The organism is Streptomyces xylophagus, from assembly GCF_000716435.1.
Lineage (GTDB): Bacteria > Actinomycetota > Actinomycetes > Streptomycetales > Streptomycetaceae > Streptomyces > Streptomyces xylophagus.
The window spans coordinates 287,817-345,487 of the sequence record NZ_JNWO01000006.1; the positions used below are offsets into that span (position 1 = coordinate 287,817).

Consider the following 57,671-nt stretch of genomic DNA (forward strand, 5'->3'; position numbering starts at 1 on the left):
GACGTACGCGACGAGCTGCTTCAGGACGCTCGCGCCCTTGGCGTACGTGATGCCGTCGAAGTTGACGAGGACGTCGTCCAGGTCGCGGATCTCGGCCATGATCGGGTGCGTGGACGGCAGTTGGTCCTGCCGGTACGCCCAGGTCTTCATCGAGTTGGCGAACGTGGTCCACGAGTGCGGCCAGCGCGAGTCGGGCGCGTACGCCTGGCAGGCGATGGAGGTGTAGGTGGCGAACGACTCGTTCAGCCACAGGTCGTTCCACCACTCCATGGTCACGAGGTCGCCGAACCACATGTGGGCCAGCTCGTGCAGGATGGTCTCCGCGCGCACCTCGTAGGCGGCGTCGGTCACCTTGGAACGGAAGACGTACTGGTCCCGGATGGTGACGGCACCGGCGTTCTCCATCGCGCCCGCGTTGAACTCCGGGACGAACAGCTGGTCGTACTTCTTGAACGGGTACTGGTAGGCGAACTTCTCCTGGAACCAGTCGAAGCCCTGCCGGGTGACCTCGAAGATCGCGTCCGAGTCGAGGTACTCCGCCAGCGAGGGCCGGCAGTAGATGCCGAGCGGGACGGACTGCCCGTCCTTCTCGTACACGCTGTGCACGGAGTGGTACGGGCCGACGATCAGCGCGGTGATGTACGTCGAGATGCGCGGCGTCGGCTCGAACACCCAGGTGTCGTCCCGGGGTTCGGGCGTCGGGGAGTTGGAGATGACGGTCCAGCCCGTCGGCGCCTTCACGGTGAACTGGAAGGTGGCCTTCAGGTCCGGCTGCTCGAAGCTGGCGAACACGCGGCGCGCGTCCGGCACCTCGAACTGGGTGTAGAGGTAGGCCTGTTGGTCGACCGGGTCGACGAACCGGTGAAGCCCCTCGCCGGTGTTGGTGTACGCGCAGTCCGCGACCACGCGCAGGACGTTCGGTCCCTCCAACAGCCCGGCCAGCGCGATCCGCGAGTCCTTGAAGACCTCGTCGGGGTCGAGCGGGTCGCCGTTCAGCGTCACCTCGTGGACCGTCGGGGCCACCAGGTCGATGAAGGACTCGGCGCCGCTTTCGGCCACGTCGAAGCGCACCGTCGTCGCGGACCTGTAGGTCCCGCCCTCCTGCGCGCCGGAGAGGTCGAGATCGATCTCGTACGAGTCAACGGTGAGCAGCGTCGCCCGCTGCTGCGCCTCTTCGCGAGTCAGGTTTGTGCCAGGCACGCGGTCATCTCCTCGTTATGTGTGGGTTGCGCCATCCTTCCACGGGACCTGCGGAGAGCGCGATGTCCGGTTCCCGCCGGTGAGCGGGGCGGACGAGCGCGAGTCTGGGGTCATGACGACGTACACGGCACGACCCGTCGACCCGACGGTCCTGAAGGAGCTGCGCTCTGCTGACGATGCGGGGCGCCGAATGGTTCCCGCGCTCGATGAGGAGGGCGGTGCTCCGCTCCGTTGCTGCCTGCGCCGCAGCGAGCCGGGCGAGCGCATCGCCCTCGTCTCCTACGCCCCGCTGCGCCGCTGGGCGGCGGAGACGGGGGCCCGGCCCGGGGCGTACGACGAGCAGGGGCCGGTGTTCATCCACGCTGAGGAGTGCGCGGGGCCGGCGGCCGGCTCGGGGTATCCCTTCGCGGACGCCCACCGCACGGTCCGCCGCTACTCCGCCGAGGGGCACATCCTGGGCGGCCGGCTCGTCGAGGCGGCCGACGACGCGGCCTTCCGTGACGCGTTCGACGACCCGGCCGTGGCACTGGTCCACGTCCGGGCCGTCGAGTACGGCTGTTTCCTGTACGAGGTGCGCAGGCGCTAGGCCGTGTCCACAAAGTCCCGCCTGCCCCGCGGCGTCTGGTGCGGGGCCCGCCCTTCGGGCGGACGACGGGACTTTGCGGACACGACCCAGGCGCGCCCTCCGTCAGGCGGCCTCCCCGTGGGTCAGCTCGGTGGCTGACCGGGCCGCGGAGAGGCGGCCGTAGGCGTATGCCGCCGAGACCAGGGTCATGTGGCGGTGCCAGCCGGGGAAGGAGCGGCCCTCGAAGTCGAGCAGGCCGTAGTGTTCGCCGAGGTCGCCCACCGTGGCCAGGGTGCCGCGGTGCAGGCCGGCCAGGGCGAGCAGATCGGCCGTCCTGCGCTCCGGGAGGTTGGTGAGCCAGGCCTGGCCCAGGCGCTGCCGGGCCGGGTCCCACTCGGCGAAGACCCGGCCGGTGGCGGTGAACCGGACGCCGTCGGGCCGCAGGGCCGGTATCTCCGCCAGGCTGGAGATGACCTGGAGGCGGCGGGACCGTCCGGCGGGCCCTACCGCCTCGGGATGCCGGGTGCCGCCCTGGAACAGCAGCTGACGCGCCGATACCGGGGGCGCGGGCTCCCGGTTCGGGCGGCCGGGGCGCGGTTCGGCGGCGAGCGGCAACTGGCCGCCGACGGCCAGCACGAAGCTGTGGCCGCGCCCGTGCAGCCGCTCCACGAGCGGGCGTACGTCCGTCACCGAGGTCAGGTCCGCCACCACCGGCGCACGGACCAGGCCGGGCTGCGCGGCCAGGGTCTCCACCAGGTCCAGGGCGTGGGCCCACAGCGGCTGCGGCCGGGTCTCCTCCGGGATGCGGGCGCGGCGCCGGACCGCCTCGTCGCCCGCCCAGGGTTCGGGCAGGTGCAGACGCCAGTCGACGGGCATGTGCTCACCCTCGCCGGAGAGGAACACCGCCATCCCCAGCTGGCAGTTGACGGTCCGCCCCTGCTCGCGGACGAAGCGCCGGTGCACCCCGACCGAGTGGTCGCCGCGCTTGGGCAGCACCGTCGAGGCGAGGGTCCACGCGTGCGTGGGCAACCGCTCCTCCACCCAGCGGACGAGCTCCCGCCGGGTCGCGTCCCACTCCCAGGGGCTGGCGTTCACGAACTGCTGCAACGACTGCGACGCCGTGGCCGACGAGGTCACCGCCTCCGCCATCCGGCGCACGGACTTCTTGCCGGGCGTGGCCAGCAGTCCGTGCAGATACACCTGCCCCCATCGCTGCTGGTCGGCGCGCGGCAGATGCTCGAACAACTGCCGGCCGAACGCGGCGAAGCCCTCGTGCCCCTGCTGTTTCCGTAGTGCCTGTCGTGGTGCCTGTCGTGCCTCTCGAATCGCTGACACTCCATCCCCCTCGGCGCGGTGCGATCCAGTCGAACGGTAGAAGCATAAAGAACGTTTGCTTTGTTTCGGGCCAAGTCTCGACTACTTTGGCGAGTCCGGGCCCCCGTAACCCCGTCACCAGCGGCAATGTCGGGGCATGCAGGAGAGAGCCGCTCACACACGCCACGCTCTGGTCCGCGCCGCGGCGGCGGAGTTCGACAGCCGGGGGTACGAGGGCGCCTCGCTGTCCCGGATCAGCAAGGGGGCGGGTGCCTCGATGGGCGCGCTCACCTTCCACTTCCCGACCAAGCGGGCCCTGGCCGACGCCGTGCGCCGGGCCGGCCGGAGTGCCCTCGACACCGTGGTCCGGGACGTCTCCAGCGGTGTGGACGCGCCGCTCGACGCGCTCGCGGACCTGACGTTCGCCCTCATCCGGCTCCTGGAGGACGACGTCGTCGTACGGGCGGCGGCGCGGCTGGACCGGGACGGACCGCACGACGGGCACGAACCGCGGCTGATCCTGGAGTGGGGGTGGGGACTGCGGGCGCTGCTCGCGCGCGCGGCCGCGGCGGGCGAACTGCGCCCGGGCGTGCTGCCGGAGACCGCCGCCGTACTCCTGACCCGGCTGGTCGCGGGCAACGGCGTGGAGTGGGCCGGGTCGCACCCGCCCAGGGGCGCGCGGCCGGACGACGTCTGGGAACTCGTGCTGCACGGGGTGACCGGGCGCGACTGACGGAATGTGCCTGACTGCATGTGCCTGACGGCATGCGAAAGGGCCCTCGGCGCACCGAGAGCCCCCACCGCACGGAGTACCGGGGCTTCGTCAGCCCCGTCCCGACACCACCGGCGCGGCACCGGTCCGGGCCGGGTCCGCGGTGGCCCGCCCCGATCGCCGGGCCAACTCCCGCTGGACGTCCGCCAGGGAGCGGTTCTTCGTCTCGGGGACCCGGCGCAGGACGAAGACGACGGCACCCGCGGAGACCGCCGCGAAGAACCAGAACACCCAGCCCTCGCCGACCAGATCGGCGGCCGGCAGGAACATCTGGCCCACCACGAAGTTGGCGGCCCAGTTGACCAGCGCGCACACCGCGCCGCCGCGTGCGCGGGCCCCCGGCGGGAACAGTTCGGCGGCGAGGATCCAGAAGACCGGACCGAGCCCGATCGCGAAGGACGCCACGTAGGCGACCATGCAGACCAGCGCCGTCACATTGGTGACCGGGCCCGGCGGCAGGCGGAAGGCCAGGCCCAGAGCGAGCAGCGAGAGGGCCATGCCGCCGAGCGAGAACAGCAGCAGCGGCCGCCGCCCGGCCCGGTCGATCAGTGGTACGGCCGCCACCGTCGCCACGACGTTCACCGCGCCGATCACCACCGAGTACGTGATCGAGTCGGCCGCGGGCAACCCGGCCCGGGCCATGATGCTCGGGGCGTAGTAGATGATGCTGTTGATCCCGCCGAACTGCTGGACGGCGGCCAGTGTCACCCCGATGACCAGCGCCGACCGGGCCGCCGGCGACCCGAGGACACCCTTGGCGCGCGGCACGCTCCCGCTGCCGGCCCGCCCCCGCAGCCACTCGGGGCTCTCCGGGATCGCCAGCGTGCCCAGCAGCATCGCGACGGACGGGACCAGCCCGACGGCGAACATGGCCCGCCAGTCGGCGCTGCCGGCGAACCCCAGATTGATCAGGTACGACACCAGGATGCCGACGGTGAGCAGGATCTGGTTGGCCGTCACCAGGCGCCCGCGCAGCCTCGGCGGGGCGATCTCCGCGAGGTACAGCGGCACCACGGTCGAGGCGCTGCCCACCGCGAGACCGAGTACGGCGCGGGCGGCGACCAGTTCCGGGAAGTCACCCGCGGACACCGCGGCGAGCAGCCCCAGGGTGAACGTCAGCGCGATCGCGACCAGCACCTTCTTGCGGCCGAACCGGTCCGCGGGCCGGGCGCTGCCCAGGGCGCCCACGGCGGCACCCAGCAGCAGCGCCGAGATCACGGCTCCCTCCTCGAAGGAGTCGAGGCCGAAGTCGGTCCTGATGAACAGCAGGGCCCCGGAGATCACCCCGGTGTCGAAGCCGAACAGCAGCCCGCCGAGCGCGACCACCGCGGTGCACAGGCCGAGCCGGGCGGCGGGCGGGTGCGGAACGTCGTCGTCCATCGTCGTCCTCTCTCGTCGTTCGTCGTCGGTCTTCGGGGCCGTCAGGCGCGGGTGAGCAGGAGTCGCGGGTCGTGCAGCAGGGCGGCGGTGTCCGCGAGGACGCGGGAACCCAGGTCGCCGTCGACGAGGCGGTGGTCGAAGGAGAGCGCCAGGGTGGTGACTTGGCGCGGGACGACCTTTCCGCGGTGCACCCAGGGGCGCGGGCCGATGGTGCCGAGGGCGAGGATCGCCGACTCGCCCGGGTTGAGGATCGGGGTGCCGGTGTCGACACCGAAGACGCCGATGTTGGTGAGCGTCACGGTGCTGCCCCGCAGGGCCGCGGGCGGGGTCCGTCCCTCGCGCGCGGCGGTCGTCAACTCGCCCAGGGCGGCGGCGAGTTCGGGCAGGGTGAGGCGGTCGGCGTCCTCGATCGCGGGGACCAGGAGGCCGCGCGGGGTCGCGGCGGCGACGCCCAGGTTCACCCGGTGCTTCAGCACGATCTCCTGGCGTTCCTCGTCCCAGGACGCGTTCACCTCCGGATTGCGCCGCACCGCGACCAGGAAGGCCCGCGCCGCCAGCAGCAGCGGGCCGACCCGCAGCCCCGCCATGTCCGGATGCCCCTTGAGCCGTCGCACCAGCTTCATCGTGCGGGTGACGTCGACGGTGACGAACTCCGTGACATGCGGCGCGGTGAAGGCACTGGCCACCATGGCGCGGGCGGTGGCCCGGCGCACACCGGTGACGGGGACGCGGGTCTCGTCGGGGGCGGGGGCGGGCTGGTCGGAGAGGGGCAACTGTTCGGTGGGGGACGGGTGTTGGGCGGCGGCGCGCACGTCCTCGCGGGTGACATCCCCGCGCGGTCCGGTCGGTACGACGACCGCCAGGTCCACACCGAGGTCCCTGGCGAACTTGCGCACGGGCGGTTTGGCCAGCGGCAGTTGGGGTGGAGCGGTCGCCGTTGCCGGAGTGCCCGGTCGGCGGCGGATCCTCCGTGCCGTGGGGCCGGGTGCCGCGCCGTAGCCGACGAGGACCGGGGTGCGGCGCGGGGGCTCCTCCGTAGCGGTGCCTGTGCCGGTGTCCACCGTGATGATCGGGGTGCCCACGTCGACCGTCGTGCCCTCGGGGAAGCGGAGTTCGTGGACGACGCCGTCGTAGGGGATGGGGAGTTCCACGGCTGCCTTCGCGGTTTCCACCTCGCAGACGACCTGGCCGTCGGTGACGCGGTCGCCGGTGGCCACGAGCCAGCGGATGATCTCGGCGTCCTGGAGGCCCTCGCCCACGTCGGGCATCGGGAACTCCCGGTAGCGCTGGGGGTTGTCCGTCATCGTGAGCAGAACTCCTCAGTGGGCGAACGCGCGGTCCACGGCGTCGAGCACACGGTCGATCCCGGGGAGGTACTCGTCCTCCAGCCGGGACGGCGGATACGGGCTGTGATACGCGCCGACCCGCAGGACCGGCGCCGACAGGTGGTAGAAGCAGTGCTCCGTGACGTGCGCGGCGATCTCCGCACCCGCGCCGAAGAAGACCGGCGCCTCGTGCGCGACGACGAGCCGGCCCGTCCTGCGCACCGACTCCCGCACGGTGTCGAAGTCGACCGGTGAGATCGAGCGCAGGTCGACGACCTCCAACTGCCGTCCCTCCTCGGCGGCCACGGCGGCCGCGTCGAGACAGGTGCGCACCATCGGGCCGTAGGCGGCCAGCGTCAGGTCGGTGCCGGGGCGTACCACCCGCGCCCGGTGCGCCGGCGGTTGGTCGGAGGCGGTGGTGTCCACCTCGCCCTTGTCGTAGTAGCGGCGCTTGGGCTCGAAGAAGATCACCGGGTCGTCGCTTTGGACGGCCTGCCGGAGCATCCAGTACGCGTCCGACGGGTTCGACGGGGACATCACCCGCAACCCGGCGACGTGCGCGAACAGCGCCTCCGGGGACTCCGAGTGGTGCTCGACCGCGCCGATGCCGCCGCCGTAGGGGATGCGGATGACGATCGGCAGGCGGATCAGGCCGCGTGAGCGGGCCGGCATCTTGGCGAGCTGGGTGACGATCTGGTCGTAGCCGGGGAACACGAAGCCGTCGAACTGGATCTCCACGACCGGGCGGTAGCCGCGCAGGGCGAGGCCGATGGCGGTGCCGACGATGCCCGACTCGGCGAGCGGGGTGTCCATCACCCGGTCCTCGCCGAAGTCCTTCTGCAGGCCCTCGGTCACCCGGAACACCCCGCCGAGCCGGCCCACGTCCTCGCCCATGACCAGCGTCTTCGGATCGTCGGCGAGCACATCGCGCAGGGCGGTGTTGAGGGCGGTCAGCAGGGTCATGGGGGTCGCTGCCACGGCTCAGCCCTCCTCGGCGAAGGACGCCTGGTAGGCCGCGAACTCGGCGCGCTCGCGGTCGACTTCGCCGTGCGCCTCGGCGTACACGTGGTCGAAGAGTTCCTCGGGCGCGGGGGAGGGCATGCTCCGTACGCCCTCCCGGACCCGGACGGCCAGCGCCTCGCCCTCGGCCGTCACCTCGGCGAAGAACGCGTCGTCCGCCAACTCCTCGCGGCGCAGCAGCCGTTCGAGCCGCAGCAGGGGGTCCTTGGCGCGCCAACTCTCCACCTCGGCGGAGTCGCGGTAGCGCGTCGGATCGTCCGAGGTGGTGTGGGCGCCCATCCGGTAGGTGAACGCCTCGACGAGGAACGGCCCGCGCCCCGAGCGCACATGCTCCAGCGCGGCCCGGGTCACCGCCAGGACGGCCAGCACGTCGTTGCCGTCGACGCGCACCCCGGGGAAGCCGTAGCCCTGGGCGCGCTGGTGGAGGGGGACGCGGGTCTGCCGGGCGTTGGGCTCGGAGATCGCCCACTGGTTGTTCTGGCAGAAGAACACGACGGGCGCGTCGTACACGGCGGCGAAGTTGAACGCCTCGGCCACATCGCCCTGGCTGGTGGCGCCGTCGCCGAAGTACGCGAGCACCGCGGCGTCGGAGCCGTCCTTGGCCACCCCGCACGCGTAGCCGGTGGCGTGCAGCGTCTGCGAGCCGATGACCAGCGTGTAGAGATGGAAACCGTGCGCGTCGGGATCCCAGGCGCCGTGGTCGACCCCGCGGAACAGCCGCAGCAGCACCAGCGGGTCGAGCCCGCGGCACAGGGCGACGGCGTGCTCGCGGTAACTGGGGAAGACATGGTCGCCGTCGGCCAGCGCCCGCACCGAACCGACCTGCGCCGCCTCCTGCCCCAACAGCGAGGGCCACAGGCCGAGTTCGCCCTGGCGCTGCAGGGTCACCCCCTCGGCGTCGAAGCGGCGGGCGAGGGCCATGTCCCGGTACAGCGCCCGCAGTTCCTCCGGGCCGGCGTCCAGGCCGTACTCCGGGTGCGTGACCCGCTCGCCCTCCGGGGTGAGCAGCCGGATGCCGTCCCCGCTCATCGCCCGCCGCCGACACCGAGGTCCGCCATCGCCCCGGCGACGGCCTTGACCAGGGAGGAGGCCCGCTTGTCGTCGGGGCCGAGCGCGATGAGCCGGTTCATCACGTACGACACCCCGGCCGCCGCGCGCGGCCAGGCCTGGTTGGCGGAGCCGCCGGCGCCGTCGTGGCCGAAGGAGTCGCCGTCCACGGTCGGGCGCGGGTTGGTGCGCAGCCGGTAGCCGCCGCCCCCGTACACCATCGGGACGTCGATGAGCTGGTCGGTCTTGCTGACCCGGGGAGCGCGGGCCTCGTCGAGCAGCCGGCGCGAGAGCAGTACGGGAGGCTCGTCGGCCGGGCGGGCCGCGTCCTGGGCGAGGATGCCGTAGAGCTTGGCGAAACCGCGGGCGGAGCCGTAGGCGTTGGCGGCGGGGACGAGGGTGTGGCGGCGGCCGGGGCCGTTCCAGATGTCCTCGTCCTCGGGGAAGGGGACCGGGTTCTGCCAGATCCGCCGGGTCAGCGGGTCCTCGCTGGTGAAGTAGCCGGTGAACTGGTCGCGGAAGCCCGTGCCGTACTCGGTGCGGGCGACCCGGCCCAGCTGGTCCCGGGAGACCCCGAAGGAGACGTCGACACCGAGCGGTCCCGCGACCTCCTCGGCGAAGAAGCGGTCGAGGCGGCGCCCGTCGACGCGGCGGATCACCTCGGCGATGATCCAGCCGGTCGCCCACGGCCCGTACAGGATGCCCTCGGCGCGCGGGTCGGCCTCCGGCTCCTGGTCGGCGAGGAGCCGGGCCATGGCCTCCGGGTCACCGAGGTCGTCCTGGGTGAGCGGGGCGGCGACGCAGGGCATGCGGGCGGTGAAGGTCACGACCTCGCGGACGGTGATGCCGGCCTTCCCCTTGGCCGCGAACTGCGGCCAGTAGTGCGCGACCGGCTTGTCGAGTTCCACCGCGCCGCGGTCGACGAGCACCAGCAGCGCGGTGGCGAGGATGCCCTTGCTGCCGGAGAAGATCAGCTGGAGCGTGTCGCCGTCCCAGGCCCGCCCCGTCGTGGGGTCGGCCGGGCCGCCCCACAGGTCCACGACCAGCTCGCCGTCCAGCGTCACGGCGAGGGCGGCGCCCTGCTCGTCCCGCTCGGCGAAGTTGCGCGCGAACTCCTCGCGGACGTTCTCGAAGCCCGGAGCCACGTGACCGAACACGGTGGTTTCTGCTGACAGTTGAGGTGATATCGCCTGCGAAAGGGACATGGTGAAGGAACTCCGATCGGTGAGAGGTGGTCGGTCGGTCAGACCGTCGCGGTCGCGGAGGCCCGCAGGGTCAGGCGCAGCCCGTCGTCGGTGTCGGCGCAGTGGGCGCCCAGATAGTCGGTGATCCGCGGCCGGCCCTCGGCGGCGGCGCCCTCGTGCGGGCCGACCACCACCGTGTAGCCGCCCGCGGCACGGCCGGCGAGCAGACCGGCCTCGGCGTCCTCGAAGACGACGGTCGCCCTGGGGTCGGTGCCGAGCAGGGTGGCGGCGGTGCGGTAGCCCTCCGGGTCGGGCTTGCCGCGCCGGACGTCGTCGGCGCTGACCAGGACCTCCGGCAGCGGCAGTCCGGCCGCGGCCATGCGCCGCTCGGCGAGTTCCCGGCCCGCCGAGGTGACCAGCGCCCAGCGCCCCCGGGGCAGCGCGGCCAGCAGGTCGGCGGCGCCCGGCAGGGCGACGGTGCCCCGGGTGTCGGCGACGTCCTGCGCCACCAGCCAGGCCGTCTCGGCCGCGACGTCCGTGCCCGGCGGGGCGTGCTCGGCCACCGTCTCCACGGTGCGCTGTCCGTGCGCGCCGGCCAGGATCTCCGCCGCGTCGAGCCCGTGCCGCGCGGCGAACCGCCGCCAGGTGCGCTCCACCGCCTCGGTGGAGTCGATGAGCGTGCCGTCCATGTCGAACAGCAGCGCCTGTGCGGTCACTACGATGCCCATGGTCCCGCCGTTTCTGCCGTGTCGGTCTTCGTCACTGCCGTCGCCGTCCGCCTGCGGTGCAGCCGGCCGGCGAACGCCCGCAGCCGGTCGAGGTCCGCGGCGAGGTGCTCGGTGTCACCGCCGCGATGGTCGTTCTCCAGGACGAGGGCCCGCGGCTCCGGCGTGTGCTCGGCCACCGCGTCGAGGGTGACGCCGACCCTGCCGTCACCGTCCCCGAGCAGGGGCGTGCCGTCGGCGCCGGCCGGACCGTCCTTGACGTGGATCTGGTCGGCCAGATGCGGGGCGGTCGCGGCCACCAGAGCCACGGTGTCCACGCCCGCCTCCCGCGGGTTGTAGGTGTCGAGCAGCAGCCGGAAGGCGGGCGAGGCGACCTCCTCGGCGAGCCGCAGTGCCGCCCCCGGCGCGAGGATGTTCTCGCTGGCCAGCAACAGCCCCCGGGCCTCGGCCAGTTCGGCGGCGGCGCCCAACACCTGTGCCGTGCGCCGCAGTTCGGCCTCGCCGGTGATCGCGCTGCGCCGGAAACTCGGTACGAAGACGAGCGGTGCCCCGAGTTCACCGGCCGCGTCGAGGAGCCGTAGCAGGATCTCGCGGACCTGGTCGGCGTCGCGTGTGCCCTCGGGGGCGGTGAGCCCGATGTCGTTGAGGACGTTGCCCGCGATACCGAGGGGTACGACTCCGGCGGCGCGGGCGGTACGGGCCAGCCGGGTCAGATGTCCCGGCGCGTCCAGCCAGGGGCCGCGCCCGGGGCCGCCGAGGTCGAACTGCAGCCCCTGGACGCCGTGTTGAGCGGCCACCGCCACGGCCGCCCCGGCGCGCTCGGGCAGCCGCCAGTCGGCGAGAGCGGTCAGCGGCACGGCCGTCGTCCACTCCAGGCTCATGACGGTTCGCCGATCCGTACCGCCAGCTTGACCAGCCGGCGCCCGGAGACGACCCGGTCGGTGCTCTCGCCGAGCCGGGTCAGCACCGGCACCGCGCCGGGCAGATCCACCACGTGCGTCACCAGGTCCCGGTAGCGCTCGGGAGCGCGGCACAACTCCGCCGCCGCGTACAGGAGATGCTCCCCCGCCACCCCCCGGTGCCCCAGCACCCGCACCTTGTGCCCGTCGTCCGTGCCCAGTTGGGCGACGTACGGCGGCTGCGGCAGCCCCGTGCGGTTCGCGGCCCGGATCCCGGCCAGGTCCACGCCGGGCAGCCGGGGACTGACGGCGGGCCGGGCCAGTCCGCCCACGAGGTCGATCACCGTGTCCCTGCCGCCGGCCGCGTCGAGCGCCGCCTCCAGACAGGCCAGGGTGGCCGGGGCCGGGGTGGCGACCAGCACCGCGAGCGGGCCGTCGCCGAGCAGCTCCGTGAGCGTGTCGGGGGTCAGATCGGCGAACCGCACCCGTTCGTCGGCGGCGTACGAGGCCTGTGCGCTCCACTCCAGGCCGCCGCGCGTGTGGTGGACGTGCACGGTCCGCACCCCCGGCGAGTACCAGCGCCGGGCGGTGCGCACGGCGAGGTGGCCGACGGTGCCGTCACCGAACACCAGGAGGGTGCGGGGGCGGTGCTCGGCCAGCGCGAGCGCGGCATAGCGGACCACGGCGAGCGGTTCGACCAGCGCGCCGAGCACGCCCGGCGGGACCTCGGGCAGCGGCAGCACCAGGCCGGCGCGCACCGCCGAGGCGGGGATCAGGGCGCGCTCCTGCAACAGCCCGTCCACGTTGTGCCCCAGCAGGAACGAGGAGTCGGTGGGGTGCGTGGGGTTGACCACCACGTGGGTGCCCGGGACCAGTTCGGGGTCCTGGACGCCGGGTCCGGCCGCCACGATCCTGGCCACGCCCTCGTGTCCCAGGACCGGCGCCCCGTCGTCGCGGATCCCGCGCAGCATCTGCAGATCGGTGCCGCACACCCCGGCGACCAGCGGCGCGAGCAGCAGCTCGCCCGGCCCGGGCTCGGGGGTACGGCGCGCGGAGAGGTGCAGCCCTTCCGCGTCCCGGACGACCGCGTGGTGCCTGGGGATACGCGGGGGTGGGGTTTTGGGGGCGGCGTGCGGGGTTCGGTGCGGGGTTCCGAGGCCGACGTGCACGGTCCCGTCCGGGGTGCCGGGGCCGGCGTCAGGGGATCCGAGGGCGGCGAGTACGGCCTCGTCCGGAGTGCCGGGGCCGGCGAGTACGGCCCCGGCCGGGGTCCCGAGGGCGGCGTGCACGACCCCGGCCGGGGTCCCGAGGCCGGCGTGCACGACCCCGTCCGGAGTGCCGAGGGCGGCGATCCCCGCGCCGATCAGGCCGTTGGCGTCGCCGGGGGCGCAGATCGTGATGCGGTCGGTCAGCCACTCCGGTGCGCGCTCACCCGTCAGATACAGGCCCTCGCGGCGGAAGTGCCGGTGCAGGGAGGCCTCGTAGTGCCGACCCAGGCCGGTCACCACGCCGCCGGTGAGGGCGAGTTCGTCCAGTTCGGGATCGAGGCACAGGGCGGTGCGCAGCACATCGGCGACGGGGGCCGTCGCCGCGTCGAGCAACTCGGCGGCCAGCGCGTCACCGGCGTCGAGCGCGCCGCCCAGCGCCGCCTCGAAGGAAGCGCCCGCGGCCATGCCCCGGCCCAGCCCGGAGGCCCGCCAGCGGTCGGCGGCGCGCTCCCGCAGCACGTCCGCCATCCGGCCGAGCCCGGGACCGGAGGCGTACGACGCCACATGGCCCAGGCGGCCGCAGTCGCACGCCAACTCGACGGGCTCGCCCGCGAGTTCCGCGACCGCCGGCAGATGACCCACCTCGCCCTGGAGCCCGAGGGCGTCCGTGGCGATCGTCCCGCTGCGCAGGTCGACGGTGCGGCAGGCGATGCCCGAACTGACCGTCATCAGCAGCACCTTGCGATGCTTGCGGCGCCACGGCGCGGACACGAAGTGCAGCAGCGCGGCGGTGACGTCGTTGACGACGTGCCACTCCACGTCGGGCCGCCGCGCGCGCAGCGCGCCCGGCAGGTCCAGCGGTGTCGTCTCGTCGCCGAACAGCGGCGCCGAGCCGTAGACCGTGCCGGTGCGCTGGTCGAGCGCCGCGCCGAAGGAGATGCCGGCCACCACCGAGGGGCCGGCGGGCACGGCGTCGCAGATCGTGCCGAGCAGCCGTGCCGTCAACTCCTCGACGGAGGCGCCGGGATGGCGCAGCCGGCTGGGCGAGGGCGTGTCGACGACCTCGCCCAGCCCCTCCCGGGGCGACCAGACGGCGTGCCGGACATGGGTGCCGCCGACGTCGAGGACGGCGATCGGGCCCGGGCCGCTCACTGCTCCGGCCCGTTGGTCCGGTCCGTGTAGGCGTGTACGAAGTCCAGCGCGCGGGCGAGTTCGGCCGCGGTGACGTCGTTGACGAACACGCAGGAGCCGATGCCCTCGGTCAGCGGCAGCCGTTGCAGACCGTCCCGGTGCTTGACCGCGTCGGCGAGGCCCACCTGGAGCAGTTCCGGGGTGAACACCGGGTGCGTCAGCGGGAGTCCGGCGGCGGCGATCAGGGCGAGCGCCCGGTGCGCCTCGGGCACGGCCAGGTACTCGCGGCCCGCCGCGAGGGCCACGCACACCGCCATGTCCACGGCGACGGCCTCGCCGTGCAGCAGCGGCGGGTCGGCGCGGAGTTCCAGCGAGGGGCTGAAGGTGTGGCCGTAGTCCACCGACCGCTCCAACACGCTTTCCCACAGGTTGGGTTCGAGCTCGTCGAGCATGCCCGCGATGGCCCGGGAGACCACCTCGCTCATGTCCGCGCCGCAGTCCGCGAGCGAGTCGCTGGAGATCTGCGTGACGGTCTCCTCCAGGAGCGTGAACAGGTCCTTGTCCTTGATGAGCGCCATCTTGATGATCTCGGCCAGTCCGTTGGCGATGTGCCGGGCCGGTACGGTCCGCAGGAACTCCGGGTCGATCAGGGTGACTTCGGGTGCGAAGTAGGTGCCGAGCCGGTTCTTGTGGGTGCCGTGGTTGACGCCGGTCTTCACACCGACGCCCGCGTCCACCTGGCCGACGAGGGTGGTGGGCACGCGTACGTAGGGGGCACCGCGGCGGTAGAGGCTGGCCGCCATCCCCACCACGTCCATCAGGACACCGCCGCCCACCACGACCACGCGCTCGGTGCGGCGCAGGATGCCCATCTCGGTCATGGCCCGGGTCACGTCCACGACCTGCTCCAGGGCCTTGGTCTCCTCGTCGCCGGGCATCACCAGCCAGGTCGCGTCGGTCTGCCAGGCCGTGAAGTAGGCGCGCAGCGCACCGCCGTAGAGCTCGTCCACGACCCGGTCGACCACCACGAGGGCGCGCACGCCACCGCGGCCGTCCGCCCCCACGGCCTTGGCGAGCGCCGGGTTGGCCGGGCTGAGCAGTCCCCGGGTCAGGGACACTTCGTACCCGACCGGCTGCTGTGCCTGGACGTACCAGGTCAGCCCCGGCGGGCGGGGTATGTCGAAGGCGGTCGTCAGGCGCGACGAACGGGCCGCCGTGGTCTCGCTCATGTGAGGATCTCTCCCTCTGCGTGGATCGGCGTCGATGAGGCGTCGGTAGGGCGTCGTGAGGGGGGCCGGTGCGGGTGGCCCGGGGTGCCGGGCTGGTGGGGGGCGCGGTGGTCGGGTGGGGTGTTCCCGGGGCGGGTGACGGGGGGCTTGTGCGGAGGTGTGTCTCGGGGCGGGTGCGGGTGGGGCTGTTCGGGGGTGTGTTCCGTAACTGGGAGCAGGTGGTGCTCTGTTCGGGGTGTGCTCCGCAACCGGGCGTAGGTGGAGGTCTGTTCGGGGGTGTGCTCCGCAACTGGGCGCAGACGGTGCTCTGTTCGGGGTGTGTTCCACAACCGGGCGTGGGCGGAGGTCTGTTCGGGGTGTGCTCCGCAACTGGGCTTGTGCGGGGCCTCAGTTCGGGGGCGTGCCCCGCCGGCGTCGGGCCGGGGGTGGCCCGGCGCCGACGCCGACGGGGTGAGGCCGGCGGGGGTGTCCCGCCGTGCGGGGAGCCGACGGGAGGGTGTCCCGTCGGGCAGGGGTTGGCGGGGGTGTCCCGCGGGGCAGGTGGTTGGTCGGTGGCCGTCGGCCAGGCGGGGTGTTCCGCCGGGCGACCTCGGCCGGGTGTTCCGCCAAGGGGTGGCGGGAGGGTGTCCCGCCAGGCGGTGCTCGGTCGGAGCGGCCTGCTGGGCTGTGCCAGGCGGTGTCCGATCGGAGCCGGCCCGCCGGGCACTGTCCGGTATCCGGTCGGAGGTTGCCTGCTTGGCACTGTCCGGTATCCGGTCGGAGGTTGCCTGCTTGGCACTGCCCGGTATCCGGTCGGAGGTTGCCCGCTTGGCACTGCCCGGTGTTCGGCCGGAGGTGTCCCGCCGGGGCCGTTCGTGGCTCAGGCCTCCGGGGCGCCCAGCGGCTCGGGCAGGGCGTCCAGTTCGGCTACGTCCTGGGCGGTGAGGTCGAGGTCGGCGCCGCCGGCGTTCTGGGTGAGGTAGCGCTCGGTCTTGGTGCCGGGGATCGGGACGACGTAGTCGCCCTTGGTCAGGAGCCAGGCCAGGGCGACCTGTGCCGTGGTGGCCTCGTGGCGGGCGGCCACCGTCGCCACCGCGTCCACGATCGCCTTGTTGTGCGCGAACGCCTCCTCGGTGAACCGCGGCTGCGTGCTGCGCCAGTCGTCCTTGGGCAGGTCGCCGGGGCGGGCGAAGGCGCCGGTGAGCAGGCCGCGGCCGAGCGGTGAGAACGGGAGGAAGGCGATGCCCTTCTCCACGGTGTACGGCAGGACGTCCGCGAAGGCGTCCCGGGTGAACAGGGAGGCCTCGGACTCCACCGCGGCCACCTCGTGCACCGACTCCGCCGCACGCACCTGCTCCAGGCTCACCGCCGACAGACCGAGCGCGCGGATCTTGCCCGCCTTGACCTGCTCCGCGAGCGCGCCCCAGCTCTCCTCCAGGGGGACCGTCGGGTCCACCCGGTGCAGGAAGTACAGGTCGATGTGGTCCACGCCGAGCCGCTGCAGGCTCGCGTCCACGGCGCCCGACAGGTACTCGGGGCGCCCGTTGAGGCCCAAGCCGTTCTCGTCGACGACCAGGCCGCCCTTGGTGGACAGCACGACCTCGTCGCGGCGGCCCTTCAGCGCGCGGCCGACGAGCTCCTCGTTGGTGAACGGGCCGTACACGTCGGCGGTGTCGATGAGGTTGACGCCGAGGTCCAGGGCGCGGTGGACGACCTTGACCGAGGCGTCGTCGTCCCAGCCGTGGGGGTCGTAGCCGAAGGACATGCCCATGGTGCCGAGGCCCACGCGGCCTACGACGGGACCGTTCTTGCCCAGGGTGGTGGTACGCATCGTGTGACAACTCCAGTTTCTCGTGCGGGTGTTGGGGGTGCTGGGGGTGTTGTGGTGCGGGTGCGGGAAAAGAGTCATGCGGGAAAGGGGTCAGGGGAGGCGTATCGACTGCCTGTGCCGGAACACGTCACCGGGGTCCCACGCGGCCTTGACCTGCTGCAGACGCGCGTAGTTCTGCTTCCAGTACAGGTCGTGCCAGGGCACCGACGAGGTGTTGAACGCCGGGTCGGACAGGTCGCCGTCGGGGTAGTTGATGTAGCAGCCGTCGGTCACGTCGCCCGGCACCGGTACTCCGCCGGTGTCGCCGTAGACCGCGCCGAAGGCCTCGCGGATCCAGCCGACGTTCTTCGCGTCGTCGGCCTTGTCGTACCAACGGCTCTCGAAGTTCGCCTTCATGATCGCGTCGCGCTGGGCGACCGCGGTCGCCGTGGACGACACGCTCGAGATACGGCCGCCCGACGCGGACAGCACGATGCCGGTCATGGTGCTCGGCCCGTCCGTGCTGGTGAGGTGCGCGTACATGGCGTCGATCTGCCGCTGCGGCGTACGCGCCCGCAGATGCGCGGACTTGTGGCAGCCGCGGGTCGTGGGGTCGAGCTGGGTCGGGGAGATCGCGCCGATGTACTTGGTACCGCGCAGCCAGGGCAGCAGCCGGGTGCTGGTGTACTGCGAGTCGAGGACACCGTCGTGCCGGACGGTCGCGGAGTGCAGACCGAGCGCCTGGTCGAGGCCGGCCAGGAAGTCGGAGAGCACGCTCGGCGCGTCAGGCAGCGAACCGTCGAGCTGGACCACCGCGCCCATCGACCCGCTGTCGCGGTGGTTCAGCATCAGCCAGGAGTAGAGCGAACCGGCCGTGGTGCCAGGGGTGTTGTGCTCCTCGAACCAGGTGCCCCAGTAGTCGACCAGACGGCCGAAACCGTCCTCGGTGACCTTCTCCCAGGGCCAGCCCGCGAGCGTGAGGAAGATCTTGGAGGGCGCCTTCGGCAGCAGCGCGCCCGGCTCGCCGGTGGACCCGGGCGTGCGGAACCAGAACGCCGTGACCACGCCGAAGCTGCCGCCGCCTCCGCCGGTGTGCGCCCAGAACAGGTCGCGCAGCGCCGCGTCGGAGGAGTCACGGGCGGCCACGACGGCGCGCGCGGTGCCGGCCGCGTCCACCACGACGACCTCGACCGCGTGGAGATGGTCGACCGTCAGCCCGTACTGGCGCGAGAGGTTGCCGTAGCCGCCGCCGGTGACATGGCCGCCGACGCCCACGCTGTGGCAGATACCGCCCGGGATCGTGACGCCCCAGCCCTCGTACAGGGCCTCGTAGACGTCCAGCAGGGTGGCGCCGGCGCCGACCTTGAAGGCGTTCATCGAGGTGTCGAACGTGACCGCGTTCAGCAGCCCCATGTTGATGTTGATCTGGATGTCCGCGTTGAACACGAAGTCCTCGAAGCAGTGCCCGCCGCCGCACACGGACAGCCGCTTGCCCGCGGTGACCGCCTCCTGCACGGCGGCGACCACCTCGGCGGTGCTGCGGGGCAGCACGACCTTGTCCGGACTCGACGTCCACCGCTGGTTGTTGCCCGATATCAGGTCGGGGTAGCGGGCGTCGGCCGGAGTCACCGCGACTCCCGCCGAGGCGTCCGCGGCCCGCGCGGTCTTATGCGCCCGACCGGTCCCTACGGCGGCCCGGGCGGCCGGTGCCGTCGCCAGCCCGCCGCCGGTCGCGGCCGTGAACGCGATGCCGGAGCCCAGTCCCACGAACCGGCGTCTTTTCAACTCACCCATCATGACCCCCGTTTCCTCGGAAAACGCGCAGAGCAATACATGGAACAAGGCAGTGGAAAGAAAGCAGAAAGAAGTAAAGAGAGGCGGAGAGAAGCAGAAGGAGGTGGAGGGGAATTCGTGGAATTCCCCGCGGCGGACTCCATTCGGCGGACTCCATCTCAACAGCATCCGCGCGCCGGACGCCAACCCGGAGATCCCACTTCGGCATGTCCGCCGACTTCCTGAACTCGCCCTTGCCGCAGCCCACTTCAGGCCCGAAGGTCCAGGCAGGACCCGGGTACCGGACCCGGCCCCCGACGTGTCCGCGCCACCGCGGACCGCGCCCGAACGGAGCGAACCTTGAGCACACTTCCCGGAGCCCGGGCCGTCCACCACATCGCCTACACGGTGCCCGACCTGGAGCAGGCGGTGACCTTCTTCATCGAGGTCATCGGCGCCGAACTCGCCTACCGGCTGGGCCCGGTGGAGGATTCCGAGGGTGACTGGATGACCCGCAAGCTCGGTGTCCACCCGCGCGCCTCGGCACACATCGCGATGCTGCGCCTCGGCCCGGTGACCAACCTGGAGCTCTTCGAGTACACGGCGCCCGACCAGGACCGCGCCCGCCCCCGCAACAGCGACTGGGGCGGACACCACTTCGCCCTCTACGTCGACGACGTGGACAAGGCGGCCGCTTATCTCCGGGCCGTTCCCGGAGTGACGATTCTCGGTGAGCCGGAGACCATTGAGGACGGTCCCATCGCAGGCGACCGCTGGGTCTATTTCACCACTCCGTGGGGTCTGCACATGGAACTCATCAACATGCCCGCGGGAATGCCGTTCGAGGAGACGACCAGCACCCGTCTCTACCTTCCCGAGGGGAACTGGGACGACCACCGCGCGGCTCCGCAGGCAGCCGCACCGCAAGCCGCCGGCCCGGTGGACGAGTCCGTCAACAGCAACCCCTTCAACCGCAAGGTGATCGAGGAGTTCCGGGCGAACGAGGGCCGGGTGGCCGACTTCGGCGACGTCCCCCTGCTGCTGCTCAGCACCACCGGCCGGCACAGCGGAGTGACCCGTACGACCCCGCTGGTGCATCTGGAACGGGCCGGCCGGCACATCGTCTTCGCGGCCAACGGCGGCGCCGACACGCATCCCGCCTGGTACCGCAACCTCGTCGCGGCCGGCACCGGCACCGTCGAACTGCCGGGCCGCCGCTTCACCGTCCGGCCCGAGCCGGTACCCGCCGCCGAGCACGAGGAGCTGTGGCGGCTGCAGACCGAACAGGACGCGAACTTCGCCCAGTTCCGTGGCCGTACCGGCCGTGACATTCCGGTCGTCGAGCTGGTGCCGGTACAGGGCCCGGCCGACTGAGCCCGGCCGACTGAGCCAGGCCGACCTAGCCGTACGAGAGACGAGAGGTGACACGGTGTCAGAAACCGTCGCCACGAAGGAGTTCCGGGCGGCCCGGGACTTCCTGCTGGCGCATCGCGAGGACTACGCCACGGCCTACGAGGGTTTCTCCTGGCCCCGGCCCGAGCACTTCAACTGGGCGCTCGACTGGTTCGACGTCATCGCGGAGGGCAACGCCCGCACCGCGCTGCACATCGTCGAGGAGGACGGCTCCGAGGTCCGGCTGTCCTTCGCGGACCTGTCCGCCCGCTCGAACCGGGTCGCCAACTGGCTGCGTACGCAGGGTGTCCGTGCCGGGGACCGCATCCTGGTGATGCTCGGCAACCAGGTCGAGCTGTGGGAGACGGCCCTCGCCGCGATGAAGCTGCGCGCCGTGGTCGTCCCGGCGACCGTGCTGCTCGGGCCCGCCGATCTGCGGGACCGGGTGGAACGCGGACACGTGCGGCACGTGGTCGTGCGTGCCGAGGACACCGGCAAGTTCGACGCGGTGCCGGGGGACTGCACGCGCATCGCGGTCGGCGGCGGCGGTGAGCGGCCGGGCTGGCGGACGTACGAGGACGCGTACGCGTACGCCGCTTCCGCTTCCGCCTCGGCCTTGGCCTCGGCCGAGTTCACACCGGACGGTCCGACGGCGGCCGACGATCCGCTGATGCTCTACTTCACGTCCGGGACGACCTCGCGCCCGAAGCTGGTCGAGCACACCCATGTGTCGTACCCGATCGGGCACTTGGCGACGATGTACTGGATCGGTCTGCGCCCCGGCGATGTGCATCTGAACATCTCGTCGCCGGGCTGGGCCAAGCACGCGTGGTCCAACCTCTTCGTCCCCTGGAACGCCGAGGCGACGGTCTTCATCCACAACTACACGCGCTTCGACGCGGGTCGGCTGATGTCTGCCATGGACCGGGCGGGTGTGACGACGTTCTGTGCTCCGCCGACGGTGTGGCGGATGCTGATCCAGGCCGAGTTGAGCCGGCTGCGGACCCCGCCGCGCGAGGTGGTGGCTGCGGGGGAGCCCTTGAACCCCGAGGTGATCGAGCGGGTCCGGCGGGCTTGGGGTGTCACGATCCGGGACGGTTTCGGACAGACGGAGACCGCGGTGCAGGTCTCCAACAGTCCCGGTCAGCCGTTGAAGACGGGTTCGATGGGGCGGCCGAGTCCGGGGTATCGGGTGGAGTTGCTCGACCCGGTATCGGGTGCGCCGGGCGTGGCCGAGGGGGAGATCGCGCTCGACCTGTCGGCTAGTCCGGTGGGTCTGATGACGGGTTACCACGGAGATCCGGACCGTACGGCGGAGGCGATGGCCGGCGGCTACTACCGCACCGGTGACATCGGCGCGCGAGACGAGGACGGCTACATCACCTACGTCGGCCGGTCCGACGACGTCTTCAAGGCCTCCGACTACAAGATCTCCCCGTTCGAGCTGGAAAGCGCGCTGCTGGAGCACGAGGCGGTGGCCGAGGCGGGCGTCGTACCCGCGCCGGACGAGTTGCGCCTCGCCGTACCGAAGGCGTACGTCGTACTCGCGGAGGGCTGGGAGCCGGGACCCGACACGGCGAAGGTGCTGTTCGAGCACTCGCGCCAGGTCCTCGCCCCGTACAAGCGCATCCGCCGCCTGGAGTTCGCGGACCTGCCCAAGACGATCTCCGGCAAGATCCGCCGGATCGAACTGCGCGAGGCGACGGCCGCGGGCTCGGCCGCCGAGTACCGCGAGGAGGACTTCCGCTGAACTCGACGCGCCGGTGCGGCCGTCACCCCGCCGGGGGTGGCGGCCGCACCGGCGCATCTGCCCGAGAGGCACCCGTCCGCGGTCGTCGGCCGGGCTCGGCGCAACGCCTGCATCAGGGGGAGTGTTGCAGTGCGGACGTCGCGTCGGGCGGCAGGAGTGTGGTGTCTCTGTGGTGGGTGCCGCACCGGCTTGCCCGGGGGGTGTCACTCCTCCGGGGTTGTCGGTGGGGTCGGGGGCAGGGCCCGTATCAGGGGAGTGTTGTCGCGCAGGTGGTTGCGTCGGGCGGCGACAGTGTGGTGTCTCCGTGGCGGGTGTCGCGCCGACGTACCTGCCCGGGAGTGTCACCCGTCCGCGGTTGTCGGCCGGGTCACACCGGGGGAGTGTCGCCGTGCGGCTGTCCGCGTCGGGCCGGCGGCATGGTGAGTCGGTGTGGGCGTCGAGCCGGTCGACCCGGGTGTGTCACACCTCCTTGGTCGTCGCCCGGGCCCGCCGCAGTACCCACACCAGCGGCAGCGTCACCGCACAGATGCCCGCCCCGGCCAGTGGCAGAGCAGTGAGGCCGTACCGCGTGCTGAACCAACCTGCCAGGGCGGAGCCGGCGGCGATGCCCGCGTTGCCTGCGGAGGCGCCGAGTGTGGCGGCCAAGTCGCCGCCGGGGCCTGCCAGTTCGATGGTGCGCAGTTGCAGGGCGGGGGCCAGGCCGAAGCCGAACAGGCCGAACACGGCCAGGGTCGCGGCTGCTGTCAGGGGGTGGTGGCCCGCCGGGAACAGCAGGGCCAGGGTCAGGGTCAGTACCACGCCGGCCACCATCAGCGTCCGGCCGGTGTCCCGGTCGGCGAAGCGGCCGCCCAGGAGCGTGCCCACGCTGCCGGCGGCGCCGAACACCAGGAGGAAGGCGCCGACTTGGCCGCCGGACACCCCGGTGACGCGCTGGAGGTAGGTTCCGAGGAGGGTGAACACAGTGAACTGGCCGCAGAACAGCAGGATCGCGACGGCGAGCGCCAGCAGCGGGGGCCGCCGCAGCACGTACCGGGTCTGCGCGCGCAGCGCACCGTGTCCGCTGTTCGCCACCGGCGGGACCACCGCGAGCGTCAGTCCGAGCGCGGCGCAGGCCAGCACGGCGATGCCCGCGAACACCGACTGCCACGGGAGGACATGGCCGGCGTAGGTGGCCAGCGGCACGCCCAGCAGGTTGGCCGCCGCGATGCCGCCGAAGACCACGGCCACCGCACGCCCCTGGCGCTCGGGCCCGGCCAGGCTCGCGGCGGCGGCCGAGGCGACGCCGACGAACAGCCCGTGCACGGCTCCGGAGACCGCCCGCACCACGAGGAGCACGGCGAAGCCGCCGGACACCGCGGCGAGCCCGTTCGCCGCGGCGTACAGGGCCAGCGCGCCGCACAGCAGGGTGCGGCGCGGGAGCCGGATCGTGAGCACGGTCAGCGCCGGGCCGCCGAAGCAGACGCCCAGCGCGTAGGCCGTCACCAGCAGGCCGACGGTGCTCACGGAGACCTGCAGCCCGGTGGCGATCCGGTCCAGCACGCCGACCACGACGAACTCGGAGGTGCCCACCACGAAGGAGCTGAGCCCCAGCACGGCCAGCGCACGCGAGGCCGAACGGCCCTCCGGCGGCCGGGACTTGACGAGTGGGAGCTGGGGCGGGCGGGTCGCTGCGGCCCGAGGCATGGCGGACTCCTTCGCGCTGGTACGGCAACGGGTGTGCCGTCAGGACATCAGCGCGGGAGCCCGCTGTCGCCGCCGACTGACCCAAGTAGCGCCGGGATTGCGGGAGTTGGGGTGAGTGCGGCGGCGACAGCAGGGTCGGGCGGTAGCGGCGCCGCCGAATGGCCCAAGCAGTCCCACGCCGAATGGCCCAAGTAGCGCCAGCATCAAGGGAGTTGGGGTCTGTTCGACGGCGACACCGGGGTCAGGCCGCAGTGGCACCGCCAACTGCCCCAAGTAGCGCCAGCATCAAGGGAGTCGAGGTGTGGTCGGCGGCAACAGCCCGGTCAGGCAGCCGTCGCGCCCCCATCGACCGGTACCGCCGCGCCCGTGACGAACGAGGACCGGTCGCTGCACAGCCAGGCCGCGGCCTGGGCCACCTCGACGGGGGCCGCCATCCGCTTCTGGATGGCCTCCGCCGCGAAGCGTTCTTCCAACTCCGGTGCCTGGCCCAGTACTTCTTCCATCATCTCGGTGCGGGTGCTGCCCACGACGAGGGCGTTGACCCGGATGCCGCGCTCCCCGTACTCGGCCGCGGCGGCCCGGGTCAGTCCGATCACCGCGTGCTTGGCGGCCACGTACGCGGCGGACGCCCCGGTGGCCCGCAGCCCGGCGACACTGGAGGTGTTGACGATCGCTCCGCCGCCCTGCTTCAGCATGGGCGGGATCTGGTGGCGCAGGCAGTTCCAGACCCCGCGGACGTTGACGTCCAGGGTGCGTTCGTAGACCTCGGGGTCCGTCTCGTGCAGCGGGACGCCGGCGGTGGCGTAACCGGCGTTGTTGAAGGCGCAGTCGAGCCGGCCGAACCGTTCGACGGCCGCCTCGACGACGCGCTCGACGTCCTCGGCCGAGGCGACGTCGCCGGGCACCGCCAGTGTCCGGGCGCCCGTGGCGGCGAGGTCGGCGGCGAGGGCGTGCAGCCGGTCCGCGCGCCGGGCCATGAGGACGACCGCGGCCCCCTCCTGCGCGAACAGCCGTGCCGCGGCGGCGCCGATGCCGCTGGACGCACCGGTGATCATGACGACCCGGTCGGCGAGTATGCGGTGCTCACTGCTCATGGTGTGGTTCCCCCGTGCTGAGACTCGATGGGTAAGTGACCTGCCCGGCAAGGCCGTTCACGCGTCGGCGCCGACCGCCTCCGCGGACTCCCGGCCGGCCGCCCGGTCCCAGAAGGTGCCGCGGGCCAGCTCCGCGTCGACGGTGCGCAGCAGCGGCTCGTCGATCGCGTCCAGGGAGTCGACCAGGTGCCGTACGCCCGCCTCGCGCATCAGCCGGGGCTGATGGCTGTGGACGAAGTCGGTGGGGTGCCCGATGAACCCGACCCCGAGTTCCCGCGCCGTCTCGGCGACCCGGGCCACGTCGTCCACGAACAGCGCCTCGTCGTGGCGCAGGCCGAAGACGTCGGTGGTGATCTCGTGGACGCCGGGGCGGAAGTCGTTGGTGCACACGTACCCGGGCCCGTCGAACAGGGCGGCGTGGTCGCCGAGGAAGCGCTCGAAGTGCTCGGCGGACAGCCCGCCGTAGCAGACCGTCCGCAGGCCGAGTGCGCGCAGGCGCTCGACCAGGGCTGTCGCGCCGGAGTTGAGGCGGACGGGGTGGCGGGCGACGTAGGCGTCGCGTTCCTCGAAGTAGGCCGCCAGTGCCTCGGGGCCGGTCAGGCCGCCGGGTACCGCCGCGGCCATGTTGCGCCCCGCGACGGCCTGTTGCTGGGAGAACACCGAGCGCTCCAGGTCGGCCGTGTACCGGCCGCCCCGGCTGACGACGAAGTGGTGGATCACGGGGCTGAACGTGTCGTTCAGCAGGACTCCGTCGATGTTGAGCGCGGCGAGCTTCAGGCGCTCGAAACCGTGGGACATCAAACCTCCGTGCGCAGGGGGTGGTGGGGTGGTCAGGCCGCCGGGGTGCGGACGCGGTCCGGGCTCACCTCGGTGCGGGCCACGATCGCCGGGACCGCGATGCCGGGCAGGAGCAGTCGCCACATCCTCGTGGTGCGCTCCATCAGGTCGGCCCGGCCGCTCGCGACGGCGGAGAACATCTGCATGCCCGTACACGCCTCGACGACGAACTCGCCGACCTCCTCGGGCTCCACTCCGGCCTGGAGTTCCCCGCGCTCGTGCGCGTCCCGCAGGCAGTGGGCCATGATCTCGGCCCATTCGCGGTACGGGGTGGCGTCCTGCAGCCCGAACGAGGCCTGCTCGTTGGTCAGCCGGACGCCGGCCCGCAGCATCGGGTCCTCCTGGAGCCGGCGGGCCCAGGTGAGCGTGATGTCCACGAGCCGCTGCAGGCCCCGGGAGTCCAGCCACGGGACGATGCTCTCGGGCTGGCTGTTCATCACCGCCCGGGCCAGGTCCTCCTTGGAGTCGAAGTGGAAGTAGAGCGCCCCGGCGGTGAGCCCGGCGCGTTTCAGGATGCGGTTGATGCTCGCCCCGGAGTAGCCGTACTCGTCGAAGACCTCCGCGGCCGCCCGCAGCAGCGACTCCCGGGTCTGCACTGCACGCTCCTGCTTCGCGGCCATCGGTGGTACCTCCAAAAAGTAGAACGCTCCTTATGTTATCGACGGCCGACCCCGTGCTGGCAACCCTTCGGGCGGCGAATATGCCCCCGTCTCCTTGAGTTCTTGACCCAAGACATGAGAATTATTTGCCAGCGCTTGACCTAGGAAAACAGAACGCTCTTTATGTTGTTCTGCATCCGAACTGATGGGGGGATCTTGTATGTCCGGAGTGTCGAACCAGCAAATATCCATGGCCGTGCTGCAGAGCCATGTGCACAAGAGCAACGGGGCGGAGGTCCTGCTCTCGTCCTGGCGCGTCCTGGGTGACGACTCCTACGCCGTCACCGCGCACTGGCCGCGCGCCCACTCGTTCTACCGCCCGGTCCACGGCCTGCACGACCCGCTCCTGCTCGCCGAGTCCGTACGCCAGGCCGTCCCGCTGCTGTCCCATGTCGCTTACGGTGTCCCGTTCGGGCACCGCCAGGCCTGGGAGCACCTGCGCTTCGAGCTGGACTCCGTGGCCATGGTGGCGACCACCGCGCCCGCCGAGCTCGAACTGCGCATCGCCTGCTCGGACATCGTCCGCCGGGGCACCCGGCTCGCCGCCCTCACCATGGCGGTGGACATCGCCCTGAACGGCCAGCGTCTCGGCACCGCGCGCACCCGCTTCAACAGCCAGCCGCCCGCCGTCTACCAGCGCCTGCGCGGCCCGTACGCCGACCTCCGCGAGGCCCGGACGAGGGCCCTGCCGCCCGGTCCGGCCCTCGCGCCGGAGCTGGTGGGCCGGACCCGTCCCGAGGACGTGGTGCTGTCCCCCGCGGACGCGTCCGGCCGCTACCGGCTCAGGACGGACCTCGCCCACCCGGTGCTCTTCGACCACCCGGTCGACCATGCCCCCGGCATGCTCCTGCTGGAGGCCGCCCGCCAGGCCGCCCACGCGGTCAGCGCCCGCGCGACGACCGTCGTCGCCATGGAGACCGAGTTCGTGCGGTACGCCGAGTTCGACGCGCCCTGCTGGATCTGGGTGGACCGGCTCCCGTCCGACGCGCTGGGCCGCCGACGGGTGCTCGTCACCCTGGAGCAGAACGGCAACCGCGTCTTCGCCGCGGACGTCACGCTGGAGTCGGCGCCGGACCTGTGACCGGGACACGCTGAAGGGGCGCCCACCGTGCACCGGTGGGCGCCCCTTCGCCGTGCCCTACTTGCCCTACTTGCCTTACTTGCCCTTGAGCTCCGCCGCCACCAGCTCCGCGATCTGCACCGCGTTCAGCGCGGCGCCCTTGCGGAGGTTGTCGTTGGAGATGAACAGGGCGAGACCGTGCTCGACCGTCTCGTCGGCGCGGATGCGGCCGACGTAGGACGGGTCCTGGCCGGCCGCCTGGAGGGGGGTCGGGATGTCGGAGAGGGCCACGCCCGGGGCGCCGCCGAGCAGCTCCGTGGCGCGCTCGACCGTGAGGGGGCGGGCGAAACGGGCGTTGACCTGGAGGGAGTGGCCGGAGAAGACCGGGACACGCACGCAGGTGCCGGAGACCTTCAGCTCCGGGATCTCCAGGATCTTGCGGGACTCGTTGCGGAGCTTCTGCTCCTCGTCGGTCTCGTTCAGGCCGTCGTCGACGATCGAGCCCGCGAGCGGGATCACGTTGAAGGCGATGGGCCGCTTGTAGACCTGCGGCTCGGGGAAGTCGACCGCGCTGCCGTCGTGCGTGAGCTTGTCGGCGTCGGCGACGACCTTCTGCGCCTGGCCGTGCAGTTCGGCCACACCGGCCAGACCGGAACCGGACACCGCCTGGTACGTGGCGACGACCAGCGCTTCGAGACCGGCCTCCGCGTGCAGCGGCTTCAGGACCGGCATCGCGGCCATCGTCGTGCAGTTCGGGTTGGCGATGATGCCCTTGGGGCGGTCCGCGATCGCGTGCGGGTTCACCTCGGAGACCACGAGGGGTACGTCCGGGTCCTTGCGCCAGGCCGAGGAGTTGTCGATCACGACGGCGCCCTGCGCGGCGACCTTCTCGGCCAGCGCCTTGGAGGTCGAGCCGCCCGCGGAGAAGATGACGATGTCGAGGCCGGTGTAGTCGGCGCTCGCCGCGTCCTCGACCGTCACGCCGTCCAGGACCGTCCCCGCCGAGCGGGCCGAGGCGAACAGCCGCAGCTCGGTCGTCGGAAAGTTCCGCTCGACGAGAATCCTGCGCACGACCGTGCCGACCTGACCGGTGGCTCCGACGATTCCGACCCTCACAGCGACTCCTTCACCTGTTCCTGTACGTCTGCGGCGTTTCCATCATGCGGCCGACCCCGGTCCACCTGTCCAATTCTTTGCCCCGCATGCCCGAGGAATGGGACGCGGCTCTTGCGGATGTGACGTACGCCTCCGAACGTTTCCGTGCGCTCCGGCGTCGTAGAGGAAACGCGGTGAGGGGGGTGGCTTGTGCTGCGCAGAAAGGCCCGCCGTGTCCAGGAGGGTGCTGATCCTCTGGACGCGGCCCAGGAGCGGCGGGTGCGGGCGGTGCTCGCGCTCGGCGGGGTGCCGCAGACGGATCTGCCGGACGGCGTCCAGCAGGTACGGCTGCGGTTGCTGGAACGGGCGGCGAAGGGCGACGAGGCGCCGCGCGACGTCTCGGCGTGGGCGGCGGTCGTCGCCTCGAACTTCGCCATGGACTGGCACCGGGCCAAACGCCGTCAGGAGCGGGTGGGGGAGCGGCTGGCCTCCCTGCGCCAGCTGGAGCACCCCTCCGGCGAGGACACGAGTGTCCTGTCCCTGGCGGTGGCCCAGGGGCTGGACGAGCTGCCCGACCAACAGCGTCAGGTCCTCGTCCTGCGGTTCTTCGCCGATCTGCCGGTGCGCGGGATCGCCGAGGAACTCGGCATCCCGGAAGGCACGGTCAAGAGCCGGCTGCACTCCGCGGTCCGCGCCCTGCGCGACCGCCTGCACGAGGACGAGGTGGTGTGACGTGGCTGCCGAGTACGACGGCGTGGACGCGCTGATGGCCGCGATCACGGACGAGCCGTTGCCGGACGCGGCCCGCGCGGACGCCGCGTTCATGGCCGAACACCGGGGCGCTACGGCCGATGTGGCGCTGTTGAGGGAGCAGTTGGGGCTCATCGGGGAGGCCCTGGCTGCGGAACCCGTGCCCGAGGTCCGCCGCGCGCCCGCACCGAGGCCGGCCCGCCGACGCCACCCCGGCCTGCGCGTCCTCGCCTACGGCACCCTCGCCATGGCGGTCGTCGCCACGATGATCACCGGGCTCGCCTGGCTGGCCGCGCACAACGGGGTCTCCTCCGCGTCGGGCGGCAGCGCGGACTCCGGGTCCAAGACCAGCGAGCAGGCACCGGACAAGCTGTCCGGTGACGGGGGGGTGCCGTCCGACCCCGCGCTGGCGCTGGCCTGCGACCGGCTCGTCGTGGAGGGCACGGTGGCCCGGGTGGAGACGCGGACGGACGATCCCTGGACCCGGATCGTGCTGACCGTGATCCGCTCCTACAAGCCCGCCAAGGGCCCGTCCCAGGTGTCCTTCCTCCTCGACGGCGGGGCGGACCCGCGGCCGCGCGTGGGCCAGCACGTGCTGGTCGAGGTCGGGCAGGACGCGCGGAACGCGAGCCTGTGGGCCGTGGGCGACGACCGTGTCGCCGCGAACCGGGCCTGGATCCTCAAGGCCCTGCCCGGCTCCCGCACCACCACCTGCCCGGCCGAGGAACCGACCGACGGACCGTGAACGCGAAAGGGCGGGCGCCCGCTGTGGACGCCCGCCCTCCTACCGCCGTATCCGTACTACGACGTGAACTTCCGTACTACGACGTGACCTTCTCGATCTTCACGCTGCCCAGGCCCGCGACCGTGCCGTGGGCGTTGACGAGCTGGACCTGGCCGAAGAACTCACGGCCCGCCGGAGCGGCCGCCAGGGCGGTGACGCTGCCGGAGACGGTCGCCGAGGCGCCCGTGGCGAGCTTGACCGGGGTCGAGTCGTCGACGGTGACCGTGCCGAGCGCGGCCGAGTAGAACACGTCCAGGTAGTCGTACGCGGTCGAGCCGGACGGCACCGAGTAGCCGGCGACCTCGACCGTGTAGGTACCGGCGGCCGGGTTGGCGACGGAGACCGCCTCCTCCGAGTCGCCGTCGGCGGACTGGCCGACGACGGTCCCGGCGGAGTTGTACACCGTCAGGTCCAGGTCCGCCGCCGTGTCCGAGACGTTGCCGATGGAGACATTCAGGGAGGTGGCGCCGGCGGGCACGTCGACCGTGGTGGTCTGGGTGACGCCCTCGGTGATGGTGGGCCGCGCGGTCAGCGAGGAACCGAGCGGGCCGCCCTTCAACGTGCCGGTGAGAGCCGCGTAGTTGTTCGTCACCTTCCACGAGGCGGTGGCCGGGACGCCGACCTTGGCCTCGGGCACGGTCACGGTCTCCGGGTCGAAAGCCGCGCCGAGGACGGTGGCGTCCAGCTTGTACGGGTTGTCGAGCAGCGGCGACGTACGGCGCGCCTCGACCTCGATCTCCCAGACACCGGCCTGCGGGTCGGCGTACGACCGCACGTCGGGCTTGCAGCCGTTGCCGTCGAGGTAGTTGTTGTAGCAGTACGGGGTGCCGGTGTTGTCGACCGGAACGCCGTACGGGTGGATGGCGATGAACCGGGTCTGGCTCTTGTCCTTCAGCCCGCTGATCGCGACCTCGAAGGCCTTGGCGCCCTCGGGGACGGTCACGAAGTACGACTGCGTGCTGTTGCGCTGCACCGAACTCGACTTCGAGTAGGTGTAGTTGACGGGGGTGGAGACCACGACCGTGGTGAGGATCTGCTTGTCGACGCCCTCGGTCTTCGGGTCGTCGACCTCCAGGATCGCGCTCTTGATGCCCGAACTCTTCGGCGCCGCCTGCACCTTGACGGTCACCGGCTGGTTCAGCGGGAGCTTGACCTCGTCCGAGCCGACGATCCGGAAGGTGCCACCGGCGTTGTTCTCGAAGTGCAGCTCGTGCCGAACGGCCTTGTCCGCACCGGAGGTTCGCGTGATGACGACGTCGTACGTCTTCTTAGCGCCGGCCTTGAGGCCGCCCTCGCGGTCGTAGAGACCGGTTCCGAAGCCGGGCGTCTTCAACGCGTAGTCGATCGCGGTGTCGACGGGAGCCTTCACCGTGTAGTCGTGGGAGGTGGCACCGTCACGGATGGCGTCCCACGCGTCCACGATGTTGATGAGGCCCGCGCCCTCCTCGTACGCCTGAACACCCTTGATGTGATCGGCGGTCGAGGTCAGCGCGGTGCGCAGGGTGGCCGGGGTGAGGGCGATGTGCTTCGCCTTGGCCGCGCTCAGCAGCAGCGCCGAGGCGCCCGCGGCCTGCGGGGAGGCCATCGAGGTGCCCTGGAGCATCGAGTAGCCGGCCGGCAGCGTGTAGCCCGCCTCGGCGACCGGGGAGCCCGGCAGCCAGGTCTGGGTGGAGTTGATCGCGGCGCCGGGCGCGACGAGCGTCGGCGTGAAGCCGCCGTCCTCACGCGGGCCGCGCGAGGAGAACGGCAGCAGCTGGTACTTCCTCGTCACCTGCGAGCCGTAGTTGGCCGCCCACGTCTCCTTCGAGATCGAGGCGCCGACCGAGATCACCTTGTCGGCCAGGCCGGGGTCGCCGATCGTGTTGGCGCCCGGACCGGAGTTGCCGGCCGAGATCACGAGCTGCACGCCGTACGTGTCGATGAGCCGCGTGTACAGCTCGGCGCGCGCGTTGTTGCCGTCGTTCAGGGCGGGCAGGCCGCCGATCGACATGTTGACGATGTCGACACCGCGGTTGGCGACGAGGTCGATCATGCCCTCGGTGAGCGCCACGTTGGTGCAGCCGCCGGTCCAGGTGCAGGCGCGCGAGGAGACGATCTTCGCGCCCGGGGCCTCGCCGTTCATCTTGCCGCCGAACAGGCCGTTCGCCGCGGTGATACCGGCGACGTGCGTGCCGTGCTCGGACTCGATGACACCGATGTTGACGAAGTCGGCCGTCTTGCCGACCCAGGACCCGCCGTACGGGTCCATCGGGACGTCCTTGCGGATCTGCACGACGAACGGCTGCCGCTCGACGACGTCCGTCGCCGGGTTGTCGGTACCGAAGTAGCCGACCTGGTAACCGTCCTTGTACGGCTTCATCGGCGTGTCGTCGGCGAAGTCGTGGTTGTTGTTCAGGTCGACGGTGACCGTGCCGGCCGTCGGGTCGTACAGGACACCCCACGAGTCGGTGGTGTCCCCGTCCCGGTTCGCGTCGCCCGCCGCGTCACCGCCGGTGGTGTACGACTCCTTGAACGTGCTGATCTCGTACGACCCCGTCGGCGCCGTCCACGTCAGGCCGCCGTAGGTGAAGGTCGGGCCGGACACGGCCGTGACCATCGGGCGCCAGGTCTGGTCGCTGTCGACGATCGGGTCGGTCGAGGTGACCCAGTCGACGATCTTGCGCTCGCCGGTGGTGGTCTTCTGCAGCGCCGGGTGGCCGAGGTCGACGCCGGAGTCGAGGATGCCGATGGTGATGCCTCGGCCGTCCGCCTTCGGGTTCTTCTTCACGAAGTCGACGGCGCCCGTCTCGAAGGACGGGTTGTACGGGTTCTCGGCGGGGGTGTTCTTGTTCGGCCCGGAGTAAGTGGCCGCGGTGGACGCGCTCTTGGCGCCGTTCGCGGTGTCCGCGCTCGGCGTCGGATCGTCGAGCGCGATCTCCTGCCGCAGGTCGATGGCGTGCACGGAGGACAGCTTCGCGGCGGCGGCGATCGCCGAGTCCGCCTTGCCGGTCGGGACGGTCGCGCGGACGTAGCCGAGCTTGTCGTAGGTGCGGCCCACGGAGCCGCCCTTGACCGCGTCCAGCTGCTGGGCGACCTGCTCGGTCGCGCCCGGCGCGGTGGCGATCATCATCGTGACGTTCTTGTCGCCGTCGGCCTTGGCGGCGGCGAGCAGATCGGCGTCGTCCGAACCGAGCTTGGCGGCGGCGGACTTGACGGTGCCGTCCGTGGGTGTGGCGGCGGACGGCGCGTCGGCGGAGAAGGCCATGGGTATCGGCCCGGCCGCGGAGAGCGCGGCGACGAGACCGGCGGCCACGGATATTCGGGCCACGCGTCTCTTGGGGTTGAGGGTCATCGGCATCCCTTGTAGGTGAAGAATCCAGTGCCGGACGAGGGCACAGCTTTACCCAAGGGACAGTTGTTTGGGAAGTGTTGACCGAATCGATATGGATGTATGGGGAAAACCCCCTATCCCGGTCAGGGGGGTTCAGAACTCCTTCGAGCGCGCGTAGTGGCGGGACGCCTTCGCGCGGTTGCCGCAGGACGCCATGGAGCACCAGCGGCGGGTGCCGTTCCTCGACGTGTCGAGGAAGTGCAGGATGCACGCGTCGTGGGCGCAGCGGCGGATGCGGTCGGGTGCGGTGGAGAGCAGCTCCAGATAGCTGCGGGCGGCGAGCCAGCCGGGGCCCCACCGGGGGTCCTCGAACTCGGGCACCTCGCCGGGCCCGTCGGCGGTGAGGGTGGCGCGGATGCGTCCCATGCCGAGCACGGCGTCGAGATCGTCCGTGCGGCCGCCGTCCACCGCCTCCTTCAGCGCGCCGCGCGCGATGTTGGTGGCCGTCAGGGTGATCGTGTCGGCCGCGAACCGCTCGCCGAGCCCGTTCGAGCCGAGCCACACGGCGAACCCGCCCGGGATCGTGAGCAGATCCTGTACGGCCCCGTCCCGCATCCACCACGTGTTGAGCAGGTCGAGCGCGAGCGGCTCGCCGATGAGCGGCCGGGGGTCCTCGGTGAGGGGCGTCGGCTTCGACGTGGGCTTCGGCATATCGGGAGCCTCTCTTCTGATCTAACCGGTCAAGAGTACGTGACCGGTTGACGCTCTCAATCCTAACCATTAACGTCGCTGACAACAGTTAGATTCTGGGAGGGCTTCTCATGACCCTGAACCTCGGCCACATCGGCCTGAACGTCACCGACCTCGACCGCTCGCTCGCCTTCTACCTCGATGTCCTCGGCTTCGCCGCGCTCTCCGAGGGCAAGGACGGCGACCGCCGGTACGCGTTCCTGGGAGACGGTGACGGCGACGGCCGCCCCGTACTCACCCTCTGGCAGCAGGCGCAGGGGCCGTACGACAGCGACCGCGCCGGCCTGCACCACCTGGCGTTCGCGGCCGACTCGATCGAGCAGGTCGAGCGGTACGAGGAGGCACTCAAGGCCTACGGCGCCGAGTTCGCGTACGAGGGTGTGGTCGCCCACCGTGAGGGCGCGGCCTCGGGCGGCATCTTCTTCCACGACCCGGACGGCACCCGCGTGGAGATCTCGGTGCCGAGCGGCGCGGAGAACGCCCTGGCCCCCAACGCCGAGGCCCCGACCTGCGGTTTCTTCTAGCCATGGAGACCTATCACGCGGGCTCTCGCGTCGTGCAGGACCGGGTGGGGGTGCGTGAAGTCGCCGACCACGTCGGCCGGATCATCGGCCAGGGCATCAAACCCGTGGCCGCCGCCTTCCTCGAACTCCAGCCCCTCCTGATCCTGGGCGCAGCCGACCCGGCGACGGACAGGGTGTGGGCGTCACCGCTGACCGGCGCACCCGGCTTCGTACGCGCGACGGGCCCGCACCAGATCTCCATCACCGGCGGCACCCGCCCGACCGACCCCCTCACCCCGGCACTCGCCGAGGCACGGGACCTGCCGGTCGGCACGATCGCCCTCGACCCCCGCACCCGCCGCCGTATGCGCGTCGACGGCCGACTCCGGTCCACGGCAAGGGGGTTCGCGATCGAGGCGGACCGCGTGTTCTCCAACTGCCCCAAATACATCCAGCGGAGAGAGTCCTACGAGACAGTCGCCGACCGCGAACCCGCGCAGCCCCGGCGCGGCGCCGAACTGACCACGGCTCAGGCCGAGTTCATCGCGGCGGCCGACACCTTCTTCCTCGCCACCGTCCACGAGCACGGCGCCGACGCCAGCCACCGGGGCGGCAACCCGGGCTTCGTACAGGCGATTTCACCCCACGAGCTGACCTGGCCGGACTACGCGGGCAACGCCATGTTCCTGAGCCTGGGCAACCTCCTGGCCGACCCGCGCGCGGGCCTCCTCTTCCTCGACTGGACAACGGGCACCGCACTCCAACTAACCGGCGAGGCAAGGACGGAGTTCGGGGAGGACGGGGAACGCAGGGTGCGTTTCACCCTCGCCGAGGCCGTAGAGACCCAGGCCGCGCTCCCCCTGCGCTGGTCGCCTCCCGAATACTCCCCTGCCAACCCAACCCCGGCGCGCTGAGGCGCCCTAAAGGGGCGCGGGGAACTGCGCGACCAGCCACGACGGCGCGACAGCCGAAAAAATCCACATTGCAGCACTTACTGCAGAGCACTTAACGTCTCCGGATGCGCAAAAAGCTGAGGGTCGCCGCCTACGCCGTCTGCGTCCAGGACGGCCAACTCCTGCTCGCCCGATCGCCCGCCGAAGGCGGAGGACACGAGTGGGTGCTCCCCGGCGGTGGCATGGACCACGGCGAGCACCCGAACGACACGGTCGTGCGCGAACTGGAGGAGGAGACCGGCTACCACATCGAGGTCACCGGTTTCCTCGGCATGGACTCGATCCACCACGTCCTTCCGGGCAGCGACGGACTCCCGCTGGACCACCAGGGCCTCCGGCTCGTCTACGAGGGCAGGATCGTCGGCGGCGAGCTCCGCCACGAGATCGGCGGCTCCACCGACATGGCCGCCTGGCACCCGCTGGACGACGTCCCCGGCCTCACCAGGGTCGGGTTGATCGACGTGGCGCTGAAGCTGTGGCGGGAGCGGCCGGCCACCGGACGGGTCCTGAAATAGCTTCAGTACCCCGCCAGATGAACACGGAGTAGCCGCTTCCCGGCGGTCCGACGAGCGTTCACGAACGCACAGGGTGTCGCAAGATCCACGTACGGTGATCGGCGCTACGCGTTGCCGTCTCGTTTACGCGCAGGTCATCCCCGATGCCAAGCATCCAGTACGAGCGGGAAGTTCGCGACCGCGATCGAAAACCGATCGCCGCGAACCCTCGCGACCACTGCCGACGCAGTTCGTACTCGGGGAGATCGCGCCATGTCGCGCACACGCTCTGTCGCCAGCTCCGCGCTGGGGGTCAACCGCCGTACCGTCCTCGCCGCCACCGCGGCCGTGTCCGTCTCCGCAGGCGTCGGTTACGCCCTACGGCCCACCGACAGCCAGGCCGCCACCGCCACCGCTGATGCCGCCAACGCCGCCGCCGAGGCACCCGTGGCGCACTCCCGCGTGGCACCGGCCGCCCCCCTCGCCCCGTACACCAAGGGCACCACGCTCGCGACGGTCGCCGCCCCGCGCACCAGCTCCGGCTACCGCCGCCTCGGCGACGGCGCCGGCTGGAAGCGCGTCGTGCGCGCCGACCTCGCCGCCGCCAAGTCCGGGCGCGCGGGCCGCCGTACGGCACTCGCGTCGTTCGTGCAGTTCACCGACCTGCACCTGATGGACAGCCAGCACCCGCTGCGGCTGGAGTACCTGCGCTCGACCGACAAGCACGCCTGGCGCCCGCACGAGGCGCTGACCGTGCAGGGCGGGATCTCGCTGGTCGAGCGGGTCAACGCGCTGCGCGGCGCCCCGGTGACCGGCTCCCCGCTGCACTTCGTGATGACCACCGGCGACAACACGGACAACAACGCCAAGTCCGAGCTGGAATGGTTCATGAAGATCATGAGTGGCGGCCGGTTCACCCCCAACACCGGTGACCCGCGGCACTACGAGGGTGTCCAGAACAGCGGCCTCAAGCTGTACTGGCAGCCCGACTCCACCCTGCGCGACGGCGACAAGCAGGTCGGCTTCCCGCACCTCAAGGGCTTCCTGGCCGCCGCGATCCGCGAGGTCCGCAGCCCCGGCCTCAACCTGCCCTGGTACTCGACGGTCGGCAACCACGACGCCCTCCCGCTCGGCTGCTTCGGCTCCCACGCCGACCCGTATCTCACCGAACTCGCCATCGGTGGCAAGAAGTTGATGACCGCGACGGCGGCCGAGGCGAAGAAGCTGCAGAACTCGATCCGGGACGCCAAGGACCCCAAGGGCACCGGTTACCGCGACTTCCTCAAGGCCCACGCCCGCTCGATGCGTTCGATCACGCCGGACGAGAAGCGCGCCCCCTACACCTCCGCCGAGTACCTCAAGGCCCACCTCGACCCGGCCTACCAGGGCCTCGGCCCGGTCGGCCACGGCTACTCCTCCGCGAACGTCGACGCGGGCACCCAGTACTACGCGTTCCGCATCGCCGACGACGTGATCGGCATCAGCCTCGACACCACGGACGCGGGCGGCCACTACGAAGGGTCCATCGGGGCAACGCAGTTGAGGTGGCTCGACAAGACACTCCGCGACAACAAGGACTCGTACGCGGTGATCTTCAGCCACCACACCAGCAAGACGATGGACAACACCCGCCCCGACCCGGCGCACCCCACCGAGCGCCGCTACGAGGGCAACGCGGTCGTCGCCCTCCTCGGCAGCCACCCGAACGTGCTGGCCTGGGTGAACGGCCACATCCACCGCAACGTCATCACCCCGCACCCGGCGCCCGACGGCCGCAGCTTCTGGGAGATCTCCACGGCCTCGCACGTCGACTATCCCCAACTCGCCCGTGTCATCGAGCTGGTGGACAACAAGGACGGCACGCTCTCCGTCTTCACCACGCTCGTCGAGTCCGCGGCCCCGCACCGCACCGACTTCTCCGACCTCACCCAGACCGGCCTCGCGGCCCTCTACCGCGAACTGTCCTACAACGCGCCGGGATCCAGCACCGTCCTGGGCGGCGACGCGAAGGACCGCAACACCGAGCTGATCCTCAAGAAGGGCTGAAACTCACTCAACTGACGTACACCCGGGCAACCTTCGCACCAGGCGACTGTGTCCATCCCCTCGACCGAGCTGAACCGGGCTCAACAGAGGGGGAAGACATGGCAGTTCGTGCGGTAGTGATGGGTGCGACGGCGGTGGCGCTGTCGGTCGCACTGGCGGGACCCGCGCTGGCGGCGGAGCCCGCCGGCAAGGACCACACGGCAACCCGGCAGGCGATCAAGGCAGCCGTGCAGGACGGCGTACCCGGCGTGACGGCCACCGTGCGGGACGGCCGCACCACCTGGTCGACGACAGCCGGTGTGGGCAACCTCCGCACCGGCAAGCCGCGTTCGGCCGACGATCGGTACCGGGTGGGCAGCATCACCAAGGCCTTCGTGTCGACGGTGCTGCTCCAACTGGAGGCGGAGGGCCGCCTGTCGCTCGACGACACGGTGGAGAAATGGCTGCCGGGCACGGTCCACGGCAACGGGAACGACGGCGGCAGGATCACCGTCCGACAGCTCCTGAACCACACCAGCGGCATCTACAACTACACGGAGGACGACGACTTCGGCCGCACCTACTTCCTCAAGGACGGCTTCTTCCAGCACCGTTACGACACGAAGACCCCGGCCGACCTGGTGGCGATCGCGATGTCCCACAAGCCGGACTTCGCGCCGGGCACGTCGTGGCACTACTCCAACACGAACTACGTCCTGGCCGGCATGGTGATCCAGAAAGTCACCGGCCGCTCCTACGCGACGGAGATCCGCGACCGCATCATCAACCCCCTGCACCTGAAGGCGACTTCACTCCCCGGCACGAAGGTGACGGTGCCGAGCCCGAGCAGCCACGCCTACAGCAAGCTGGCGGAGGAGACGACGGGCCCGACGTACGACGTCACGAAACTGAACCCGTCCCTGGCCTCCTCCGCGGGCGAGATGATCTCCGACTCCGCCGACCTGGACCGCTTCTACGGCGCGCTGCTCGGCGGAAAGCTCCTCCCGGCGAAGCAGCTGAAGGAGATGCAGACGACGGTGCCGGCGGGCGACAGCCCGACCACGCGCTACGGCCTCGGCATCGCCGACATCAAGCTGCCCTGCGGTGTCCATGTCTGGGGTCACGACGGCGGCATCCACGGCTCGCAGTCCGCGGTGGTGGCGACGCCGGACGGCCGCCACGCGCTGGCGTTCAACTTCAACGGGGACTGGTCGGGGGATGCGGGGGCGGTGGTGGTGGGGGAGTTCTGCGGGACGTGACGCCTTCGCCCTGCGCCGGGCCCCGTCGAGGCCGGAACGGCTGAGCGTCGACGGGACCCGGCGGCAACGGACTGAGCGGGACTACTGGTAGCGGGCGGCGAGTCGACGCCTGGCAGGGGCGAACGCGTCGATCGACCCGGCGCCTTCACCAGGCGTGTCGTTCCATCCCCGGATACGGGCGGCAAGACGCTTCAAGCGGGGATCTCCGGGCTTGACGTCGATGTGGAAGTGGGACTGTTTCACCGGCTTCAGGTCCCCGCCCCAGATCACGAGGCCCTCGCAGTCGGCGACGATGTCCGCGACGACGATCCGTTCGGTCGCGCTCATGCCGGTGTTCTGGACGTCGGCGCCGAGCGGGTAGTACAGGGGGCGGATCGCGATGGCGGTGCCCGACAGGTAGGTGGACTCGAACGGGGCGCCGACGGTCCGGTCGGTGGTGTGCCCAAGGACGTCGCCGGCCCTGAGCATGTCGATCTCGTACGCGAACCGGCGGGCCACGTGCAGGAGGACCGTCGCCGCGTCTCCCGTTGCCAGAGAGACCTCGACGTTCGTGCCCTCCACCTGGTACTTCGTGGCGTGGCCAAGGACCGGCCAGCCGTTCGCGGACCGGGGCCGCTTCCACTGGCGCCCACCGGAAGCGGGGGCGGCCTGCACGGGCCCGGCAGTCGTCAGGGCGATGGCCGCCCCGGCTCCGATACCGAGGCCGAGAGCCCGTCTACGCGTCAAGCTCGATGTCACGAGGAGCCTTTCTGTCCTTGGAGCGTCTGATGAGGAGCAGAGCGCAGCAGACGAGGAAGCAGGCCAGCCCCGCGTACAGCAGGGGCGAGACCCAGAACCACACTGCTTCGGTGCTGTGGCCGCTGGTCCAGTGGCAGGTGATGGACGGAGGGAAGCTGTCCACGTTCACGGATGTCAGGCTGCTGTCCCGCCCGATGTCCCTGTATGTGCCGTCTCCGTTCTTGTCCGCGCACACGTCGAGCGGGTTCGTGAAGGCGAGCCCGTAGACGGTTCCGGCCCCGTAGGCGGCGATCGCGGCGGCGATCCCGACAACCGCCCAGCGGGCCGGCCGTGAGGGCTTCTTCCTGGTCACCCACAACGCGTAGGGAATGGCCCCGATGGCGAAGAGGAAGACGGTGATCGCGGGTGGGCCGAAGAACGTGAACAGAGACACCATGCACCTGACATTTCAGTGTGGGCTGAGGAGCCGTTGCTGGTTCGCCCGGTACTCGGCCCGTCGGAGGGTTTCCGTGGAAGCGTGCTGCACAAGGTTGTCGCCGAACGCGTTGCACCAGTCGTCGAGCTGACCGGAGGGCAGAGCGACCGGCATCAAGGTGAGGGCGCCGCCGAACTTGGTGATCAGTATGGTGCGGCCGGCCACCAGGATCGCCCCGTCCGTGGTGGGGGCAGCGTCAGTAGGGATCTTCTTCGCCTGGGCGGCCGCCTCGCTGATGGTGCCGCCGAACCGTTGGCTCACGTAGTCCCTGAACCGGGTCAGACCGCCGCTGCCCACGTAGTGGTCGTGGACGGCCTCGACGATGGTCTTGCCGCCGCGCATGGCCTGGGCGATGAGGTAGCCGTCGGCGTCCTCGACGAGGTCGGTGAATCCGAACGTGGAATAGACACCGATCTTGCCCATCTTGTCGCCGATGTAGGTCACACCGGAGGCGTAGGAGTCGTGGTCGCGCCGCCATTCGCCGTACAGGGTCATCAGATCGCCGCCCCAGCCGGCGACGTCGCCGAGGCTGATGTCTCCCCGGGGGTTGGGTCTGAGGTACTGGCCGTTCGCCGTGGCCATCATGTGCTCCGGTCCGAGATCCTGGCCGGTGAACGGGTCCTTGAACTCGGTCCAGATGCCCATGTTGTGGTCGTTCGCATACGCGATGAAGCCGGGGTTCGACGGCCCGATCAGTGACCGCCACGGTGCGTCGTCGTATCTGGCGCTGCGGAGGTACTCCATGACGAGTTGGTTCGGGTCGACCTTGCCGTAGTCCTTCGCCAGGTCGTACAGCGACTGGATGTAGGTGACGAATTCGTCTGCCCGCGACGACGGCCTGTTGATGCTGTTCTCGCCGGGGTCGGACCCGATGCGGTAGGCGTCCCGGTCGAGCGCGAATGTGTCCGTTCCGTTGGTGACCTGGTATTCCTTGATCTGGTTGAACGACCAGTTCGACGGCAGGGGATAGCCCAGGTTGCCGGAGAAGCCCCAGGACATGCCGGACACGAACGAGTAGCGCGCGTAGGTCTCCTTGGTGACCTGGGCGCACACGTTCCGCGAGCCGTACACGCCGTGCACGTACCGCTTCCCCTTGCTTCCGAGCCCCGACGCGACGCCTCGGAAGTACTCCAGGATCTGCGGCATGTCGGCGTCGGTGGCGTCGTAGTCGACGGCGAAGTAGATGATCGTGCCTCGGTTGAGTCCGAAATGTACGGCCTGGTCGTGGGCCTTCTGTGCGTGTGCGAACCCGTTTCCCCAGTAGTACTCCGCCAATGTCCGGCCGTTGTCCTGGAAGATCGGGAACACGCGCAGGCCGCCGGCGAAGATGTTGGCGAGTTCGCCTTCTTCGAGCATTTTCGATCCGCCGCCGGCAGATGCCTCGTTGAGGTACCTGCCGACGTACCGGTATCCGTCGCTGTACATCCTCGCCGCCCGCGACGGCGTGATGGTGTAGGCGGTGTCGGAGGCGATGACGGGCCGGTCCGGGTCACCCATCGACACCAGGAGCTGAGCCCACGTCGCGTAGTCGCCCCGACCGGTGCCGGACAGCGCCGAGAAGTGCTGGAAGGTGGTGACGAACGATGTCAGATTGCTGTCGAACGTCGTCTTGAACACCGTGTTCGTCTCGATGGTGTCGCCGCTCGCGCTGATGGTGACGATCGGCTGGTTGAAGACGCACGCGGCGGAGAACAGCTGGACGAAGATGCCCGAAGACCCTTCGGAGACGAGGGCCTTGGACTTGATGCCGGCCTGCGTTCCGGAGCCGAAGTTGCCGGTTGCGTCGGCTTCGGCGATTCCGATCTCCAGCTGGAGGGCCTTCATCAGGTTCTGCTGGACGTTGCGGGAATAGTGCCCGTCGGCGGGGCCTATGTCGACCGTCTTCTTCGTCCAGTAACGCCCGTTCAGCCACTGCTGTATGGAGCGGACCTTGTCCGATCCGCCGGCGGTGACCACATAGGCGTCCATGTTGAGGAGCGCCTTGAAGACCTTCGCCTGGAGTGAGCCGCTCTGGGAGAGGCCCATGTCTCCCTGCATGTGCTTGACGGCCAGCGTGATGTCCGGGTCGTAGTAGCCGGTGTCGCTGTAACCACCGGTGTAGCCCTTGCAGAACAGGCCGTATCGGATGATCTTGATGATGTTGTTGTTCTGCGCCCAGCCACTGCCGAGTTCGCCGAGTGCGGCCAGTTTGGTGACGGTGCCGTCGCCGAAATTCGCGACCACGGGGCTGATGCCGAGTTCTTTCTGCAACCCCATGATGAGGGAGTACATGGTGGACCAGCCGATCGTGCCGGTTTCCGGGCATCTCTGATAACCGGGCACGCTGCCGTACGTCCCGTTGACCCATTGCTGCGCTTCGAGGACTTTCGCGTCGGCCATGCAGGAACTCCTGAACTGTTCGACGGGTGAGGAAGGCAAGGCGGACGGCCCGGGCCGTTGTCGGCAGGGGCGGACTCACTGGCCTTGTCGGTGGGGAGGCGGGTGACCGGGGTTCTTCACGGTCGATTCGGTCGGCTACGAGGTGCCGTGGACCGAAGAGAGGGAAGCCGTGGACGGAGCGGCAGCAGACAGCCATGAGCGCAAGCCGGTGATCCCCCGTGGTGAAGGCACACGGGAACCGGCCTGTGGCGACACGCGCCTGTGGGGTCCCCGTTGTGCTGAGTGTCCAGCGGTCGTCTGCTCCCGTCCCGCTCGGACGAGGCGGGCACGCAGTTCCCCAACTGAACCGGGAGCAGGCGTCACTTTAGACACACGGACAGCAGGCGACACAAGAACACAAGACCGCACACGGCGAGAAACCGATCCACGCCCACGCGCAAGCGGAATCAGCGGTCACGGCAGTGCCCCATGCGTCTGCCAGGAGAAGCGGAATCGGCAACACCGGCTGGCGCATGGCGCAAAGGCGCCTCACCGTCGCGGCGGGCCGGCGTCCGATTTCGTCAGCTGTGTGACTCCGTCTCGCGCAGGTGGGAGAGGAAGGGGGCCCAGGCTGTCGCGGGGAGCAGCAGGGCGGGGCCGGTGGGGTTCTTGGAGTCGCGGACCGCTATGCCGGTGGGGGTGAGGTGGGCGGCTTCGATGCAGTTCTGGCCCGGGTCGCTGTAGGAGGACTTGAACCAGGCGGACTCAGGAGCGATCTCGGGGTTCATGGGCCTACAGCTCTCGTTCTAGTCGGTGCAGGAAGTCGGGGGTGTCCTCGGGCGGTAGTGCTGATGCTGTCATGGCGTCGAAGCGGCGAAGGAACCGGTCCACTTCACGTGGCTTGTCCGAAGTGGACACGGATCCCCAGGCGCTGTCGGTCTGGACACGCGGTGGCAGCTCGTTGCCGAAGTCGAGGATCGCGAAGTCATTGGTCGAACGGTAGCTCCTACGGAACGGCAGGACCTGGATGGTGATGTGGTCCCAGCCCGACAACTCCTCGATCCGGCCGTACTGTTCGCGCATCACCTCGGCGCCCCCGACCGGATACCGCAGTGCCGCTTCGCCCAGGATGACGTGCAGTTTGACGGGGTGTTCGCGGATGAGCACCTCCTGGCGCCGCATCCGGAGTTCCACGCTGTTGCGGATGAACTCCGAGGTGTATTCCTCAATCGGCTTGTGCAGCTCGTGCGTTGCCCGAGCGTAGGCCTCGGTCTGGAGCAGGCCGTAGACGACGGTCGGGTGATAGGCCTTCATGGAGCGGGCTTCAGGCTCCAGCCCGACGAACCCGGGAAGCCCCGCCGGCAGAAGCCCCCGGTACTGAGTCAGCCAATCCTGTTGATTGGAATCCCGGTTGAGGCCGACCAGTGACTCGACGACCTCCTCATCGGTCACGCCGTATTTGGTGAGCAGTTTGCGTAGGTCGCCGATGTTCCGGAAGTTGAGTGAGCCGGTCTCGATGCGTTGCAGGGATGCCTCCGAGATGCGCAGTCCCTGTACCGCCTGTTTGCGGGTGAGCCCCGTTCCGTGGTCGCCCGCGTCGCAGTTCTCGCGTAACTGCCGTAGCTGAAGTCCCAGTTCGAGCCGCTGTGCCGTGCGCCCGCGCTTTGCCGCCATGTGTGTCGCCTTCGTGCCGTAGTGCCTGTCGCTCGTCGTTCTGCGCCGAGTGTGGCATCGCGTGCTGCGTCCACGCAGGTGCTTGTGCAGATCTGGGCATAGTCCACTTTCAGCACCACTGAATATTCAGAGCGTTTTCGATTGCAGCTCGATGAGCAACCCCGTCACCGTGGTTGGGCACCCCACCCGAAAGGACCCCCATGCCCACCCCCGACTGGTCCATGAGCTACCCCATGACCCCCCGCAGCGTCCGCCTCGCCCGCACGCACACCCGCCGCCGCCTCACCCTCTGGAACTGGCCCGGCGACATCGAGGACGCCGTCCTCGTCACCTCCGAGCTCGTCGCGAACGCGGTGCGGCACGGACGGCGACCCGGTCACGAGGTCTGGCTGCGGGTCGCCGTAGACGACGAAAAGGACTCCGCGCTGACGATCGACGTATCGGACCCGGTGCTGGAGTTCCCTGTGGTCAACCAGGCCCCCACTGGGGAGAGCGGGCGCGGGCTTCTGGTCGTTTCCGGGGTGTCCGAATCTCTTGACTGGTTTCTGAGGGACGACATCGGCAAGACGGTTCGCGTCCAGCTCGCCGTAGGCCCGCGTACCAATTGACCCCGGGATAACCAACCGGACCCAGACACGAGACGCCCAGTTCATTCCGACGAAATGTCCGTGCCGCCTCATAACGGTGACCCGCTGTTCACGGGGATGGCTCGATTCATACGCAAGGCGGGTGGTCGTGTGCGCGCTAGACACGAACTGCACGTGCTGTCGGTCTACGAAGGCTTCTTCTCCGGAGGAGCCCGAATCGTCCACAGCGACGTCGTTCTGGGACTGGTGGAGGGCGGCCAGCATCATTCGGTGCTGAGCATCCACGGAGAGGTCCATCGGGAAGCGACCCGGCAGGCCATGGAGAACGACGCCTGCTATCAGCAACTGACCGCGGCCGGGGTCGGTATCTCCACCCTCGGTCGCAGCTTCGGCGGCGACCGGGACCCGGACGGGACCGTCAGCGGCGGATTCACCGGGCCGGAGCTCGCCGACGCGGCCCGCGCCCTGGCGGACGCCGACGTCGTCCTGTCGCTCAAGGAGCAGCCGCTCTCCCTGCTCAACCAGGCGGGGCTGCCCCGCCGCCCCGTCGTCGTGTGCCTGCACCGTTCGGACCCCGAACACCAGGGCGCCGCCCTCGACGAACTGAAGGCAGCCATCGCCGACGGCAAGGTCGTCGCCTGCGTCTGCTGCGCGGAGTCCACCCGCGACGCCTACCAGGCCGCCGGCATCCCGTCCGAGGTCCTCCACGTCATCCCCAACGGCGTCGACCTGTTCCGCTTCCGGCCCGATCCCGCCCGGCGGCTCGCGCTGCGCGCCTCGCTCGGCATTCCGGACGCGGCCCCCGTCGTGGTGTTCGCCGCCCGCTACGCCACCATGAAGAACATCCCGCTCTTCCTCCGCGCCGCCCACGAGTGGCTACGGCGCGAACCCGCCGGGCACGTCCTCATGTGCGGCACCGGCATGACCGACAACCAGCCCGCCCTCTCCGCCGACATCGACACCGCCTTCGGGGGAGACAGGGAACAGCTCGCGTCCCGGCTTCATCTCCTCGGAGTGCGGCGGGACATGGAGACCGTCTACGCCGGTTCGGATGTCGTCGCGCTGACGTCGTCCTTCGGTGAGGCCGCGCCCCTCTGTCTCATCGAGGGCATGATGTGCGGGGCCGTACCCGTCTCCACCGACGTCGGCGACAGCGCGTCCATCGTCGCCGGGCACGGCATCATCACGCCCCCCGACCCGGACGCCATCGCGTCGGCCTGGACCGAGGCGGTCATCGGCCGCGCGGAGTTCGCCCAGGCCCACGCCCGCAGCCGCGAACGCTTCAGCCGTACGCGCATGATCGCCTCCTACGCCGCCCTCATCGACGGCCTCCACACGAGTCACACGACCACCTCCGCGTCCCCTCCGCCCCTGCCCGAACCTCTGTAGGCATACGTGAGGAGGGGCCACCGACCCCCGGTGACCCCTCCTCTCCCCTCCTGATCCCGCCCCGGTCCGTCACTACCGGGGCAGCACCACGACATACGCGGCGGGATCGCGGTCCGCCGACGCCATCAGCGCCGTACGGACCACCGCCGCCTGTTGCTCCAGCGCGTCCCGGAGCTTCTTGGGGGTGATGTGGACGACCGTGATGCCGAGCCGTTCCAGGTGCTCGCGCTTGCGGGCGTACTCCGACCACAGGGCGTCCTCGTCCTGGCGCGGGGCGCGGGTGTCCAGCTCCACCGCCACCGCCTGCTCCGGCCAGTACGCGTCCAGGCCGCCGAGGTGCGGGCCGCCGGGCAGCCGCAGGTCGACGTTCCAGACCGGGTCGGGGAGGCCGTACTCGCTCACCATCCGGTAGAGGCGGTCCTCCGCGATCGCGCGGCCCTCGGCCAGCAGCGAGTCCACCGCGTCCACCACGTGCGGGCGGCTCAGCAGCTTCGCGTTGTTCAACTCCCGTACCACCGCGGCCGGTTCGCAGTGCCCGCCGCGGACCGCCTCGGTGAGCAGCCGGCGTACCGCGTTCGCGTCCGACAGCTCGGCGACCGCGTCCGCGAGGGCCCGCGGCACCGGGGCGACCGGCACGCCCTTCACCCGGTGCGGGGTCGGGAGCGCCGCCGTGCGGACGATGCGGGCGCAGCCCGTGGAGCGCAGCCGGCGCATCCGGGGGACCAGGACGTCGATGTGCTTCAGGGAGGCCAACTCCGGCGCCGACGTGAAACCGTGCAGGGCCAGCGCCGCCAGGCCCGTGACCATCGTCTCGGTGTACGTCGGGCGGTGCGGCTCCTCCGCGCCGGGCTGGACCGGGACCCCGGTCCCCCGCTCCCGTGCCGCGTACATCAGCACCGCGTGCAGCCGCTCCTCGCCGGTGGGCGGGCCGGAGTGCAACAGGACGACGCCGGGGAGGAGTTGCTGCCAGGGGCCGTCGGGACGGCACTGCTCGTTCACCTCGGCGGCCGGGACGCCGTGCGCACGGAGCTGAGCCGTCGTCAGAACCCGGCGGTGCACCTCGGAGAGGTGGCTGAGGGGGCGGGGGGAGAGCGGGGTGTTGTGGTTCATGCAACGGGGTTTCCCGCGCCGGATCCGCTCCCTAACCGCTGTTACACGCCCGTCGACAAATCCGGACAAGGCAGTACTAAAGGACAGGCGTTCGGATGCCGAGTAGGCACCGAAAACCCCTGGTCCGGATGGGGTGGACCAGGGGTTACGGCTGCGATTACCTGTATTCAGTAACGGTCACGGAGAGGCCAATCACAGGCCAACGATCAGCCCTGCGAGCCGCCGGAACCCCGTCCCTCGTTGTCCGCCGCCTGCGCCCGCAGCGCCCGCGCCAGATCGTCCCGCGCCTCCAGCACCAGCCGGCGCAGGGCAGGGGCCGCCCCCTCGTGGGACGTCAGCCACGCGTCCGTCGCGTCCAGCGTCGCCCGCGCGTCCTCGGCGGCCGGGTACGCCGGGAACAGCCCCCGCACCACGTCCACCCCGATCTGGATCGACCGCTCCGCCCACACCCGCTCGATCGCCGCGAAGTACTTCTCCGTGTACGGCGCCAGCAACTCCCGCTGCGACGGCTGCACGAAGCCCGCGATCGTCGCCTCGACCAGCGCGTTGGACAGCGCGTCCGACTCGACGACCTGCGCCCACGCCTGCGCCTTGACGGCCGCCGAGGGACGGGCGGCGAGACAGCGGACCTGGTGGCGCTTGCCGGACGCCGTGTCGTCGCGGGCCAGCTCGGCGGCCACCGCGGACTCGTCCGCCGCCCCGTGCGCGGTCAGCGGCTCCAGGAACGCCCAGCGCAGCTCCTGGTCGACGACCAGCCCCTCGATCTTCTCCGTACCGTCCAACAGGCCCCGCAGCAACGCCAGTTCGTCCGGCGCCGACGCCACCGACGCGAAGAACCGCGCCCAGGCCAACTGGTGCTCGCTGCCCGGCTCGGCCCCCCGCAGATCCCGCAGCGCGATGTGCCCCAGGATCTTCGCGCCGGTCTCGCGCCACCACGGCGGCGAGTAGTTGACCAGCGCCGAGTTCGCCCACGCGTGCAGCATCTGCAGCACGCCGATGTCGGTCTCCCGGCGCCCGAACTGCGCCACCAGGTCGATGAAGTCGGGCGCCAGCAGCAACGCGTCCCGCGTCATGTTCCACAGCGCCGACCAGCACAGGGCACGCGCCATCGGGTCGGTGAGCGCGCCGAGGTGCTCGCGCAGGGTGGCCAACGAGGTCGCGTCGAAACGGGTCTTGCAGTACGTGAGGTCGTCGTCGTTGACGAGCACCAGCTCCGGGGCGTCCGCAGCGGCCAGCTCCACCACGACCGTCCGCGGGCCGTCGACGTCCACCTCGGCCCGCGCGTACCGCACGAGCTGCCTGCCCTCCATGCGGTAGAGGCCCACCACCACGCGGTGCGGCCGGAGTTCGGGATGTGACGCGGCGGCCTCCTGAAGCACCGTCAACTCGGCGATCCGGCCGCCCTCCACGTCCAACACCACTTGCGGAGTAAGGGAGTTGACCCCGGCTGTCTGCAGCCACGATCGCGCCCAGGACGTCATGTCCCGGCCGCTGGTCTCCTCGAGCACCGACAACAGGTCAGCCAGCCGAGTGTTGCAGTACGCGTTCCGCTTGAAGTAGCGCCGCGCACCCTCCAGGAACGCGTCCTGGCCGACGTACGCCACCAACTGCTTCAGTACGGACGCCCCCTTGGCGTACGTGATGCCGTCGAAGTTGAGCTTGGCGTCCTGGAGGTCGCGGATGTCGGCGGTGATGGGGTGCGTGGAGGGCAGCTGGTCCGCGCGGTACGCCCACGCCTTGCGGCGGTTGGCGAACGTGATCCAGCCGTCGGTGAAGCGGGTCGCGCCGACCAGCGCGAACGCGCCCATGAAGTCGGCGAAGGACTCCTTCAGCCACAGGTCGTCCCACCACTCCATGGTGACCAGGTCGCCGAACCACATGTGCGCCATCTCGTGCAGGATCGTGTTCGCCCGCCCCGAGTACGACGCCTGCGTCACCTTCCCGCGGAAGATGTACTCCTCGCGGAAGGTGACAAGACCCGGGTTCTCCATCGCGCCCAGGTTGTACTCGGGCACGAACGCCTGGTCGTACTTGCCGAACGGGTACGGGTAGTCGAAGTGGTCGTGGAAGAAGTCCAGCCCCTGCTTCGTCACCAGGAACACGTCGTCGGAGTCGAAGTGCGGTGCCAGGCCCTTGCGGCACATCGCGCCGAGCGGGATCTCCAGCGTCGTACCGTCGTCGAAGGTGCGGGAGTAGGAGTCCGTGACGTAGTGGTACGGGCCCGCGAGGAACGCCGTGATGTACGTCGAGATCGGCTTCGTCTCCGCGAACTTCCATACGCCGTCGGCCAGTTCACCGGTGCCGTTGCTCCACACCGTCCAGCCCTCGGGGGCCCGTACCTCGAAGCGGAACGGCGCCTTGAGGTCCGGCTGCTCGAAGTTGGCGAAGACGCGGCGCGAGTCGGCCGGCTCGTACTGGGTGTAGAGGTAGACCTCGCCGTCCTCGGGGTCGACGAAGCGGTGCATGCCCTCGCCGGTACGGGAGTACGCGCACCGCGCGTCGACGATCAGCTCGTTCTCGGCGGCCAGGTCCTCCAGCTGGATGCGGGAGCCGTCGAAGACCGCGCCCGGGTCGAGGTCCTTGCCGTTGAGCGACACGGCGGTGACGCCCGGCGCGATCAGGTCCGCGAAGCTCGCCGCGCCCGGCTCGGCGCACCGGAACCGGATCGTGGTCACGGAACGGAACGTCCGCGGCCCCTGCCCGGCCTCGTCACCCACCGCCGAACGCAGGTCGAGGGACACGTCGTACCCGTCGACGGACAGCAGGGCGGCCCGCTCCCGGGCCTCGTCGCGGGACAGATTCTCACCGGGCACGGAGGCACTCCCTCGGATGGTGTTCGATCAACGGTGTTCGCTGTGAGGTCAGGGCCGATCCTGCCATGCGCCCCTGACCGCGGGCACCCGGGAATGAGGTGGCGGGAGGCGGTGTTGCCGTGAGGAAACGGCCGTATTCCGAGGAGCGCCATGTCTGAGACCGCCAAGACCCCCGTGGACTTCTGGTTCGACCCGCTGTGCCCCTGGGCCTGGATGACCTCCCGGTGGGTGCTCGAAGTGGAGAAGGTCCGGGACATCGAGGTCCGCTGGCACATCATGAGCCTGGCGGTGCTCAACGAGCCCAAGATCGACGAGCTGCCCGAGGAGTACCGCGAGCTGCTCGCGACCAAGGCGTGGAAGCCGATCCGCGTGGTCACCGCCGTCTGGCAGAAGCACGGCGCGGACGCCCTCGGCCCGTTCTACACCGCGCTCGGCACCCGCATCCACAACAACGGCGAGGGCCCGACCGTCGAGGCCATCGCCGGCGCGCTCGCGGACGTCGGCCTGCCCGCCGACCTGATCGACTACGCCGACCAGGAGGACTTCGAGTTCGACGCGGAGCTGCGCGCCTCCCACAAGGAGGGCATCGACAAGGTCGGCCAGGACGTCGGCACCCCCGTCATCGCGGTACCCGGCCCCGACGGCGAGCAGATCGCCTTCTTCGGCCCGGTCGTCACCCCCGCCCCCAAGGGCGAGGAGGCCGCCCGCCTGTGGGACGGCACCGTCGCGGTCGCCTCAGTCCCCGGCTTCTACGAGATCAAGCGCTCGCGCACCAAGGGCCCGGACTTCAGCAACCTGTAAGCAACCCGCAGAACCTGTACGGCCGGCAGGACTGGTAGGGCTCACTCGTCCGGCTTGGGGAAGTAACCGCCGTCCTGCCAGTTGAGGTGCCGTTGGAAGCGCCGGCAACCAGGGACGGCGCAGCGTATGTACGCCTCGGGGGCGAAGTCCTTCTTCTGCTCCCGGACGAACGCCTTCTCCTTGTCGTCCAGGTCCCGGAACTCCCGCAGCGGGCCCCGGCACCCGGGGCACCACTTGTGCACCATGTCCAACCTCCACGCGAGACGGCCCCGGCCACCCGGCGCCCCGGCCCTGCGAGCGTAAGCGCCCGCGGGGGCGGGGCGCAGCCGGAACGGGACCCGATCGACCCCGGTCCGCTGTGTTTCCCGGCTCCGGGTCGGCCCCGGTCCGCCGTGCTTCCCCGCTCCGGATCGGCCCCGGTCTGCTGTGTTTTCCGGCTCCGGGTCGGCCTCGGGCCGCCGTGCTTCCCCGCTCCTGACCGACCCCGGTCCGCTGTTCTTCCCGGTGCTCGGCGGACCGGGGTCAGGAGGGGACGGGTCGGGAGGCGCCAGGTCAGGAGGGGCCAGGTCAGGAGGGGCCAGGTCAGGAGGGGCCAGGTCAGGCACGGGCCCGCTGCCGCGCCTCGGCAAGCCGCGCCAGATGCTCCGCGAACCCCTTCGTGTAGTACGCGGCCCGCCCCGCGTCCGGCTCGACGACCTCCGTCGGCCGGGTCCACGCCCCGGTGTCCAACGCGACCCCGTACCGCTCCGCCGCCGCCAGCACCGCGCCCCGCGCCCCCACCTCACCCTCGACGACCCGCAGCGGCCGGCCCAGGACATCGGCGAGGAGCCGCATCCAGGCGGGGCTGCGCGTACCGCCGCCGCACACGGCCAGCGAACCCGTCAGCCCGGCCGCCTCCAGACAGTGCCGGGCCGCGTACCCGATGCCCTCGCAGGTCGCGCGGATCAGATCGGCGGGCGTCGACTCCAGGGAGACACCGGTCAGTTCGGCGCGCAGCCGGGGCTCGACGAAGGGCGCCCGTTCGCCGGACGGCGCGAAGTACGGCAGCACCCGCACCCCGTTCGCACCGGCCGGGGTCGCCGCGAGTAACGCGTCCACCTCCTCGTGCCGGACGCCCGTCGTCGACAGCACCCAGTCCAGGGCCGCCGTACCGACCATCGCCGGCATCGCGCGCAGCCAGTGCCCCGGCCGGTCGAGGGAGATGTACAGGCCGGCCGGTTCACCGCTCAGATCCAGATCGGTCGTCGCGACCAGGCTGGCGAGGCACGTCCCGACGATGAGCAGCCCGTCGCCCGGCTCCGTCACGCCCGCACCGAGCGCGCAGGCGGGCAGGTCGTACGGCCCGTTCGCGATCCGCGTCCCCGCCGGCAACCCCTCGCCGCGCGTCTCGGCCGTCGCGACCGGGTCGCTCACCGGGGCCAGCAGCCCCCGGCGCCGGGTCAGGCCGAGGAGTTCCACGACACCGTTGTCGTACGACCGCGTCCGGGGGTCGAGGAACGGCATCGACGCGTCCGACACATCGGTGGTCGCCGGCGCCCCCGTCAGCCGCTGGAACACCATGTCCTTGCAGTACAGGGCAGTCGCCGCCGCGTCCAGCGACTTGGGCTCGTGTGCCGCCAGCCAGGCCAGCAACGGGCCCGGACACCCCGGGAACATCGCACTCCCCGTCCGCCGGAACACCGTCTCGAACGTCCCGTCCGCCAGCCACTGACCGAGCAGTTCGTGCGCCCGCCCGTCCATCCAGGACGCCGCCGCCCGCACCGGCCGCCCTTCCGCGTCCACCAGCCACACCCCGTCGCCCTGCCCGGTGAGCCCGGCGAGCTCGACCGGCCCGGCCGTGCCCGACGTGAGTTCGTCCAGTTCATCCAGTACGGCGACGACCGCGCCGTAGACCTCGTCCATGTCCTGCTCGACGAACCCACCGTGCATCGACAGCCCCACCGGCCTTGCGGCTACGGCGAGTTGGCGTCCGGTGCCGTCGAAGGCGGCGGCCTTGACGGTGGATGTGCCGACGTCGATTCCGACGTACATGGGGGGCCTCCTGGGGGTCGGCTCTTTTTTTGGGGGGAGAGGGGGATGGAGGTGGGCCGGGGTTGGGACGGTGCCGGGAAGCTGGGCCGGTGTTTAGTTGGTGCCGCGCGGGTGGGCCGGTGTTGAGAAGTCACCCCGCGCGCACCTCCTTTGGTTCGGTCGCCTTCGGGGCGCTGGGAGCCGGTGTCGAGAGCCCCACCGTGCTCGACCCTTCGGGCCTCCGCGCGCTGGGTCTCTCGACACCGGCGCGCCCCTACGGCTCCCTCTCGGCCGACGCGTTGGCACAGTCGGAGTTGGTGGGCCCTCAACCGAGTTGGTGGGACAGACGCTCGCCTCGTGCCCAGCGGCCCACCTCCGCCGCCGATATCCGTGCCGCCTTCTCGGCCACGGAGCGGGATGCACCTCCGAGATGCGGGGTGAGGACGACCCGGTCTGCGAAGCCGAACAGCCGTGCCCCGGTGGGCAATGGTTCGCGCGTGTATGTGTCCAGGGCCGCCGCCGACACCTGCCCGCTCTCCAACGCGTCGCACAACGCGTCCTCGTCCAGCAACGGGCCGCGCGCCACGTTCACCACCACCGCGCCGGGCCGCAGCAGAGCCAGTTCGCGGGCGCCGATGAGGCCGCGTGTCTCGGGGGTCAACCGGGCGTGCAGGGTGATGACTTGGGAACGCCGGAGGAGTTCGTCCAGCGCTCCGACGCGCAGTCCGTGGATCTCGCCGTGCACATAAGGGTCGTACACCATCACGCGGGCCCCGAACGCACAGAGCACCCGGGCGACCCGACTGCCGACCGCGCCGTACCCGACGAGCCCGACCGGCAGATCCTCCAGCTCCAACCCGCTCCGCTCGTACGTGTAGTAGGCGGCCCCGGACTCCCAACTCCCTTGCCCGGCAAGGAGTTCGTGCGCCTGCGGGATACGGCGGAGCGCGGCCAGCATCATCCCGACGGTGAACTCGGCGGTCGCGGCGGCATTGCGGCCGGGTGCGAAGCACACCCGTACGTCGTGGGTCTTCGCGGCGTCCAGGTTGACGTTGACGGGCCCGCCCCGGCACACGACGACCAGCCGGAGATCGGGGCAGGCCTCCAGCACGCGCTCGGTGACCGGCCCCATCTGGGTGACCAGCACCTGGCTGCCGCTGCTCCGCAGGGCGTCGATCACCTCGTCCTCGGCGTCGCTCGCCTCCTCGACCTCGGCGACGGGACCGAAGGGTTCCAAGGGCCAGCCGAGGGTCAACTCGGTTGTGGTGAAGGGGTGTTCGCGCAGTTCCTCGGCGATCGCGGACGTGATCAGCGACGGCAGGACGAAATGGTCACCGGCGGCGACGACACGCAGGGTCTCGGTCATCGTGGGGCTCCCTCCCTCTTTGCCACGATGAACGGGGAATGCCGAATGCGTAACCCCTGTGGGAGGTCCGGATGATGTTCGAGGGTGACGGCGGGGCGTGGCTGGGCATCGACCTGGGCACGCAGAGCGTCCGCGCGCTGCTGGTCAGCGGCGACGGGCGCGTCCTCGGCGCCGGCACCGCCCCGCTGACCAACCACCGGGACGGCGTACGCCACGAACAGGACCCGGGGGAGTGGTGGGAGGCGGTGTGCACCGCGTGCCGTGCCGCACTGACGGGACCTGTGTCGTCGGGGCTACGGCTCGGCGGGCTCGCGGTGTGCGGCACCTCCGGGACCGTACTCCTGACGAACGCTCAAGGACGCCCGCTCACAACGGGGTTGATGTACGACGACGGGCGCGCGGTGGCGGAGGCGGCGCGGGTGGGGATGCAGACGAGCTGGGCGCTGCCGAAGGCGTTGTGGCTGTTGGAGGAGTACGGGCGGGGGCAGGAACGGGGGCTGGGGCAGGTGACGTGGGTGACTCACCAGCCCGATGTCATCACCGCACGGCTGACGGGCGCGCCGGTCCCGACCGACTCCAGTCACGCACTCAAGACGGGCTACGACGCGGAGCGCGAGGCCTGGCCGCCTCAACTGGCTTACTTGGGCGAGGTGTTGCCGGAGGTGGTACGACCCGGGAGCCGGCTCGGGGAGGTCTGCCGGGCCGCCGCCGAAGCGACCGGCATCCCCGCCGGTACCCCGGTCATCGCGGGCATGACGGACGGCTGCGCGGCGCAGATCGCGTCGGGCGCGCTGCGCTACGGCGCCTGGAACTCGGTGCTCGGCACCACGCTGGTCCTGAAAGGGGCGTCAGCGCGGCCCCTCCGGGACGACACCGGCGTGGTCTACAACCACCGCGCACCGGACGGGAGTTGGCTGCCGGGCGGGGCGTCGAGCGTCGGGGCGGGCGCGCTGCCGGCCGAGTCGGACCCGGCGGAGATGGACAGGACGGCGGCCGGGTACGAGCCGTCCGGAGCCCTGACCTACCCCCTGACCTCACCCGGTGAACGCTTCCCCTTCCTGGCCCCGGCCGCCACCGCTTTCACCCTCGGCACCCCGGCCTCCGACGCGGACCGCTGGGCGGCGGTACTCCAGGGCGTGGCCTTCACCGAACGCCTCTGCCTGGACTACCTCCACCACCTCGGCGCCGAGATAGACGGTCCGCTCACCTTCACGGGCGGCGCGGCCCGCAGCGCGTACTGGAACCAGCTCCGCGCCGACATCCTCGGCCGCCCGGCCCGGGTACCGGAACAGATCGAACCGGCCCTGGGAATGGCGGTGTTGGCGGCCCACGCCGGGCTGGGCACGAGCCTGGCGGACACGGCCGACCGCATGGTCCGCATCCGCACCGTCCTCGAACCCCGCGCGTCCCGCACGGCCCGCTTCACCGAACCGTACGCTCGCCTGGTGGACGAACTGGAGACCCGAGGCTGGCTACCGACCCCGCTCGCGACCCACACCCGCACCCGCCTGAACCAGAAAGCCGCCGACTCATGAGCACCACCACCCTCCTCCTCGCCCGCCACGGCCAAACCATCTGGCACGCCGAGAACCGCTACGCCGGCATCAGCGACGTCCCCCTCACGGACACGGGCATCGCCCAGGCGGAATCCCTCGGCCGCTGGGCGGCCACCCACCTGGTCGACGCGATCTGGACCTCCCCGCTGTCCCGAGCGATCCGCACGGCAGCCCCCGCGGCCCGCGCCCTGAACCTCACCCCGCACACCGAACCCGCCCTGGCGGAATGCGACTTCGGGGTGCTGGAGGGCCGCACGCTCGCAGAATTCGAGGCGGAGAACCCGAAGGCGGCCCATGCCTTCCGCTCCGACCCGGTGACCCACGCCTTCCCCGGCGCCGAGGACCCAACGGCAGCAGCGACACGCGGCACAGCCGCCCTCCACCGCATCGCCACCGCCCACCCCGACCAACGCGTTCTGGTCGTCGCGCACAACACCCTCCTGCGGCTGGTGCTGTGCCGGTTGCTGGCGATTCCGCTCAGCGAGTACCGGCGGGTGTTTCCGAGATTGCGGAACGCGGCGGTGAGTGAACTCCGGTTGCAGGAAGGGGCGGTCGCCCTGTTGTCGCTCAACGTGCCCTGTGGGACGGAGGATTGAAGGGGAAGGCCCCCGCGAGTCACGTCCTCGCGGGGGCCTTCTCTCTAGCCGCCTGCCCGCGTGAAAGGTGAGAAGACGATCACGAGGCAGGACGATTCATACGGGTCATACGGGCAGGATCGTCTGCCGGGACCTCGCCGCCTCGTAACGCCTCGCTACGTCCTGCCAGTTGACGACCGCCCACATGGCGTCGATGAAGTCGACCTTCTGGTTCTTGTACTGGAGGTAGAAGGCGTGCTCCCAGGCGTCGAAGACGAGGAGGGGGGTGGAGCCCTGGCCGACGTTGCCCTGGTGGTCGTAGACCTGCTCGACGATCAGGCGGCCGCTGAGGGGCTCAAGGGCGAGGACGCCCCAGCCCGAACCCTGCGTCGTCGCTGCGGCCTTGGTGAGCTGGGCCTTGAAGCCGGCGAAGGAGCCGAAGGACTCGGTGAGGGCGTCCGCGAGGCCGCCGACGCCGTCCGCGGCCAGCGGTTCGCCGCCGCCGTCGCCCGTCATGTTGTGCCAGTAGATGCTGTGCAGGATGTGGCCGGACAGGTGGAACGCCAGGCTCTTCTCCAGGCCGTTGACCGACCCCCAGTGCTCCTTGTCGCGTGCCTCCGCCAGCTGCTCCAGCGTGTCGTTGGCTCCCTTGACGTAGGCCGCGTGGTGCTTGTCGTGGTGCAGCTCGATGATCTCGGGGCTGATCACGGGGGCGAGCGCGGAGTAGTCGTAGGGCAGGTCGGGCAGTGTGTAGACGGGCATGGCGGATCGATCCCCTTCGAACCTCTGGAACTCTTATTGCCACTTACTTGCAAGTGCAGGTTAGCAACAAGAAGCCCCCGCGGGTGTACCGCGGGGGCGTTTTCGGGACGGGATCGGATCAGGTGTGTGATCGGCCGCGTGGTTACTCCGCGACCGACGTGTAGTGCGACGCGTCGCCCTCGATCGAGTAGCTCTCCTTGCCCTCGATGCCGACCGGGATGTCGCCGGCGACGGTGACGCGGTTGAGGCGGCGGGGCTGGTCGTCGTAGTTGTCGATGGCGTAGTGCTGGGTGATGCGGTTGTCGAAGAGGACGAGCTGGTTCGGGGACCAGCGCCAGCGCAGGATGTTCTCGGGGCGGGTGACGTACGCCTGGAGGAGGTCGAGGATCTTGCGGGACTCGGCGGTCGAGAGGCCTACGATCCGTTGCGCGAAACCGCCTATGAACAGGCCGCGTTCACCGGTCAGCGGGTGGACGCGGACGACCGGGTGGACCGTAC

The 57,671-nt window shown here is 70.9% G+C and carries 48 protein-coding genes and 1 pseudogene (2 of these 49 cut by a window edge); 17 read left to right on the forward strand and 32 right to left on the reverse strand.

Annotated features, from left to right (window positions below; genetic code table 11):
- Positions 1-1,200 carry the beginning of an aminopeptidase N gene (pepN, locus tag OO70_RS14730; protein ID WP_043669737.1) on the reverse strand. It extends 1,374 nt beyond the left edge of the window, so only the first 1,200 of its 2,574 coding nucleotides appear in the window; it begins with the start codon at positions 1,198-1,200; its stop codon lies beyond the left edge, outside the window.
- A gap of 112 nt (positions 1,201-1,312) precedes the next feature.
- On the opposite strand from pepN (OO70_RS14730), the gene OO70_RS14735 reads away from it, so the two are divergent.
- Complete coding sequence (locus OO70_RS14735) at positions 1,313-1,786, forward strand: DUF1203 domain-containing protein (protein ID WP_043669983.1); 474 nt, start codon at positions 1,313-1,315, stop codon at positions 1,784-1,786.
- A 102-nt stretch (positions 1,787-1,888) separates the two neighbouring features.
- Here OO70_RS14735 and OO70_RS14740 read toward each other — a convergent pair whose 3' ends face one another.
- Positions 1,889-3,100 (reverse strand): IS701 family transposase, encoded by a 1,212-nt coding sequence (locus OO70_RS14740; protein WP_051741212.1) that lies wholly within the window; start codon positions 3,098-3,100, stop codon positions 1,889-1,891.
- Between the two features lie 136 nt (positions 3,101-3,236).
- Between OO70_RS14740 and OO70_RS14745 the strand changes: the two genes are divergently transcribed.
- Entirely contained in the window at positions 3,237-3,812 is a 576-nt protein-coding gene (locus OO70_RS14745; RefSeq protein WP_043669741.1) for a TetR/AcrR family transcriptional regulator, read from the forward strand.
- Positions 3,813-3,902: 90 nt separating this feature from the next.
- Here OO70_RS14745 and OO70_RS14750 read toward each other — a convergent pair whose 3' ends face one another.
- The 11 genes and pseudogenes from OO70_RS14750 to OO70_RS14805 form a co-directional block, all read right to left on the reverse strand.
- Positions 3,903-5,231, reverse strand: a complete 1,329-nt coding sequence (locus OO70_RS14750) for an MFS transporter (protein WP_063749714.1) — start codon at positions 5,229-5,231, stop codon at positions 3,903-3,905.
- A gap of 41 nt (positions 5,232-5,272) precedes the next feature.
- Positions 5,273-6,535 (reverse strand): dihydrolipoamide acetyltransferase family protein, encoded by a 1,263-nt coding sequence (locus OO70_RS14755; protein ID WP_043669744.1) that lies wholly within the window; start codon positions 6,533-6,535, stop codon positions 5,273-5,275.
- 15 nt (positions 6,536-6,550) lie between these two features.
- Positions 6,551-7,519 (reverse strand): alpha-ketoacid dehydrogenase subunit beta, encoded by a 969-nt coding sequence (locus OO70_RS14760; protein WP_106971678.1) that lies wholly within the window; start codon positions 7,517-7,519, stop codon positions 6,551-6,553.
- Positions 7,520-7,537: 18 nt separating this feature from the next.
- Positions 7,538-8,740, reverse strand: coding sequence for a pyruvate dehydrogenase (acetyl-transferring) E1 component subunit alpha (gene pdhA, locus OO70_RS14765; RefSeq protein WP_407702775.1), 1,203 nt, complete (start codon positions 8,738-8,740; stop codon positions 7,538-7,540).
- Positions 8,725-9,828: pseudogene (locus OO70_RS14770) on the reverse strand (serine hydrolase domain-containing protein); the annotation flags it as partial. The gene pdhA and the pseudogene OO70_RS14770, both read right to left, overlap by 16 nt.
- A 38-nt stretch (positions 9,829-9,866) precedes the next feature.
- Positions 9,867-10,535: an HAD-IA family hydrolase gene (locus OO70_RS14775; protein ID WP_043669750.1), complete on the reverse strand. Its 669-nt coding sequence runs from the start codon at positions 10,533-10,535 to the stop codon at positions 9,867-9,869.
- Positions 10,523-11,413 (reverse strand): sugar phosphate isomerase/epimerase family protein, encoded by an 891-nt coding sequence (locus tag OO70_RS14780; protein ID WP_043669754.1) that lies wholly within the window; start codon positions 11,411-11,413, stop codon positions 10,523-10,525. The genes OO70_RS14775 and OO70_RS14780 overlap by 13 nt, the downstream gene beginning before the upstream one ends.
- The gene (locus tag OO70_RS52420; protein WP_051741213.1) at positions 11,410-13,791 is read right to left on the reverse strand and encodes an ROK family protein; all 2,382 of its coding nucleotides are present in this window, start codon (positions 13,789-13,791) and stop codon (positions 11,410-11,412) included. Before OO70_RS52420 ends, OO70_RS14780 begins: the two co-directional genes overlap by 4 nt.
- Positions 13,788-14,999 carry a sedoheptulose 7-phosphate cyclase gene (locus tag OO70_RS14795; protein ID WP_234336845.1) on the reverse strand — a complete coding sequence of 404 codons (1,212 nt, stop codon included), beginning with the start codon at positions 14,997-14,999 and terminating at the stop codon, positions 13,788-13,790. The genes OO70_RS52420 and OO70_RS14795 overlap by 4 nt, the downstream gene beginning before the upstream one ends.
- An 859-nt stretch (positions 15,000-15,858) precedes the next feature.
- Positions 15,859-16,809 (reverse strand): aldo/keto reductase, encoded by a 951-nt coding sequence (locus tag OO70_RS14800; protein ID WP_043669757.1) that lies wholly within the window; start codon positions 16,807-16,809, stop codon positions 15,859-15,861.
- A gap of 90 nt (positions 16,810-16,899) precedes the next feature.
- Entirely contained in the window at positions 16,900-18,585 is a 1,686-nt protein-coding gene (locus tag OO70_RS14805; protein ID WP_106971679.1) for an FAD-binding oxidoreductase, read from the reverse strand.
- 336 nt (positions 18,586-18,921) lie between these two features.
- Here OO70_RS14805 and OO70_RS55985 point away from each other — a divergent pair, with 336 nt between their 5' ends.
- Positions 18,922-19,935: a nitroreductase/quinone reductase family protein gene (locus tag OO70_RS55985; RefSeq protein ID WP_158711478.1), complete on the forward strand. Its 1,014-nt coding sequence runs from the start codon at positions 18,922-18,924 to the stop codon at positions 19,933-19,935.
- A 55-nt stretch (positions 19,936-19,990) separates the two neighbouring features.
- The gene (locus tag OO70_RS14815; protein WP_043669760.1) at positions 19,991-21,703 is read left to right on the forward strand and encodes an AMP-binding protein; all 1,713 of its coding nucleotides are present in this window, start codon (positions 19,991-19,993) and stop codon (positions 21,701-21,703) included.
- Positions 21,704-22,162: 459 nt separating this feature from the next.
- On the opposite strand, the gene OO70_RS14820 is transcribed toward OO70_RS14815, so the two are convergent.
- The 4 genes from OO70_RS14820 to OO70_RS14835 form a co-directional block, all read right to left on the reverse strand.
- Positions 22,163-23,386 carry an MFS transporter gene (locus OO70_RS14820; RefSeq protein WP_051741215.1) on the reverse strand — a complete coding sequence of 408 codons (1,224 nt, stop codon included), beginning with the start codon at positions 23,384-23,386 and terminating at the stop codon, positions 22,163-22,165.
- Between the two features lie 323 nt (positions 23,387-23,709).
- Complete coding sequence (locus OO70_RS14825; RefSeq protein WP_078651412.1) at positions 23,710-24,480, reverse strand: SDR family NAD(P)-dependent oxidoreductase; 771 nt, start codon at positions 24,478-24,480, stop codon at positions 23,710-23,712.
- Positions 24,481-24,537: 57 nt separating this feature from the next.
- A complete protein-coding gene (locus OO70_RS14830) occupies positions 24,538-25,278 on the reverse strand; it encodes an HAD family hydrolase (protein ID WP_043669763.1) in 741 nt (246 codons plus the stop codon).
- Between the two features lie 32 nt (positions 25,279-25,310).
- The gene (locus tag OO70_RS14835) at positions 25,311-25,937 is read right to left on the reverse strand and encodes a ScbR family autoregulator-binding transcription factor (RefSeq protein ID WP_043669766.1); all 627 of its coding nucleotides are present in this window, start codon (positions 25,935-25,937) and stop codon (positions 25,311-25,313) included.
- A 229-nt stretch (positions 25,938-26,166) separates the two neighbouring features.
- Here OO70_RS14835 and OO70_RS14840 point away from each other — a divergent pair, with 229 nt between their 5' ends.
- Positions 26,167-27,057, forward strand: coding sequence for a ScbA/BarX family gamma-butyrolactone biosynthesis protein (locus tag OO70_RS14840; protein WP_078651413.1), 891 nt, complete (start codon positions 26,167-26,169; stop codon positions 27,055-27,057).
- A gap of 75 nt (positions 27,058-27,132) precedes the next feature.
- Here OO70_RS14840 and OO70_RS14845 read toward each other — a convergent pair whose 3' ends face one another.
- Positions 27,133-28,152: an aspartate-semialdehyde dehydrogenase gene (locus tag OO70_RS14845; RefSeq protein ID WP_043669769.1), complete on the reverse strand. Its 1,020-nt coding sequence runs from the start codon at positions 28,150-28,152 to the stop codon at positions 27,133-27,135.
- 189 nt (positions 28,153-28,341) lie between these two features.
- On the opposite strand from OO70_RS14845, the gene OO70_RS14850 reads away from it, so the two are divergent.
- Positions 28,342-28,863: a sigma-70 family RNA polymerase sigma factor gene (locus OO70_RS14850; RefSeq protein WP_043669772.1), complete on the forward strand. Its 522-nt coding sequence runs from the start codon at positions 28,342-28,344 to the stop codon at positions 28,861-28,863.
- A 1-nt stretch (position 28,864) separates the two neighbouring features.
- Positions 28,865-29,626 carry a hypothetical protein gene (locus OO70_RS14855; protein WP_043669775.1) on the forward strand — a complete coding sequence of 254 codons (762 nt, stop codon included), beginning with the start codon at positions 28,865-28,867 and terminating at the stop codon, positions 29,624-29,626.
- A 76-nt stretch (positions 29,627-29,702) separates the two neighbouring features.
- On the opposite strand, the gene OO70_RS14860 is transcribed toward OO70_RS14855, so the two are convergent.
- Entirely contained in the window at positions 29,703-32,996 is a 3,294-nt protein-coding gene (locus OO70_RS14860; protein WP_043669778.1) for a S8 family serine peptidase, read from the reverse strand.
- Between the two features lie 132 nt (positions 32,997-33,128).
- Entirely contained in the window at positions 33,129-33,686 is a 558-nt protein-coding gene (locus OO70_RS14865) for a CGNR zinc finger domain-containing protein (protein WP_043669780.1), read from the reverse strand.
- Positions 33,687-33,796: 110 nt separating this feature from the next.
- Between OO70_RS14865 and OO70_RS14870 the strand changes: the two genes are divergently transcribed.
- The 5 genes from OO70_RS14870 (at position 33,797) to OO70_RS14890 (ending at position 38,959) form a co-directional block, all read left to right on the forward strand.
- A complete protein-coding gene (locus tag OO70_RS14870) occupies positions 33,797-34,249 on the forward strand; it encodes a VOC family protein (RefSeq protein WP_043669783.1) in 453 nt (150 codons plus the stop codon).
- Positions 34,250-34,251: 2 nt separating this feature from the next.
- On the forward strand, positions 34,252-35,142 hold the full coding sequence (locus tag OO70_RS14875) for a pyridoxamine 5'-phosphate oxidase family protein (protein ID WP_043669786.1): 891 nt from the start codon (positions 34,252-34,254) through the stop codon (positions 35,140-35,142).
- A gap of 104 nt (positions 35,143-35,246) precedes the next feature.
- Entirely contained in the window at positions 35,247-35,696 is a 450-nt protein-coding gene (locus tag OO70_RS14880; protein WP_043669789.1) for an NUDIX hydrolase, read from the forward strand.
- Positions 35,697-35,948: 252 nt separating this feature from the next.
- Positions 35,949-37,721, forward strand: coding sequence for a TIGR03767 family metallophosphoesterase (locus OO70_RS14885; protein WP_043669792.1), 1,773 nt, complete (start codon positions 35,949-35,951; stop codon positions 37,719-37,721).
- Between the two features lie 98 nt (positions 37,722-37,819).
- Positions 37,820-38,959 carry a serine hydrolase domain-containing protein gene (locus OO70_RS14890; RefSeq protein ID WP_234336846.1) on the forward strand — a complete coding sequence of 380 codons (1,140 nt, stop codon included), beginning with the start codon at positions 37,820-37,822 and terminating at the stop codon, positions 38,957-38,959.
- An 81-nt stretch (positions 38,960-39,040) separates the two neighbouring features.
- Here OO70_RS14890 and OO70_RS14895 read toward each other — a convergent pair whose 3' ends face one another.
- From OO70_RS14895 to OO70_RS14915, 5 genes are all read right to left on the reverse strand, one after another.
- Complete coding sequence (locus OO70_RS14895) at positions 39,041-39,685, reverse strand: hypothetical protein (protein WP_043669797.1); 645 nt, start codon at positions 39,683-39,685, stop codon at positions 39,041-39,043.
- On the reverse strand, positions 39,675-40,133 hold the full coding sequence (locus tag OO70_RS14900; protein WP_051741219.1) for a hypothetical protein: 459 nt from the start codon (positions 40,131-40,133) through the stop codon (positions 39,675-39,677). Before OO70_RS14900 ends, OO70_RS14895 begins: the two co-directional genes overlap by 11 nt.
- A 12-nt stretch (positions 40,134-40,145) precedes the next feature.
- The gene (locus tag OO70_RS14905; RefSeq protein ID WP_043669800.1) at positions 40,146-42,551 is read right to left on the reverse strand and encodes a glycoside hydrolase domain-containing protein; all 2,406 of its coding nucleotides are present in this window, start codon (positions 42,549-42,551) and stop codon (positions 40,146-40,148) included.
- A gap of 560 nt (positions 42,552-43,111) precedes the next feature.
- Positions 43,112-43,318, reverse strand: coding sequence for a DUF397 domain-containing protein (locus OO70_RS14910; protein ID WP_043669803.1), 207 nt, complete (start codon positions 43,316-43,318; stop codon positions 43,112-43,114).
- Positions 43,319-43,322: 4 nt separating this feature from the next.
- Positions 43,323-44,204, reverse strand: a complete 882-nt coding sequence (locus OO70_RS14915; RefSeq protein ID WP_043669806.1) for a helix-turn-helix domain-containing protein — start codon at positions 44,202-44,204, stop codon at positions 43,323-43,325.
- 200 nt (positions 44,205-44,404) lie between these two features.
- On the opposite strand from OO70_RS14915, the gene OO70_RS14920 reads away from it, so the two are divergent.
- Together OO70_RS14920 and OO70_RS14925 are read left to right on the forward strand one after the other, a co-directional pair.
- Entirely contained in the window at positions 44,405-44,812 is a 408-nt protein-coding gene (locus tag OO70_RS14920; RefSeq protein ID WP_043669809.1) for an ATP-binding protein, read from the forward strand.
- Between the two features lie 153 nt (positions 44,813-44,965).
- Positions 44,966-46,180 carry a glycosyltransferase gene (locus OO70_RS14925; protein ID WP_043669812.1) on the forward strand — a complete coding sequence of 405 codons (1,215 nt, stop codon included), beginning with the start codon at positions 44,966-44,968 and terminating at the stop codon, positions 46,178-46,180.
- Positions 46,181-46,252: 72 nt separating this feature from the next.
- Here OO70_RS14925 and OO70_RS14930 read toward each other — a convergent pair whose 3' ends face one another.
- Positions 46,253-47,290, reverse strand: a complete 1,038-nt coding sequence (locus tag OO70_RS14930) for a hypothetical protein (protein ID WP_043669815.1) — start codon at positions 47,288-47,290, stop codon at positions 46,253-46,255.
- A gap of 206 nt (positions 47,291-47,496) precedes the next feature.
- Entirely contained in the window at positions 47,497-50,103 is a 2,607-nt protein-coding gene (gene pepN, locus OO70_RS14935; RefSeq protein ID WP_043669819.1) for an aminopeptidase N, read from the reverse strand.
- 150 nt (positions 50,104-50,253) lie between these two features.
- Here pepN (OO70_RS14935) and OO70_RS14940 point away from each other — a divergent pair, with 150 nt between their 5' ends.
- Positions 50,254-50,904 (forward strand): mycothiol-dependent nitroreductase Rv2466c family protein, encoded by a 651-nt coding sequence (locus tag OO70_RS14940; protein WP_043669822.1) that lies wholly within the window; start codon positions 50,254-50,256, stop codon positions 50,902-50,904.
- A gap of 41 nt (positions 50,905-50,945) precedes the next feature.
- On the opposite strand, the gene OO70_RS14945 is transcribed toward OO70_RS14940, so the two are convergent.
- The 3 genes from OO70_RS14945 to OO70_RS14955 form a co-directional block, all read right to left on the reverse strand.
- Positions 50,946-51,149, reverse strand: coding sequence for a hypothetical protein (locus tag OO70_RS14945; RefSeq protein ID WP_043669825.1), 204 nt, complete (start codon positions 51,147-51,149; stop codon positions 50,946-50,948).
- 352 nt (positions 51,150-51,501) lie between these two features.
- A complete protein-coding gene (locus OO70_RS14950; protein WP_043669828.1) occupies positions 51,502-52,935 on the reverse strand; it encodes an FGGY-family carbohydrate kinase in 1,434 nt (477 codons plus the stop codon).
- A 304-nt stretch (positions 52,936-53,239) separates the two neighbouring features.
- Complete coding sequence (locus tag OO70_RS14955; RefSeq protein ID WP_043669830.1) at positions 53,240-54,280, reverse strand: 2-hydroxyacid dehydrogenase; 1,041 nt, start codon at positions 54,278-54,280, stop codon at positions 53,240-53,242.
- A 71-nt stretch (positions 54,281-54,351) separates the two neighbouring features.
- Between OO70_RS14955 and OO70_RS14960 the strand changes: the two genes are divergently transcribed.
- Both OO70_RS14960 and OO70_RS14965 read left to right on the forward strand, forming a co-directional pair.
- A complete protein-coding gene (locus OO70_RS14960) occupies positions 54,352-55,815 on the forward strand; it encodes an FGGY-family carbohydrate kinase (RefSeq protein WP_043669834.1) in 1,464 nt (487 codons plus the stop codon).
- Complete coding sequence (locus OO70_RS14965) at positions 55,812-56,432, forward strand: histidine phosphatase family protein (RefSeq protein WP_043669836.1); 621 nt, start codon at positions 55,812-55,814, stop codon at positions 56,430-56,432. Before OO70_RS14960 ends, OO70_RS14965 begins: the two co-directional genes overlap by 4 nt.
- A 105-nt stretch (positions 56,433-56,537) precedes the next feature.
- Here OO70_RS14965 and OO70_RS14970 read toward each other — a convergent pair whose 3' ends face one another.
- Positions 56,538-57,173: a superoxide dismutase gene (locus tag OO70_RS14970; protein WP_043669839.1), complete on the reverse strand. Its 636-nt coding sequence runs from the start codon at positions 57,171-57,173 to the stop codon at positions 56,538-56,540.
- A 142-nt stretch (positions 57,174-57,315) separates the two neighbouring features.
- On the reverse strand, positions 57,316-57,671 hold the final stretch of the coding sequence (locus OO70_RS14975) for a TauD/TfdA dioxygenase family protein (protein WP_043669841.1). 535 nt of this gene lie beyond the right edge of the window; 356 of the gene's 891 nt are visible here — the last part of the coding sequence; its start codon lies off the right edge, out of view; the stop codon is at positions 57,316-57,318.

Bases quoted from the DNA above. Each gene is read 5' to 3' on its own strand.
- OO70_RS14820 (WP_051741215.1), bottom strand. From the start codon at position 23,386: ATGCCTCGGGCCGCAGCGACCCGCCCGCCCCAGCTCCCACTCGTCAAG.
- OO70_RS14735 (WP_043669983.1), top strand. From the start codon at position 1,313: ATGACGACGTACACGGCACGACCCGTCGACCCGACGGTCCTGAAGGAG.
- OO70_RS14800 (WP_043669757.1), bottom strand. From the start codon at position 16,809: ATGCGTACCACCACCCTGGGCAAGAACGGTCCCGTCGTAGGCCGCGTG.
- OO70_RS14965 (WP_043669836.1), top strand. From the start codon at position 55,812: ATGAGCACCACCACCCTCCTCCTCGCCCGCCACGGCCAAACCATCTGG.
- OO70_RS14840 (WP_078651413.1), top strand. From the start codon at position 26,167: ATGGCCGTGCTGCAGAGCCATGTGCACAAGAGCAACGGGGCGGAGGTC.
- OO70_RS14795 (WP_234336845.1), bottom strand. From the start codon at position 14,999: ATGAGCGAGACCACGGCGGCCCGTTCGTCGCGCCTGACGACCGCCTTC.
- OO70_RS14805 (WP_106971679.1), bottom strand. From the start codon at position 18,585: ATGATGGGTGAGTTGAAAAGACGCCGGTTCGTGGGACTGGGCTCCGGC.
- OO70_RS14755 (WP_043669744.1), bottom strand. From the start codon at position 6,535: ATGACGGACAACCCCCAGCGCTACCGGGAGTTCCCGATGCCCGACGTG.
- OO70_RS14885 (WP_043669792.1), top strand. From the start codon at position 35,949: ATGTCGCGCACACGCTCTGTCGCCAGCTCCGCGCTGGGGGTCAACCGC.
- OO70_RS14875 (WP_043669786.1), top strand. From the start codon at position 34,252: ATGGAGACCTATCACGCGGGCTCTCGCGTCGTGCAGGACCGGGTGGGG.
- OO70_RS14945 (WP_043669825.1), bottom strand. From the start codon at position 51,149: ATGGTGCACAAGTGGTGCCCCGGGTGCCGGGGCCCGCTGCGGGAGTTC.
- OO70_RS14750 (WP_063749714.1), bottom strand. From the start codon at position 5,231: ATGGACGACGACGTTCCGCACCCGCCCGCCGCCCGGCTCGGCCTGTGC.
- OO70_RS14955 (WP_043669830.1), bottom strand. From the start codon at position 54,280: ATGACCGAGACCCTGCGTGTCGTCGCCGCCGGTGACCATTTCGTCCTG.
- OO70_RS14950 (WP_043669828.1), bottom strand. From the start codon at position 52,935: ATGTACGTCGGAATCGACGTCGGCACATCCACCGTCAAGGCCGCCGCC.
- OO70_RS14775 (WP_043669750.1), bottom strand. From the start codon at position 10,535: ATGGGCATCGTAGTGACCGCACAGGCGCTGCTGTTCGACATGGACGGC.
- OO70_RS14910 (WP_043669803.1), bottom strand. From the start codon at position 43,318: ATGAACCCCGAGATCGCTCCTGAGTCCGCCTGGTTCAAGTCCTCCTAC.
- OO70_RS14760 (WP_106971678.1), bottom strand. From the start codon at position 7,519: ATGACCCTGCTGACCGCCCTCAACACCGCCCTGCGCGATGTGCTCGCC.
- OO70_RS14890 (WP_234336846.1), top strand. From the start codon at position 37,820: ATGGCAGTTCGTGCGGTAGTGATGGGTGCGACGGCGGTGGCGCTGTCG.
- OO70_RS14865 (WP_043669780.1), bottom strand. From the start codon at position 33,686: ATGCCGAAGCCCACGTCGAAGCCGACGCCCCTCACCGAGGACCCCCGG.
- OO70_RS14780 (WP_043669754.1), bottom strand. From the start codon at position 11,413: ATGAGCCTGGAGTGGACGACGGCCGTGCCGCTGACCGCTCTCGCCGAC.
- OO70_RS14835 (WP_043669766.1), bottom strand. From the start codon at position 25,937: ATGGCCGCGAAGCAGGAGCGTGCAGTGCAGACCCGGGAGTCGCTGCTG.
- OO70_RS14900 (WP_051741219.1), bottom strand. From the start codon at position 40,133: ATGGTGTCTCTGTTCACGTTCTTCGGCCCACCCGCGATCACCGTCTTC.
- OO70_RS14880 (WP_043669789.1), top strand. From the start codon at position 35,247: ATGCGCAAAAAGCTGAGGGTCGCCGCCTACGCCGTCTGCGTCCAGGAC.
- OO70_RS14915 (WP_043669806.1), bottom strand. From the start codon at position 44,204: ATGGCGGCAAAGCGCGGGCGCACGGCACAGCGGCTCGAACTGGGACTT.
- OO70_RS14970 (WP_043669839.1), bottom strand. From the start codon at position 57,173: ATGCCCGTCTACACACTGCCCGACCTGCCCTACGACTACTCCGCGCTC.
- OO70_RS14930 (WP_043669815.1), bottom strand. From the start codon at position 47,290: ATGAACCACAACACCCCGCTCTCCCCCCGCCCCCTCAGCCACCTCTCC.
- OO70_RS14830 (WP_043669763.1), bottom strand. From the start codon at position 25,278: ATGTCCCACGGTTTCGAGCGCCTGAAGCTCGCCGCGCTCAACATCGAC.
- OO70_RS14825 (WP_078651412.1), bottom strand. From the start codon at position 24,480: ATGAGCAGTGAGCACCGCATACTCGCCGACCGGGTCGTCATGATCACC.
- OO70_RS14960 (WP_043669834.1), top strand. From the start codon at position 54,352: ATGATGTTCGAGGGTGACGGCGGGGCGTGGCTGGGCATCGACCTGGGC.
- OO70_RS14860 (WP_043669778.1), bottom strand. From the start codon at position 32,996: ATGACCCTCAACCCCAAGAGACGCGTGGCCCGAATATCCGTGGCCGCC.
- OO70_RS14905 (WP_043669800.1), bottom strand. From the start codon at position 42,551: ATGGCCGACGCGAAAGTCCTCGAAGCGCAGCAATGGGTCAACGGGACG.
- OO70_RS14940 (WP_043669822.1), top strand. From the start codon at position 50,254: ATGTCTGAGACCGCCAAGACCCCCGTGGACTTCTGGTTCGACCCGCTG.
- OO70_RS14745 (WP_043669741.1), top strand. From the start codon at position 3,237: ATGCAGGAGAGAGCCGCTCACACACGCCACGCTCTGGTCCGCGCCGCG.
- OO70_RS14920 (WP_043669809.1), top strand. From the start codon at position 44,405: ATGCCCACCCCCGACTGGTCCATGAGCTACCCCATGACCCCCCGCAGC.
- OO70_RS14870 (WP_043669783.1), top strand. From the start codon at position 33,797: ATGACCCTGAACCTCGGCCACATCGGCCTGAACGTCACCGACCTCGAC.